Genomic DNA, 57,406 nt, shown 5'->3' with positions numbered 1-57,406 from the left:
GGACCTGCTTGTTCGGCGAGAGCGCCTGCGGGCCGGTGACCGCCGCGGTGACGCGCTCGATCTTCGCGTCGGTGATCGCCTTCGCGAGACCGGTCACCTCGGCCTGGTCGGCCGCGGACAGCTCACCGCCGCCGGACCGCTTGACCACGATGCTCGCGGTCGCGTCGTTGGTCTGGCCGAACGCGTCGGCCGCCAGCTTCTGCGCCTGGACCGACTCGTAGGAGTCGGGCAGGAAGCTGGCCTGGTCCTTGCTGGTGACGTCGGCGAGCGTCGGCGCGAAGGCGAGCACGGCGACCGCCGCGATCACCCAGGCGGCGATCACCTTCCACGGGTGGTGGACGACGAACCGTCCGAGTCGGTTGAACACGGTGAGCCCCTTCTGCCGTGCCGGTCTACCTGCCGGTCGGCAGGTAGACTACCTGCCGCACGGTAGGCTGGCAAAATGAGAAAGTGGTGACATGCAGCACGAGACGAGGGCCCGCGACACCAAGGGCGAGATCCACCGGGTGGCGCTCGAGCTGTTCAGCGGACAGGGGTACGAGAAGACCAGCCTGCGCGAGATCGCCGAGCAGGTCGGGATCACCAAGGCGTCGCTGTACTACCACTACTCGTCGAAGCAGGACCTGCTGAGGGCGATCATCGGGACGTTCTTCGACGACATCCACCAGGTCCTGCTGCGGATCGAGACCGTCGAGTGGTCGCTGGAGTCCGAGCAGGAGCTGCTCAACGCGTACCTGGACGTGGTGATCAAGCACCGGGGGACCGGGCCGACCGTACTGCGCGACGTCGCGGCGGTGCTGGCGGCGTTCGGGGACGACCTCGACGACCTGATCGGGCGCAGCCGCGCCTTCCAGCTGTGGCTGGCCGGGCCGGATCCGACGCCGAGGGACCGCGTGCTCGCGGCCGCCGCGGTCGAGGTGGTCGGCGCGGTGCTGTCGTCAGGCCTGGAGCCCGCCCAGTTGGGTGACGCCGAGCTCCGTCAGACCCTGCTGGAGGCGGCGACCGCCGTACTGTCCGGGCGTCGGAACGTTCCTGCCTGAGCTGTGAAAAGCACCGCCGAGGTGTCCTCGGCGGTGCTTCTCGGTGCTGCTTCCGGTGTTGCTGAGGTCAGTCGCGGGACTGGCCGGACTGGGTCGGGCCTTCCTTCTTCGCGTGGCGGCCGGTCTGCTCGCCGTTGGAGGAGGCGTCCGGAGCGGCCGGGGTGCCGCCGGAGTGGATCTCGGTGGCAGGGGCGGTGCCCTTCAGGACCCACGCCATCTCGTGGGTGGCGGCGGTCGTGCGGGCGCCCGCGTCCACCGACTGCTCGGGACCGCCGGGCTTCTCGAGGCTGACCTTCTGGTCGGTGCCGTACGCGTTCTGGATGAACGCGGCGAGTTCCGCGGCCTTGGCGGCGCGCTGGTTGTCCGGGGAGGTGAAGAGCTCGGCGGCCTTCTGGGCGAGCAGTACGTCGCGCTTCTGGAGCTTCTGGTCCGGGGAGGTCAGCCCGTTGTTGCGGCGGTCGGCGATCCCGGCGAAGGTTGCGCTGGCCTTGGCCGCGCCCCGGCTGATCTGCTGGTTGAACCAACGACCCGCCCGACCGGCCGCGGCCTGACCTGCGGCGACGGCCTGGCCGGCAGCGGACTGGCCGGCTGCAAGGCCCTGACGGCCTGCCGCAGCTGCGCGGCCTGCGAGGTCCTGGCCGGCGGCGACCGCCGTACGACCGGCGTCGGCGACCGCGCGGCCCGCATTGGCGGCGCCGCGGCCGGCGGCATTCAGGCCTTCGGCGGCGCGCTGGGTCAGGCCGACCGCCTGGTCGACCGTCCAGTCGCGGGCGTTGACCGCGCCGTCACGCGCACGACCGACCGCGTCGCTCGCCTGCTGGCTCAGCTCGGACGCCCGGTTGGACGTGGCCTCACGCGTGTTGGTCGCGGTCTGGCGCACGCTGCCGACCGCGGCCTGCCCCATCGACCTGGCGCTACTCGCCAACTGCACCGCGCGCTGGCTCAGGCGGGCCATCGTCTGCCGGATCACCTGGATGCCGCGGGCGACGGCGTTGATCATCGGGGCGACCGTCTTGACGGCGTTCACCACGTGGTTCATGGCCTCCTGCTGAGCAGGGGTCAGACTGCTGAGCGCCTGGAGAGAGTCCTGGGACAGGCTTTGCGGGCGTCCGGCGGTTTCCGGTCCCTCGTTCGGTGTGCTCATCGGATCTCCTAGTCGATGTAGACCGCGTAGTTGACGCCCACCGCCGGAGTCAGCGGGTCCTTGGTCGGCTTGTTGCTGAACAGGTGGAGCTGCGCGCCCGGCCGGAGCCAGACGGCCAGGTGCCGGCGGTCGGCCCCCGCGCCCGGCGCCCACTCGTCGAGGAAGTCGGGGCTGGTCTCGTCGCCGACGTAGTCCGGTTCACCCCAGTGCTTGCGGGCCAGGGCGAGGTGCGCGGGCCAGTGCTCGTCGAGCCCGGCCTCCGCGTCGGCGATGTCGTCCGGACCGATCTGGTACGCCGACCAGCCCGAGTTGCGGCAGTCGGAGAACACCAGCCCGTCGAACACGACCATCGTCGTACCGCGCCCGGTGGTGAAGCCCCAGGACGCCGACGCCTCGTCGATCGTCTCGCCCGGCTCCAGGTCCCACGGGGTCCAGCCGGTCGCCGCCATCACGCGGTTGACCAGCGCGGTCACCACGGCGGGACCGGTCGCGTCGCTGTCCGGCCCGGCCACAGCGGTCCAGTCCCGAACCTCGGCGAGGTCGGCCATCGCCAGGTCGTCCTCGTCCAGCGGCCTGTCCTGCGTCTTCATCCCGCATCCCTTTCACTCAACCCGAGCAAATTTAGGTCCGATCGAGGGTCACGGCCAGCTTGTTGTCCACAGGCTCCACCTGCAGGTTGGTGCAGTACCGGACCGGGCACTCCGGGCGACAGTTGTCCACAGCACCCAGGGCACGATTCGGGAACGGATGGGACCAGGCCGTACGCTGGTTCGGTGGAGATCAACGACCAGTACGGCTTCGAGACGCTTGCTATTCACGCCGGCAATGAGCCTGACCCGACCACCGGCTCGGTGGTGCCGCCGATCTATGCGACGAGCACCTACAAGCAGGACGGCGTCGGCGGGCTGCGCAACGGCTACGAGTACTCCCGGTCGGCGAACCCGACCCGGACCGCGCTCGAGGAGTGTCTGGCCGCGATCGAGGGCGGCAAGCGCGGGTTCGCGTTCGCCAGCGGGCTGGCCGCGGAGGACACGCTGATCCGGTCGCTGTGCGTCCCCGGTGACCACGTGGTCTTCCCCGACGACGCGTACGGCGGCACGTTCCGGCTGTTCTCCAAGGTGCTCGGCAACTGGGGCGTCGAGATGACGCCGGCCGCGGTCACCCACCCGGAGGCGATCCGCGCCGCGATCCGCCCGGGCAAGACCAAGGTCGTCTGGCTCGAGACCCCGACCAACCCGCTGTTGAACGTCGCCGACATCGCGATCGTCGCGCAGATCGCGCACGACGCCGGCGCGCTGCTGGTCGTCGACAACACCTTCGCCTCGCCGTACCTGCAGCAGCCGCTGGAGCTCGGCGCCGACGTGGTCGTGCACTCGACCACCAAGTACATGGGCGGGCACTCCGACGTGGTCGGCGGCGCGCTGATCGTCCGCGACCCGGAGCTGGCCGACAAGATCGCCTTCCACCAGAACGCGATCGGCGCCGTCGCCGGACCGTTCGACGCCTGGCTGGTCCTGCGCGGCATCAAGACGCTGGGCGTCCGGATGGACCGGCACAGCGACAACGCCGAGAAGGTCGTCGAGTTCCTGCAGCGGCACTCCGCGGTGACGTCGGTGCTGTACCCGGGTGTCGAGGGTCACCCCGGCCACGAGACGGCCGCCAAGCAGATGAAGCGGTACGGCGGGATCGTGTCGTTCCGGGTGAGCGGTGGCGAGCAGCACGCGCTCGACATCTGCAACAAGGCCGAGGTGTTCACGCTGGGCGAGTCCCTGGGTGGTGTCGAGTCGCTGATCGAGCACCCGGGGAAGATGACGCATGCGTCGGTCGCTGGTACGCCGCTGGAGGTTCCGGCGGATCTGATCCGGCTGAGCGTCGGCATCGAGACCATCGACGATCTGCTGCAGGACCTCGACCGCGCGATGGCGTGACAGACCGCCCGGCTGGGTGACTGGTTGCCTTCGGCGCTCATGTTTCGGCGTGACGTCTCGTGTGCGGTGTGATTCGTTGCTTTCGGCACCGAGTCACACCGCGCTTCGGTTCTAGTGGCGTGGGATGAGGTCGGCGGTGATGCGGCCGGTGAGGTTGTGGGGCTGAGGTTGCGGCGGCGGGAAGTGCATGGGGTGGCGCTGGGTTCTGGCCGCGCTGGAATGTGGATGGGGCGGTAGGGATGGCGTTGCTGGTGGCGGTGGACTTCGGGTCTACGTTCACGAAGGCGATTGCGGTGGACTCGGGGTCGGGGGAGCTGGTGGCTCGGGCTGAGCATCGGACGACGATCGGGACCGATGTGCTCGACGGGTGGTTTGCTTGTCGGGAGCAACTGCTTGCCGCCGACCGTGGGGTGGAGCGGGCTGAGGTTTTGGCTTGTTCCTCCGCGGGTGGGGGGCTGCGGGTCGCGGTGGTGGGGAATGAAGAGCTGGTGACTGCCGAGGCTGGGCGGCGGGTTGCGTTGTCCAGTGGTGGGCGGGTTGTGGCGGTGGTCAGTGGAGGACTGACGGCCGGTTCGGTGAAGGCGTTGCGGGCGGAGAAGCCGGACGTCGTACTGCTGCTGGGTGGGACCGACGGTGGGAACTCCGCCGTCCTGACCGGCGCGGCCGGCGTACTGGCGAAGTACAAGTGGCGGAAGCCTGTGGTTGCTGCGGGCAACATCGAGGCGCGGGACGAGGTTGCCGGGCTGCTGGCCGGTGGGGGAGTGCCGTCGGTGCTCGCGGACAACGTGGTGCCTGAGATCGGGGTGTTCGCGCCGGACTCGGCGCGCGCGGCGATCCGGGAAATGTTCCTGGCGCACGTGATCGGTGGGAAGAACTTGTCGAAGGACCCGGCGTTCGCGCGGATGGTTCGCGCGGCGACGCCGGACGTCGTACTGCGGGGTGTCGAGGTGCTCGCCGGGCTGCACGGGGACGTTGCGGTGGTGGACATCGGCGGCGCGACGACCGACGTGCACTCGGTGATCGAGCTCGACCCGGAGGACGCGAACCTGGGCCGCGAGGTCGTCGCCACGCACCCGGTGACGCGGACGGTCGAGGGGGATCTGGGGATGCGGTGGAGCGCGGTGCCGGTGGTGGCCGCGGGGGTCGAAGCCGGGTTGGTCGACGAGCGAGCGGAGCTGCGAGAAGCCGCTCGGCGGAGGCATGACGATCCTGCGTACCTGCCGGACTCACCGGCGGAGGCGGCGTACGACGAGGTGCTGGCGAGCGTGGCGGCGACAGTTGCGCTGAGGCGGCACGCGGGGCGTCAGCGGGTGGTGTTCGGGCCTGGCGGGCGGGTGATCGAGCGGTCGGGGAAGGATCTGCGCGAGGTGGATCTGCTGGTTGGGTCCGGCGGAGTGCTGCGGCACAACGGGGCTGAGGTGGCCGAGCGGATCCTTGGTGCGGTGGGTGCTGGAGCGCAGGAGGAGGGCTGGCTGGTGCCGACCTCAGCTCGGACCTGTGTCGACAAGGACTACGTACTGGCGGGAGTGGGCCTGCTGGCGGAGGTGGACCCGGTGGCGGCCGAAGGACTCGCGCGCCGCGTGGGCGCCGAGGACTAGCACGCCGTACAGGCGCCGGAGGCAGCGCGCCGTACAGGCGTGGATCTACATGGATCGGTCGGGACCGGGCACTAGGGTCAGCAACAAGCCTGGGGAGGTGCCATGAGCGATCCGGACAAGCCGGAGCAGGAGCGGTCCGACGTACCGGACGTCGGGTGGGACGAGCCGAGTCCGGTCGCCGACAACGCGGTTGCCGACGAGACCAGCGACACTGTCGTACCGGATCCAGGTGACCACTTGGTTGTCGCGTCGAGCCGCGGGCCGGTCGACCTCGGCGTCACGCCGGGCATGCAGATCGCGAGCGCCTGGGCCTGGCGGTTCCTGGTGGTCGTGGCGGCCGTGCTGGTGATCGCGTACGCGATGCGGTACCTGTCCGAGGTCGTCGTACCGGTGACCGTCGGCATCCTGCTCACCGCGCTGCTCATCCCGGTGACGAACGGGCTGCAGAAGCTGAAGCTCGCGCGCGGGCCGGCGGCCGGGATCACCGTCGTGTGCACGATCGTGCTGGTGGCCGGGCTGCTCACGCTGGTCGGGACGCAGATCGCGACCCAGTTCGAGAACCTGTCGACCCAGGTCGGCGAAGGTGTGCAGAAGCTGCGCGACCTGGCCCGGATCAACCTGAACGTCACCGACGCCGACATCACCGACGCGCTGAACCGGCTGCGCGACACCGTCATGTCCGGCGGCGCGCTCGGGCAGCGGGCGGCCGAGGTCGGGACCACCGCGACGCACGTCGTCGCGGGGCTGTTCATCGCGTTGTTCTGCCTGTTCTTCTTCCTGTACCAGGGCGAGCAGATCTGGGCCTGGCTGGTCCGGCTGTTCCCCCTGCAGGCGCGCGAAAAGGCCGACTCGTCCGGGCGCAAGGCGTGGGTCTCGCTGACCGCGTTCGTCCGGGCCACGATCATCGTCGCCGCGGTGGACGCGATCGGGATCGCGCTCGGCGCCGCGATCCTCGGGCTGCCGCTGGTCAGCGCGATCGGCATCCTGGTGTTCGTCGGCGCATTCGTGCCGGTGGTCGGCGCGCTGGTGTCCGGCTGCGTCGCCGTCCTGGTCGCACTCGTTGCCAAGGGCCCCATCGTGGCGGTGATCATGCTCGCGGTCGTGATCGGCGTACAGCAGCTGGAGGCGCACGTGCTGCAGCCGTTCCTGCTCGGGCGGGCGGTGAGCGTGCATCCGCTGGCGGTGATCCTGTCGATCGCGACGGGAGTGATCGTCGCGGGAATCGTCGGCGCACTGATCGCGGTGCCGACGGCGGCGGTGCTCAACACGATCGTCAACCACCTGGCCGGCAACGACGTCGACCCCGAGCCGCCGCGCCCGATCCCGCGCAGACCCCCACGTCGCCGCCCACCGGCAGAAGCCCGGGTCACGGACAGCTGAGAGTACGGCGGGAGGAGCTGTCGCCCCGAGCCCGTTGGGGCGACGTACCTCCGGTCGCGTCAGCGCGATACCTGCGGGTGCGTCCGCCGGGCAGGCGCCTGTGGTTGCGTCCGCGAGGTGCCTGTGGGCGCATCCGCCGGGCAGGCGCCTGTGGTTGCGTCCGCGAGGTACCTGCTTCGGGTCGCCCGCGTAGTACGGCGATGCCTGGATGATCGCCGGGACGTCGACCCCGGCCTGGGCGTCCGCCCGGTCAGACGTCCCGGCCGCCTCGCATCGCGAGCGCGTGCCTGCCGGCCAGCGCGTAGCCCTGGTCTAGCACCGCAGCCAACCCGATCCGGGCCACCTGCTCGTGGTCGGGATCCATCACTGCCACACTCCGCCGGCGCCGATCGCCGCCAGTTCCGGGAACGTCGTGTGCCACCGGCGGACGCAGTACCGGGGCAGGCGCAGCTGCGGCCAGAGCTCGATCAGCAGGTCCTTGTTCAGGAACCGGGCCAGGTCGTCGATCGTCGCTGCCTCGCTGATCACCGTTGTGTAGAGCAGGATCCGGTCGTCGGGATCGCCGAGGTCGTAGCCGGCCTTCGGGCTCCAGTCGATCGGGGCCGGCAGCTCGACCACCCCGCTGCGCGGACCGGTGAGCTGGTCGAGGGACTCCGGAACGACGTACGGAATCCGCGTCGCGTGCAGATCTCCGGGCTGGGTGCGGGGCGGCTCGTCCATCCGCCCATTGTCCCCGACGACCGGATCAGCTCGCGGGTTCTCGGCCTGCACTCGTTGCGTGGTCGAGCTGCTCGGCCCACTCGCGCGCCGACTGGCGGATGCGGGCGATCAGCTGCGGCGTCGCGCTGTATCGGAGGAAACCGGCTCGGGGAGCCGGCTTCCCGCGCGGAGTTGGCCGGCGAAGAGGCGCCGGTATGCAGGCAGCCGCCGCCGGGGGAGGCGACTCAGCGCCTGGTACGCAAACAGCCGCCCCCGGGAAACCCGGGGGCGGCTGCCGAGTGGTGCTGGGTCAGTGCATGGCGGCGGCTGCGGAGGCCTCGAGGTTCGGCTCCTCGCCGTCCTTCGGGGCGTCGTCGCGGCCGGCCAGGCGCTGCTCCGGGGTGATGATCGCGATCACCAGGGCGATCGCCAGGAACGGCAGGGAGACCAGGAACACGTCGCCCATCGCCTCGACCAGGCCTTGCAGGGCCCAGCCCTTCATCGGCTCCTTCAGCGCGTGCAGGGCCTGGACGCTGTTGGCCGCCTTGGCCAGCATGCCGACCATGTTCTGCGCGGTGTTCGGAACGATGTCGCCCAGGTGGTCGGTGAGCCGGCTGGTCAGCACCGCGCCGTACACGGCGGTGCCGATCGCGCCACCCATCGAGCGGAAGAACGTCATCGTCGAGGTCGCGGTGCCCATGTGCTGCCGGGGCACGCTGTTCTGCGCCGCGGTGACGGTGATCTGCATCGACAGGCCCAGTCCGGAGCCCATCACGAACATGTAGATCGCCAGCTGCCAGTACGGCGTGCTCATGCTCAGCGTCGACAGCAGCACCATCGCGCCGCCGACCAGGACCGCCGAGATGATCGGGTAGATCTTGTAGCGACCGGTCTTGCTCATCAGCTGACCGCTCGGGATCGAGGCGCTGAAGATGCCGACGATCATCGGCAGCAGAGCCAGCCCGGAACGGGTCGGGGACAGGTCCTTGACCGCCTGCAGGTACAGCGGCAGGAAGATCAGCGCGCCGAACATCGCGAAACCGAGCAGGAACGCGAACCCGGCGTACCCGGAGAAGATCCGGCCCTTGAACAGGTCCATCGGGATGATCGGCTCGGAGACCCGCAGCTCGACGAAGACGAAGGCGACGGCGAGGACGACGGCCGCGACCAGCAGGCCGACCGTGGTGGCCGAGCCCCAGCCGTTGTCCGGACCGCTCCAGGAGACGGCCAGCAGCAGGGTGGTGACCGCGGCGGTGACCACGGCCGCGCCGAGGTAGTCGATCTTGTGCGACCGCTTCACGTGCGGCAGCTTCAGCACGGCGGCGACGATGCCCAGGGCAACGAGCCCGATCGGCAGGTTGATCCAGAAGATCCAGCGCCAGCCGGGACCGTCGGTGAGCAGGCCGCCGAGCAGCGGGCCGGCCACCGAGGAGAGGCCGAAGACGGCGCCGAAGTACCCCATGTACTTGCCGCGCTCGCGCGGCGGGATCACGTCACCGATGGTGGCGAAGGCCAGCGACATCAGACCACCGGCGCCGAGGCCCTGGACGGCCCGGAAGCCGATCAGCATCTCGATGTTCTGCGCCAGGGCGGCCAGCACGGAGCCGGCCAGGAAGGTGACGATCGCCGCGATGAACAGCGGGCGGCGGCCGTACAGGTCGGAGATCTTGCCCCACAGCGGGGTGGAGGCGGTCGAGGTCAGCAGGTAGGCGGTGACCACCCAGGACAGCTTGTCCAGGCTGTTGAACTCGGAGACGATCTGCGGCAGCGCGGTCCCGACGATGCTCTGGTCGAGCGCGGCCAGGAACATGCCGGCCATCAGGCCGCCGAGCACGACCAGGATCTGCTTGTGGGACAGGTAGCTCGGGGTGTTCGGATCAGGCGGCGCGCCGCCGCTGACGGCGGGCTCGGTGGTGCTCATCTGGTGCTCTCCACGTTCTCTTCGGTGGTCAGTCGCGCGGCGGCGGCCCAGCCCTTGTCGGCCCAGGCCTTGTCGTCGCGTGCGTCGGTGAGGTTCGCGACGCCGTCGGCGAACCGCGTCATCAACTGCTCGAAAGTCTTGATGTCCTGCTCGGACCAGCCCTCCATGGCCTGGGTGAGCAAGGCCATCCGGCGGCGGGCGTTCTCTTCCCACTCCGCCGTGCCCTGCCCGGTCAGCTCGACCCGGAAGGCGCGGCCGTCGTCGGGGTCGACCGAGCGCTGGACGAGACCGGCCTGCTCCAGCGACCGGACGTGCCGGCTGGCGGTGGAGGCGTCGATCTCCATCTTGTTCGCCAGGTCGGACAGCCGCAGCGCGCCGTTGCACCGCAGGACGAAGAGCACCAGGTGGGCGCTCTGGTCGAGCGAGTCCCCGGGCTGCTTGGCCTTCAGCCGCCGCCCGATCCGGGTGAACGCGTGCAGAACTCCCTCGATCGGGGTCTGCGGGGCGTACCCGTCATTTACATGCATGGTGCAAGCATATACATACGTGCGTGATACATGCAAATGAGTTTCCTAGGATGTTCTGTGATTGGCCAACCATTAACGGGCCGTAGTCTGGTGGTCACACAGAGCGTCAGGAGCTGGGATGCAGAAGATCGCGGTGGTCACCGGGGGCGGGTCCGGGCTCGGGCGCGAGATGGCGCTGGCGCTCGCGGCGGCCGGGTTCCAGGTGACGGTGACCGGGCGGACCGAGGCGAAGCTGCGGGAGACCGCGGCCGCCGCCGAGGAGATCGACGCCGTCGGGGCCGCCGGCGTGGGTGAGGTCCGTACGGCGGTGCTGGACGTGACCGACGGCGCCGCGGTCCGCGACTTCTTCGCGAGCCTGTCCCGGATCGACGTGCTGGTGAACAACGCGGGCACCGGGATGCCGGCCGCGCCGATCGAGGAGGTCGGCGAGGACGACTGGCGCGCGGTCGTCGACACGAACCTGACCGGCTCGTTCCTGTGCGCCCAGGCGGCGTTCGCCCTGATGCTGCGCCAGGACCCGAAGGGCGGCCGGATCATCAACAACGGTTCGATCTCGGCCCACGTCCCGCGGCCGCACGCGATCGCCTACACGGCCTCCAAGCACGCGATCACCGGGCTGACCAAGGGCCTCGAGCTCGAAGGCCGGCGGCACCACATCACCGCCGGCCAGATCGACATCGGCAACGCCGCGACCGCGATGACCGAACGGATGGAGCAAGGCGCGCTGCAGCCCGACGGCAGTACCGCGATCGAGCCGACCTTCGACCCCAGGATCGTCGCCGACTTCGTCGCCCGGGTCGCGCTGCTGCCGACGTCGGTCGCCGTACCGACGTTGACGGTGATGGCTGCGGGCATGCCGTACGCCGGCCGCGGCTGACCGGCGTACGGCGCGACCCTCAGCTGATGCGGTTGACCTGCGAGGCCGAGGCCGGGCAGAGGATCAGCAGGCAGCTCTCGACATGCACGTCGTCGATGACCGCACCCCAGGCCTGCGCAGAGGTGCCGGCGAACTCCAGGACCGCCGAGCCGTTCAGCAGGTTGGTGAAGTAGAAGGTGCGGTACACCCAGCCCATGTTCGCGTTCGACTTCCCGGTGACGTCGAAGGTGAAGGTGTCGACCTCCTGACCGTTGACCGTCGCCCGGCCGCTCTTCACCGCCGGCGGCCCCTCGGAGTTGCCGGCCAGAGCGAACGTCACCTTGTACGTCGTCAGCAGCTGCGTCGGGAACGTCCGTGCGATCGCCCCCGGGCTCGAGCTGTTGAGGTCGAGGGACTGCCGGCCCTCGGCGTCCTGCCAGTCGGTGGTCAGGTCGACCGCGCCGGAGGTCACCGTCCAGCCGTCGAACTGCTGACCGGTGCTGTAGCTGCGGAACTCCACGGTGAGCTGCGGGTTCTCGAACCCGCTGGACAGGATCGGTGCGGCCGAAGCCGGCGAGCCGGTCAGGGCGACGAGAGCGGTGGACAGGGCAAGCAGAAGCGTCGTACGGCGGAACTTCACGGGGCCTCCCCAGGCAGAAGGACGGACGGGTCCTCTCAGTCAGCCTACGGTCACACTCCGGAGTCGGCGCGGTCTGGCGGCGTGGGGCAAATCGACAAGAACTTTGTCGGTGCGGGCGTCTAGGGTCGGGCAGGTGAGTGAGCAGCGGGAGTCACTGGTCCGGGCGCGTGGGCTGACGAAGGCGTACGGCGCGTTCGAGGCCGTGCGCGGGATCGACCTGGACGTCGTCAAGGGCGAGGCGTTCGGGTTCCTCGGGCCGAACGGCGCGGGCAAGTCCTCGACGATGCGGATGATCGGGGCGGTCTCGCCGGTCAGCGGCGGGGAGCTGCGGATCCTGGGGATGGACCCGGCGACCGACGGGCCGGCCATCCGGGCGCGGCTGGGAGTGTGTCCGCAAGACGACACGCTCGACACCGAGCTGTCAGTGCACGAGAACCTGACCGTCTACGGCCGGTACTTCGGACTGAGCAGGGCCGACTGCCGCGAGCGCGCGGACGAGCTGCTCGAGTTCGTCGCGCTGACGGACAAGGCGAAGGTGAAGGTCGACGAGCTGTCCGGTGGGATGAAGCGGCGGCTGACGATCGCCCGGTCCCTGGTCAGCAAGCCCGACCTGCTGCTGCTCGACGAGCCGACGACCGGGCTGGATCCCCAGGCCCGGCATCTGTTGTGGGACAAGCTGTTCCGCCTCAAGCAGGCTGGCGTCACGCTGATCATCACGACCCACTACATGGACGAGGCCGAGCAGCTCTGCGACCGGCTGGTGGTGATGGACGCCGGACTGATCGCGGCCGAAGGTTCGCCGTACGAGCTGATCCGGGACTACTCGACGCGCGAGGTGACCGAGCTGCGGTTCGGGCCCGAGGTGATGTCGTCCGACCACGACGCGCTGGCCGGCAAGGTCGAAGACCTGGCGCAGCGGATCGAGGTGCTGCCCGACCGGCTGCTGCTCTACACCGACGACGGTGAGCGCGCGGTCGCCGCGGTGCACGAGCGCGGCTTGCAGCCGGCCGCCGTACTGGTCCGGCGGTCGACGCTCGAGGACGTGTTCCTGCGACTGACCGGCCGGACGCTGGTGGACTGATGAGCGTCGTCCTGGAGAACGGCCGCCGCCAGTTCGACTACTGGGCGACGGTCTACAAGCGCACCTGGAAGGGCAGCCTGGTCAGCAGCTTCCTGCTGCCGCTGCTCTACCTGGCCGCGATGGGCATCGGCCTCGGCTCGTTCGTCGACGACAACGGCAGCGGCGCGCTCGGTGGGATCAGCTACCTGCAGTTCATCGCGCCCGGCCTGCTCGCCGCGACCGCGCTGCAGATCGCGGTCGGCGAGTCGACGTACCCGGTGATGGGCGGGATCAAGTGGCAGAAGTTCTACTTCTCGATGATCGCCACGCCGCTGCGGCCGGCCGACGTGATGTACGGGCAGCTCGCGTTCGTCGCGTTCCGGGTGCTGACCACGTGCACGGTGTTCCTGGTGGTGATCGCGCTGTTCGGCGGGCTGGCCACGCCGTGGGGACTGTTCGGCCTGCCGGTTGCGCTGCTGGTCGGGATGGCCGCGTCCGCGCCGGTCTGCGCGGTCGCGACCCGGCTGGAGAACGACTCGGGCTTCTCGATGATCTTCCGCTTCGGCGTAGTCCCGGCGTTCCTGTTCTCGGGCGCGTTCTTCCCGGTCTCGCAGCTGCCCGACTGGATCGAGTGGCTGGCCTACCTGAGCCCGCTGTGGCACGGCGTCGAGCTGTCCCGTGACCTGAGCCTGGGCACGGTCGACCCGCTCGCCGCCCTCGGCAACTTGGCCTACCTGGCGGCCTGGTTCGTCGTCGGGACGTGGTTCGCGGTCCGCGGCCTGACCCGGAGGTTGATCAGCTGATGGCCACTCTCACCGCGCGCGTGGTGCCGCTGCCGGTCCGCTTCGGCAACGGCCGGCACCTGGTCGAGCGCAACTTCCTGGTCTACCGGCGGTCCTGGATCGTCTTCGTGTCCGGCTTCTTCGAGCCGGTCTTCTACCTGCTGTCGATCGGCGTCGGCGTCGCCCAACTGGTCGGCGACTTCACGCTGGCCGACGGCACGAAGATCGGGTACGCCGCGTTCGTGGCGCCGGCCATGCTGGCCAGCTCGGCGATGAACGGCGCGATCTTCGACTCGACGTACAACATCTTCTTCCGGATGAAGTACGCGCGCCTGTACGACTCGATGCTGGCGACACCGCTGCGGCCGTGGGACGTCGCCACGGGCGAGGTGACGTGGGCGCTGCTCCGCGGCGCCTGCTACTCGGCGGCGTTCATCGTGGTGATGCTGGCGATGGGCCTGATCGAGTCGTGGTGGGCGCTGCTCGCGCTGCCGGCCTCGGTCCTGATCGGGTACGCGTTCGCCGGCGCTGGGATGGCGATGACGACGTTCATGCGCAGCTGGCAGGACTTCGAGTTCGTCCAGCTGGCCACGATGCCGATGTTCCTGTTCTCGGCCACCTTCTACCCGATCGAGACCTACCCCGGCGCGATCCGCTGGCTGGTCGAGATCACCCCGCTCTACCAGGGCGTCGCCCTCGAACGAGCCCTCACCACCGGCACGGTCAGCTGGAGCCTGCTGCTCAACGCGCTGTACCTGATCGCGATGGGCACCGCCGGCATGTACGTCGCCTCGCGAAGGCTGGGCAAGCTGCTGCTCGAGTAAGAGTTGTCCTCCCGGCCAAGGTTTAGTGGCCGGGAGGACGTGACGTCACCAGTCGAGGTGCTGTTCGCCCAGGCGGGTGGTGTACCAGGTGCGGATAGCTTCGACGGTTTCGGTGGGGAGGGGGTTGGCGGCTGCGGCGATGCTGGATTCGAGGTGCTCGATCGAGCGGGTGCCGGGGATGACGGTGGAGACGCCGGGGTTGGCGAGGAGGAACTGGACGGCGGCGTCGACCAGGGTCGTGCCGGAGGGGAGGAGGGCGCGGAGTTCGTCGACCAAGCCGGCGCGGAGGGCTACGTCTTCGGGGGACCAGCGGGAGCGGACGTCGGTGAAGGTGCTGGTGGCGTCGTACCGGCCGGAGAGCCAGCCGGATTCCAGGGGGACCTTGACGATGACGCCGGCGCCGTGGGCGGGAGCTTCGGAGACGCTGGGCCAGGTCTCCTGGAAGAGTGCCGACATCCGGACCTCGAGGGCTTGCGAGCTGGTGTTCGTCAGGACGGTCCGGACGTCCTGGTCCCAGTCGACCGAGGCGCCGAAGGCGCGGATCAAACCCTTGTCCCGCAGGGCTTCCAGGGCGGCGTAGTGGTCGGCGCTGTTCAGCACCTCCGGCGGCGGGCTGTGCAGGACGACGACGTCGATGTGGTCGACGCCCATCCGCCGTGCGCTGCCCTCGACCGACGTCGCGACCGCGTCGACTGACCAGTCGGCGCGACCGTCGTGGGTCGGGCCGACCTTGGTGCAGAGCACGACCTGGTCGCGGGGGACGCTCTGCAGCGCGGTGCCGACGTTCAGCTCGCTCTGCCCGTCGGCGTACGCCGGAGCGGTGTCGATGAAGTTCACCCCGGCGTCCAGGGCGGCGTGCACGATCCGCACCGCCTCCTCCGGGTCGGGACCGGTCGGCCAGCTCGACGACTTGCCGAGCTGCCACGCACCCAGCCCGATCGTGGTGACGTCGATGCCGGAAGAGCCGAGGGGACGTGTCTGCAAGGTCATGACGCTCAACCTAGTCGAGCGAGGCGCTCCGGTCCGCCAGGATTTTCCGCAGCCACCACACGCCACCGCTGAGCATCGACGCGCGGCTCGGTCCGGCGAGGTTGTCGACGAGGTGGAGATAGGTGACCGCCTGGTACAGCTCGCCGACCTGTTCGGCCAGGTCGAGCGCGCGCCGTAGGTCCGGCAGCGACGCGTAGTTCTGCCACTCGGCGAGGTAGGCGTCGATCACGCGCGGATCCCGCGACAGCGGCGACCGCCCCTCGACGAACGTGACCAGGTCGAGGAACGGATGCGCCAGCGCCGCGTCGGTCCAGTCGAACGCGAGCGCCTTCCCGTCCCGTACGGCGACGTTGCGCGGATGCAGATCCCCGTGCAGCAAGGTCTCCGGTACGCCGAACGACGCCAACTCGGTGATCGCGTCTCGCAAGGCCTTCGAGCGGTTGCCCAACCGGTCGCGTTCCTCGGCGGTGAGCTCGTCGGTCGCCTGGTTCGGGCCGAGGACATGGGGAACCTCGAGGGCGAGCCGGTCGAGACGCCGGTCGGTGCAGCTCATCGCGAGCAGGGCTTCGGGCGTCTCGGCGTAGCTGCGCTGCAACCGGGCGTGGGACGTCAGCGCCTCGGTCCAGAGCGCGACGTCGGTCTGCTCAGCCAGGGGTTCGCCGAGGTCTGGGAGCAGCATCCAGGCGCGCTCCTCGTCGACGGCGATCGGCTCGACGACCAGGCCGGGACGCTCGGCCGACAGCCGCTGGAGCAAAGCGGGCTCGTGGGCGAACAGGAGGGGGAGGGCGTCCGAAGCCGGTACGACGTTCGACGCGTGGGCGATCGCCTTGAAGTAGACGATGCCTGTCGTGGTGGGGATGCGGAAGACGTTCGACAGACCCCAGGAACGGACCTGTTCCGGCGGGCCGGTGCGCTCGACCTGCTGGTCGATCCAAGGCAGTGCGTCGGCGTACCAGCCAGGTTGGGTCCAAGCCGGAGCAAGCGCTGCTCCGGAAAGATGCTTGCGGGCGGCCTCGACCAGCGGCTCGTCGAGCGACGTCACCCAGCGCGCATCGTCGGGGACGTTGCCGATGGCCACCATCAGGTACGCCGGCCCCTCGGCGTCGAGACACTCCAGCACGTACGCCTCGATGCCGTGCTGCTCGGCGAACGCGCGCACGACCGCGCCGACGTCCGGGAACCACAGCTCACCGGCCGGCTCGATCCGCGGCAGTCCCGACGGCAGCACGAGCACCGCCTCGTCGTCAGGGCGTACCACCACGGCAGTCACGGTCACCGCCGCATCGTAGGCGCGGACCGTCGAGCGGCATACCGAGTTTCGGCGCGGCGCGTCAGGCGACGTACCAGGCCGCGGGCCGACTCGTTTCAACGAAATGGGCCCCGCGTACCGGCCGGTCGGCTTAGTGTGGGCGGGTGAGCATCACAGCGGCTGAGATTGCCCGGGCAGCGGATCTGTTGCACGACGTGGTGGCGCCGACGCCGCTGGAGTACTCGCGCTGGCTGAGCGACCTGGTCGGCGGCGACGTGTTCCTCAAGTGCGAGAACCTGCAGCGCACCGGCTCGTTCAAGCTGCGTGGCGCGTACGTGCGGATGGCGCGGCTGTCGAAGCAGGAGAAGGCCCGCGGCGTCGTTGCCGCGAGCGCCGGCAACCACGCGCAGGGCGTCGCGCTGGCGGCGCAGCTGCTCGGGATCAAGTCGACGGTGTTCATGCCGCACGGCGCGCCGTTGCCGAAGGAGCGGGCGACCCGTGCGTACGGCGCGGAGATCCGGTTCGTCGGGACGTCGATCGACGACTGCCTGCGGGCGGCGCGGGAGTTCGAGGCCGAGACCGGCGCGATCCTGATCCACCCGTTCGACCACCCCGACATCGTCGCCGGGCAGGCGACCGCGGGGCTGGAGATCGTCGAGCAGTGCCCGCAGGTGCGGACCGTCGTCGTACCGACCGGCGGTGGCGGGCTGGTCGCCGGGATCGCGTCGGCGATGCAGCGCGACGGGATGCCGATCAGCGTCGTCGGTGTCCAGGCCAAGGGCGCGGCGGCGTACCCGGCTTCGCTGGCGGCCGGTGAGCCGATCGCGCTGGACCGGATGAGCACGATGGCGGACGGGATCGCGGTCGGGTTGCCCGGGCAGGTGCCGTTCGCGGCGATCCAGGCGTACGTCGACGACGTGCTCACGGTCGGTGAGGACTCGTTGTCCAAGGCCCTCTTGCTGGTGCTCGAGCGCGCCAAGCTGGTGGTCGAACCGGCCGGCGCGGCCGCGGTCGCCGCCGTGCTGGACGACCCGAAGCGGTTCAAGCCGCCGGTCGTCGTGGTCCTGTCCGGTGGCAACATCGACCCGGTCCTGCTGATGCGCGTGCTGCGGCACGGCATGGCCGCCGCCGGCCGGTACCTGTCGCTGCGGGTGCGGATCCCGGACACCCCCGGTGGTCTGGCCACGCTGCTCGGCCGGCTCGCGGACGTCGAGGCGAACATCATCGAGGTCCTGCACGAACGCATCTCCGAGACCCTCGACCTGGACGAGGTCGAGGTCGCGCTGCAGCTGGAGACCCGGGGTGAGGAGCACCGGATGCGGGTATTGAACAGCCTGAGCGCCAACGGATACACCTACACGCTGAACTGAGGAGCCCCCAAGTGAAGGTCGTTGCCCTAGCGGCTGCAGCACTGTTGTTGGCCACCGCCTGTACGCCGGGGTCGGAGACGCCGGAGGGCGGCGCCAGTGCGCCGAGCTCGGTGAAGACCGACGCGGCGTCGTTGGGGGACGTCACCTTGACCGTGTGGGACCAGGAGGTCCGCGGCGGGCAGGCGGCGCAGATGGCCGAGCTGAACAAGCAGTTCGAGGCCAAGTACCCGAACATCAAGCTGAAGCGGGTCTCGCGGTCCTTCGACGATCTGAAGACCCAGCTGCGGCTCGCACTGTCCGGCAACGATGCCCCGGACATCGTTCAGGCCAACAACGGGCGCTCCGACATGGGGGAGTTCGTCAAGGCCGGACAGCTGGTTCCGCTGGACGAGTGGGCCAAGGCCTACGACTGGGGCAGCCGGTACCCGGCCTCGGTGATGCAGTACTCGCGGTACTCCGCCGACGGCAAGACGTTCGGCGAAGGCAACCTTTACGGCCTGCCGCAGGTCGGTGAGGTCGTGGGTCTCTACTACAACAAGGAGAAGCTGACCAAGCTCGGGATCCAGCCGCCGACGACGTGGGCGGAGTTCGAGGACGCGCTGGCCAAGGCCAAGGCCGGCGGCGAGCTGCCGATGCAGCTCGGAAACCTCGACAAGTGGCCGGCCATCCACGTCTTCGGCACCGTGCAGGGCAGGACCACCCCGGCCGACCAGATCACCACGCTCGCCTTCGGCCGGCCCGGTGCCTCCTGGAAGACGCCGGAGAACACCAAGGCCGCCGAGAACCTGGTCTCCTGGGTCGACAAGGGCTACTTCAACTCCGGCTTCAACGGCCAGGGCTACGACCCGGCCTGGCAGGACTTCGGCAAGGGCAACGGTGTGTTCCTGATCGCCGGGACCTGGCTGCAGGCCGACCTGCAGAAGGCGCTCGGCACCAAGGTCGGCTTCATGCTGCCGCCGGGCACGGACGCGAACGCCAAGCCGGTGGTCACCGGCGGGACCGGGCTGCCGTTCGCGATGACGAACAAGGCGAAGAACAAGGACGCGGCCGCGGCGTACATCAACTTCATCACCAGCCCGGACGCGATGAAGGTGCTCACCGCGACCGGCAACCTGCCGATCGCCGACACCGGTCAGCAGCAGGCTCCGGCCGGGCTGGCCAAGGACATCTTCGCCGCGTTCGGTACGGCGGTCGACCAGGAGGGCCTGGTCCCGTACCTGGACTACGCGACGCCGACCATGTACGACACGCTCGGCGCGGCGCTGCAGGACCTGATGGCGAAGAAGGCGACCCCGCAGCAGTTCGTCGACAAGCTGGAGGCCGACTACAGCAAGTTCGCCGGCAAGTGAGCTCACCGCCCGGCGAACCGCGCAAGATCGGTTACCTCTACGTCCTGCCCGCCCTCGTCGTCTACGGGCTGTTCCTGCTCTACCCGCTCGGGAGGGCTGTCCATCTCTCGTTGTTCGAGTGGGACGGGATCTCGCTCGGCAGGTTCGTCGGCCTGAGCAACTACGCCGACGTGGTCGCGGACGCGGGACTGCGGGCGGCCTTCGGGCACGCGCTGGTGCTGATGGTCTTCTACTCGGTGCTGCCGGTCGTCATCGGGCTCGCGCTCGCGTCCGTGCTGCAGCGGGCGCGGGTGCGAGGACTGGCGTTCTTCCGGACCGTGCTGTTCCTGCCGCAGGTGGTCGCGATGGTCGTCGTGGCCTTTGCCTGGCGCCACATCTACGCGCCGGACGGCCCGTTGAACGACGTACTGCGGGCCGTCGGTCTGGACGGGCTCGCGCGCGGCTGGCTCGGGGACTACGCGTTCGCGCTGCCCGCGGTCGGAGTGATCGGGACGTGGTTCGAGACGGGACTGGTGACGGTGCTGCTGCTGGCCGGGATGGCGCGGATTCCGCGCGAGCGGTACGAGGCCGCGCGGCTGGACGGGGCCGGCTCGGTGGCGGAGTTCTTCGCGGTGGTGCTGCCCGCCGTACGGGGTGAGATCGCGGTCGCGGTGACGCTGACGGTGATCGCCGCGCTGCGGACCTTCGACCTGGTCTACGTGACGACCAGCGGGGGACCGGGGACGTCGACCAGCGTGCCGTCGTACGAGGTGTACCACCGGGCGTTCGAGCTCGGGCAGGTCGGATCGGCGGCGGCGATCGGGGTCTGCCTGACCGTGCTGATCTTCGTGATCACGTTCGGCGTCAACCGGATCGCGGACCGCGGATGAGGGCCTCGGGCGCCGAGCGGTTCGGCAACTACCTGCTGCTGATCGTGTTCGGGTGCTTCGCGCTGGCGCCGATCGTGTCGATCGTGGTGGCCGCGCTCGGTCCGGACGACGGCGGCGGCGGGACGAGCGGCTTCGGGAACTTCGGCCAGGCGTGGGAGATCGGGCACTTCGGGACGTACCTGCGGATGAGCCTGCTCGTCTCGGTCACGGTGGTGATCGCCAGCGTGCTGCTGTCGATCCTGAGCGGGTACGCGTTCGGGACGATGCGGTTCCGCGGGGCGGGCGTGCTGTTCTACCTGTTCCTGCTCGGCATCATGATGCCGACCGAGGCGATCGTCGTGCCGTTGTACTTCGACCTGCGCTCACTCGGGCTGACCGACACGTACTGGGCCGTCGCGCTGCCCCAGGTCGCGCAGTCCGTTGCCTTCGGCACGTTCTGGATGCGGGCGTACTTCCGGTCGTCGAGCCGCGCGCTGGTCGAGGCGGCGCGGCTGGACGGCGCCGGGCACTGGCGCACGCTGTGGCAGGTGCTCGTCCCGCCGGCACGACCGGCGCTGGTGACGCTGATCGTGCTGGTGTTCATGTGGACGTGGAACGAGTTCCTGATCCCGCTGGTCATGGTGACCAGCGAGTCGTTGCGGACGGCACCGTTGGGGCTGGCGTTCTTCTCCGGTCAGTACACGTCCGGGTTCACGCTGCTGGCCGCGGGTGCGGTGATCGTGGGGCTGCCCGTCGTACTGGTGTACGCGTTCCTGCAGCGGCACTTCATCGCAGGGATGCTGGAAGGCGCCGTACGGGAATGAAATAGGTCGAGGCTCTCCGTCCCCGCCTACTGCGCGGCACTCGGCACGGCATCTCGCTGCACGGGAGCCAAGCTCACGATGCTTCGCATCGCAGCGCTCGTCTCCCGCACACCGAGCTACCGCACCGAGCACCTGCTCGCTACGGCAGGGACGGAGAGCCTCGACCTACTCGCAGGACTTCAGCAGCGGAGCGTGCAGCCGCTCGGCGAGGACCCGGCGCTGGGTCGGCTGCGCCTCGGTCTGGAGGAGCAGTCCTGACTCGGTGAGCTGCACGATCACGGCGCGACGGTCTTGCGTGCACATCACCCGCTCGACCAGGCCCGCGGTCTCCAGCCGTCCGATGACGCGGGACAGCGCGCTCTGGCTCAGGTGCACGGACTTCGCGATCGCGGACACCTTGGCGGACTGCTCCGGCAGCTCGGCCAGGCGCTCGAGCACCTCGTACTCGCTCATGCCCAGCGCGTGGCCCGCCTGCAGCTCACGGTCGAGCGCGCAGCTCAGGTCCGCGTGACGGGCGAGGATCTCGCGCCACTCCCGCACGTCGGCGGTGCTCTCACGATCGGTGCCGGTCTCACCAGAACCGGCGCTGACCTTCGTCTCGGTCATGGAGGCGACGTTATCATGCATGCGCATTCAATGCAAACGCATTTAATGCCTAGACATTAGATGCATGTGCATGCAAAACTCTCTGCTTGTGACACAGACAACGCACACACCTCCGGCTCGGATGACCTGGGACGCCCGCCTGTGGGGCGCGCTCCTCGTCGTCTGCGGCGTGATCTTCCTCGACGGCCTCGACGTGTCCATGGTCGGCATGTCCCTGCCCTCCATCGGCGCCGACCTGGGCGTCTCGCTCTCGTCCCTGCAATGGGTGGTCACCGGCTACGTGCTCGGGTACGGCGGACTGCTGCTGCTCGGCGGCCGCACCGCCGACCTGCTCGGCCGCCGCCGGGTCTTCCTGGTCGCGCTGGCCGTCTTCGCCGTCGTCTCGATGCTGAGCTCGCTGGCCACCAACCCCGAACTGCTCATCGCCGCGCGGTTCGTGAAGGGCGTCGCCGCCGCGTTCACCGCGCCGGCCGCGCTCTCGATCATCACCACGACCTTCCACGAGGGCCCGGACCGCAACCGCGCCCTCAGCATCTTCACCACCTGCGCCGCCAGCGGCTTCTCGATGGGCCTGATCCTCGGCGGCGCGCTGACCGAGGTCGGCTGGCGCTGGACCTTCCTGATGCCCGGCCCGGTCGCGCTGATCGTCTTCCTGTTCGCGCTCAAGCTGATCCCGAACAGCCCCCGCGACGACACCGCCGGCGGGTACGACGTACCGGGTGCGGTCACCGTCACCGGCGGCATGCTCTCGCTCGTGTACGCCGTGGTCGGCGCCGAGCACGCGGGCTGGGTCTCGGTCCAGACGATCGGCCTGTTCGTGCTGGCCGCCGTGCTGCTGACCGCCTTCGTGGTCATCGAACGGCGGACCAAGCACCCGCTGGTGCGGCTCGGCATCCTCAAGGCGCCCTCGCTGCGGCGGGCCAACCTGGCGATCCTGACCGTCTTCGGCGCGTACGTCGCGTTCCAGCTGATCGGGACGCTGTACCTGCAGAACCTGCTCGGCTGGTCGTCGTTCGAGACCGCGCTGGGCTTCCTCCCGGCCGGCCTGCTGGTCGCCACGCTGTCGCCGAACGCCGGCAAGCTGGCCGACCGGATCGGCACCGAGCGGATGATCGTCGCCGGGATGGCGCTGTTCGTGGTCGGGTACGCGCTCAGCTTGCGGATCGGGCCGGAGTCGGCGTACTTCGCGACGGTGTTCCCGACGATCATGCTGATCGGGCTCGGCTTCGCGATCGCGTTCCCGGCGCTGAACATCCAGGCGACGTCGGGGGTGCCGGACCACGAGCAGGGGCTCGCGTCGGGGCTGTTCAACACGTCGAACCAGGTCGGCGGGGCGATCGTGCTCGCGATCGTGACCGCGGTGATCAGCGGCCGGTCCGCGGGGGTGACGACGCCGGAGGGCATGTTGTCGGCGTACAAGCCCGCTCTGGGCGTGGTGACCGGGATCGCCGCGCTCGGTCTGATCATCGGGCTGACCGGTCTACGGGGGCTTCGGGCCCGTCGCGAGGCCGAGGCCGCTGAGGCGGCGCAGGTCGAGGCGGTGCAGCGTGAGCTGGCTGCCGAGGAGATGGAGCCTGCCGTCTAGAACCAGTCCTGAGGGGCTGTTGAAGGTATATGCCGCAGTGCGGGTCTCGGGCTACTCCGCCGGGACCCGCACTGCTGTGTTCGGGTCGCGCCGGAGGCTGTGTTCGGGATGGGCCGGGGTCGTGTTCGGGATGGGCTGTGGTGGGCACTTGATGGGGATCCCGACACCGCCCGATCGGAGTTCTTCGTGGTCCCCTGCCTGCTCGTCGCGTGCGTCCGCCGTACCCGGAAGGTGGCGTGACGGTGGCCGGCCCGGGCAGTCTGCTGGCGAAGCGGTACCGGCTGGTCGCCTCGCTCGGCCGCGGCGGCATGGGCATCGTCTGGCAGGCCCGCGACGAGGTGCTCGGGCGGGAGGTCGCGGTCAAGGAGGTCCTGCTGCCGCCGGAGCTCCCCGACGAGGAACGCGCCGTGATGCGAGAGCGCACGCTGCGGGAAGCCCGGTCGGCGGCCCGGCTGAGTCATCCGAACGTCGTCACCGTGTACGACGTGGTCGAGGAGGACGGCCGGCCGTGGATCGTGATGGAACTGGTCCGGTCGCGCACGCTGGCGCAGGCGATCCGGGACGACGGCCCCCGGCCCTGGCGGGAGGTCGCCGGGATCGGTGTCCAGGTCCTGGCCGCGTTGCGGGCCGCGCACGAGGCCGGCGTCCTGCACCGTGACGTCAAGCCGAGCAACGTGCTGCTGGCCGCGGACGGGCGGGTGGTCCTGACCGACTTCGGGATCGCAAGCCTGGAAGGCGAGACCACGCTGACCAGAACCGGGATGCTGGTGGGATCGCCGGCCTTCATCGCGCCCGAACGGGTACGCGCCCGTGGCGCCGGTCCCGAGTCGGATCTGTGGTCGCTGGGTGCGACGCTGTACACGGCGGTGGAAGGTCGTCCGCCGCACGACCGCGGGGCCGCGCTCCCGACGCTGACTGCCGCCGTGACCGAGGCGCCCGACCCGGCACCCTCGGCCGGCCCGCTGTGGCCGGCGATCGAGGGTCTGCTCCGCAAGGAGCCCGCGGAGAGGATCGATGCCCGCGAGACCGGTCGGCTTCTTCAGCGGGCGCTTGACTCGGGTGATCTGGGATCGGTGCCGCCGGCGGCTGCTCCGCGCGGGCAGGAGGACAGCGGCCAGCGGACGAGGGTTCTGCCGGTACCGGCGGAGGTGCACTACGGGTCTGCTGCCGAGGCTGGTACGCCGTCGGAGCCGTCTACTGGGACCGCCGCCGCGGGAGCGTCTGCCAGGGCTTCGTCGCCTGCCGCTGCCGGAGCGCCTTCGTCGCATGCCGCCGCCGTATCGCCTGCCGCTGCCGGAGCGCCTTCGTCGCATGCCGCTGCCGTATCGCCTGCCGCTGCCGGATCGCCTGCCCCCGCCAGGTCGGCTGCCGGGGCTTCTTCGTCTGCACCCGCCGGGCCGCCCGCTGCACCTTCGCCGCCTGCAACCGGGTCTTCGGGGCGGCGGGTGGTGCTGGTGCTGGTGGCGTGTCTGGTCGTTGTTGGAGCTGCGGTGGGCTGGGTGCTTTGGCCGACGGACGACGACCCAGGGAACCAGTCGCCGCAAGCAGGACAGAGCAGCGGAACGACACCACGCAGTACCGGCGCGAGCGCCACGAGCTCGCCGTCGGTGACGTCGAAACCACCGGCGGCCACGACGAGCAAGACGACTCAGTCGCCGGCGACCTCGAGCAAACCGTCGGTGACCACCAGTCGACCGCCGTCGGCCGCGCCTACCGGCGTACCGGCCGGGTTCCGGCGGCACACCGACTCGACCGGGTTCTCGCTGGCCGTGCCGGAGGGCTGGACTGTCAGCAGGGACAGCGGGCGGGTGTCGTTCCGCGAACCCGGCGGATCTCGCCTCCTGCTGATCGACCAGACCGATCAGCCGAAGGCCGACCCGGTCGCGGACTGGCGGCAGCAGGAACAGGCGCGTCGGGACGGGTACGCCGACTACCAGCGGATCCGGATCGAGGCCGTTGATTACTTCGTCAAGGCGGCTGACTGGGAGTTCACCTACGCGGCGGGGTCGGGCAGGCAGCATGTGCTGATCCGCGGGGTGGTGACGAGCGACGACCAGGCGTACGGGATCTACTGGTCGACGCCGGAGACGCAGTGGCCCGAGAGCCGCGCCATGCTCCGGACGATCACGGACTCGTTCCGCCCGGCGCCGTGACTCGCGGTGTGGGTCCTGGGCTCCTCCGCCCTGACCCGTGGTGCGGATCCTGGGCTCCTCTGCCGGGACCCGCGGTGCTGTGTTCGGGAAGGTCCGGGGTGATCCCTTATTGGTTTGGACCCGTCGGGGTGCTGGACTGGAGGACATGAGCAACCAGAGCGACTACGACCGCCGGGTCAAGGACATCCTCGACCGGGTCGCGAAAGGCCACCTGTCCAGCGACGAGGCCGCGACCTTGATCGCCGCCGTCACCCAGCCGACGGCCGCCGCGCCGGTTGCCGATGAGTCTGCGAGCGGCGCGACGACCTCGCCCGAGGCTGAGGCCGCGGCGGAGGCTGACGTGCCTTCAGCCTCGGTGTGGGCCGATGTAGTCGACTCCCCGGACGCCGCCGACACGGCGCCCGCTCCTCAGCACGCCGCACCGGATGCTCCCCTGGACTCCGCCCCGACCGATACCTCGTCGACGGCGAGCACCGTCCAGGACAGCGTGGTCGACGACGGCCCGGCCGAGCAGGCTGTGCAACCCGAGGTGGTGGAGGCGGTTGAGGCTGAGCAGGAGGAAGTAGAAGTCGAGCACAGCAACGTGCCGGTGCCGTCCGGGGTGCAGCGGGTGACGATCCGGGCCGTAGGGCGGCGGGTGCGGTTGATCGGCGAGCCGGCGATCACCGGGGTCGCGGTCGACGGGCCGCACGTGATCAAGCGGGACGGGAACACGCTGGCGATCAACAGCGAGGGCGACATGGGAGTGTCGCTCGACGGGTTCAGCATGCTGCGCAACCCGACCGACCTGAAGGCGCACGTGAACGGCTTCGCCAAGGAGCTGTCGATCCGGGTCAACCCGATGCTCGAGGTCGAGATCGAGGTGACCGGCGGAAGTGTGGTCGCCGAGCGGCTGCCCGGGCTGGCCCGCGTCCGCGTGACGGCCGGTACGGCGAAGGTGCACGACGTCGACGGCCCGATCGACATGCTCGTCCAGGCCGGTTCCGCGCATCTCGACGCCCAGGTCACCAAGGGCCGCTCGCGCGTCCGCGTCGAGTCCGGCTCCGCCACGGTCAACCTGCGCCGCGGCTCGGACGTCCGCGTCCACACCGAGTCCCAGCTCGGCCGCGTCACCTGGACCGGCGCCGTCAACGGCCAGTCCAAGGACGTCGAGATCGGCCGAGGCCGCGCCGCCCTGGACGTCGAGGTCCTGGTCGGCACGGCACAGATCACCTCCGACTGATCTGCGGTACGCCGGTACGGCGGCGCGAGCCCACGCGCCGCCGTGCTGCTTCGATTCCGCCCACTTTCCGTCTGGCTGGAGCACCAGTTCGCTGCCCGACCCGCAGTACAGCTCCCGCAGCCCGCGCACCGGCGCCGCACTCGCCGGACCGCCCACTGCCACCGCAGGCGCGCACCGCCGCCGCACTCGCCGGACCGCCCACTGCCACCGCAGCCCGCGCACCGCCGCCGCGCCGTAGCTCCCACTGCCACCGCAGCCCACGTACCCGCCGCCGCACCCGCTGTACCGCCGGCGCCCGGCGCAACACCACCGCATCAGCCTGCACTTCTTCGTACTGGTCTGCGTGAACACCTGACGGGGGGACCTCGGACAGATCGGACCTCCACCACTCACCAACCCCGCGGAGAAGCCGTGGCGCCCACGACCCTGAGCGTGGCCCCCACCCTTCGCCGCGGGTTACTGAGTGCTGCCCGTCCGCCAACCCCGACGGCCACCACTGACCAACCCCCGCCAACGCTCCCCACCGTCGCGTTTCTGAGCGTGCCGGCCCGCGCCCGCCGCTGTTTGATCAGTGGTGCACGTCGACCGACCGACGCCCACCACCCACCAACCCCCGCGAACGCCCTCCACTCCCGCCTACCTGAGCGCGCCCACCACCGCCCATCGCACCTTGATAGGTGGTGCACGTCGAAGCCCCCCGCCACATAGCCTGTCCGCACTCCCCAGCTGGTGTTCGAGGTCCCGGCTGCTGTCGGAGCGAGCCCCGCTTGGCCTCGTACCAACTGGCTCAGGTAGGGGTGACCAGGCCGGTTTCGTACGCGGCGATGACGAGTTGGGCTCGGTCTCGGGCGGCTAGCTTGGCCAGGAGGTTGCCGATGTGGGTCTTGACGGTCTTGATCGAGATGCGCAGCGCGTCCGCGATCTCGTCGTTGGAGAGGCCTCGGGCGATCAGCACGAGGACCTCGGTCTCGCGGTCGGTCAGTCGGTCGACCGAGCGTGTACGGCGGACTGCCGGTCGGTCGAGGTAGTGCTCGACGAGTCGCGTGACGATGCGGGGCGCGAACAGCGACTCCCCGCGGTGCGTTCGGCGTACGGCGTCGAGCAGTTGGTCCGGCTCGGCGTCCTTGAGCAGGAAGCCGCTGGCCCCCGCGCGCAGTGCGGCGTACACGTACTCGTCGAGCTCGAACATGCTCAGCACCAGCACCCGAGTGCCGGCCAGCGCGGGATCCTCGGTCAGGTGCTTGGTCGCCTCGATGCCGTCGCCGCCGGGCATCCGGATGTCCATCAGTACGACGTCCGGCCGCAACTCCCGGCCGAGCTGGACCGTCTCGCGCCCGGTTGACGCCTGGCCGACCACGGTCACGTCGTCGGTGGCGTCGACGAGCAGCGCGAGGCTGTGCCGCAGGAGCGGCTGGTCGTCCGCGATCAGCACGCGGACAGGCGTGGCGCTCACGCGGTCGGCCTGTGGCGGTTGGTGCACGGCCACGCGGAGCTGGAGCAGGCGGTCCTTGCGAGGACTGAGAGGCCGCCGGAGACTGGCGTGGCGTTCATGCGGTGGGTCCGTCGGGGAGGCTGGCGACGACCGTGTAGCCGGTTTCGGTCGGTGTGGCGGTCAGGGTGCCGCCCAACGCGGTGAGTCGTTCGTGGAGGCCGGTCAGGCCGTGGCCTACGCCTGGGTGGGCGGTCCAGTTGGCGACCGGGCCTTGGTCGGCGTACGACGTGAGCAGGACGCCGGCCTCTCGTCGTACGGACACGTGGGCCTGGGTGGGACCGCAGTGGCGGAGGGTGTTGTTGAGCGCCTCGCGGACGACGGCGCAGACGGTGAGCTGCGCGCCGGGCGACACGTCGGGGAGCTCGGGCAGGTCGAGCGTGACCTGAAGGCCGGCGGTGCGGGCTTCGTCGACGATCGTGGGGAGGTCCTCGAGCGTTTCCGCGGGACGGAGCGGCGCGGGCTCGCCGTCGGCTGAGCGGAGGACGTTCAGCATGCGCCGGAGTTCGGTCGTGGTTCCTCGGCTGACCTGTTCGATGTCGGTCAGCGCCGAGTCCAGCCCGGCACCGGTCGTCCGGGCAACAGCGGCGCGGACGGTGATCAGGCCCAGCCCGTGCGACACGAGGTCATGCAGGTCGCGGGCGATGCGCAGGCGTTCGGCCTGGACGGCCTGCTCGCCGGCCCACGCGGTCAGACGCTCCTCGTACCCGCGGCGCTGCCGGCGGCTGCGGACCACCGCGCCCACCGACACCGCGATCGCGATTCCGGTGATGACGACCGGCGCGATCAGGGTGGCCGGGTCCGGAGCGCCGGCGACGAACAGCAGGGAGACGAGCAGCACCGCGACGGTTCCGGCCGCGAGGCCGATGCCTGAGCTTCGGGTCGGACGGCCAGCCTCCACACGGCGAGTCTAGGTTCCGCAGAGCCGACCGGCATCGGACCCAGGTCTGACAGTCCTGGGGCCGAGCCGCGCGACGAAGTCCGGTCCTGGGACCGATCCCGACCGGCGTCGCGGGCGCTGGGATGGAGCGCATGCTGACCATCGACCAACTCGTGAAACGCCGCGGTTCCCGCCTGGTGCTGTCCGCGGTGAGTTTCCGCGCCGCCCCCGGCCGGATCACCGGCTTCCTCGGCCCGAACGGCGCGGGCAAGTCCTCGACGCTGCGGATCCTGCTCGGCCTCGATCGAGCCACCTCCGGTACGGCGCTCGTCGGGGGACAGCCGTACGGCGTACTGCGTGATCCGCTGCGTACGGTCGGCTCCTTGCTGGACGGGTCGGGTGCGCACCGGTCGCGTCGGGCCGGCGAGCACCTGGCGTGGGTTGCCCGCAGCAACGGAATCCCGCAGCGGCGGGTCGGCGAGGTGCTGGACCAGGTCGGGCTCGCGGACAGCCGACGGACGAGGGCCGGCAAGTTGTCACTCGGGATGGGTCGCCGGCTCGGTCTGGCGGCCGCGCTGCTGGGCGAGCCGGAGGCGCTGGTGCTCGACGAACCGTCGAACGGCCTGGACCCGGACGGCATCCGGTGGTTGCGTGGCCTGCTGAGGGACCACGCGGCGGCGGGCGGGACGGTTCTGCTGTCCAGCCACCAGATCAGCGAGGTCGCCCAGCTCGCCGACGATCTCGTGGTGCTCGCCGAAGGGCGGGTCGTCGCCTCCGGGCCGTGCGCCGAGATCGGCGCCGGGCACGAGTCCTTGGAGGACGCCTTCTTCGCCCTGACCAGTCCGGGCCCGCCGGGGAACGAGGGGCAACCGGACCGCGGTCTGAGTCGGACCGAGGAGGACCGACGAGCAGGTCGCAGCCCGGGCCGGACGGGGGAGCAGCGGTGATGAACCTCGTCGTCGCCGAACTGCGCAAGACCGCGACCCTGCCCGCGACCGCGGTCGCCCTGACCATCGCCACCCTCGGTCCGATCGCGCTCGCCGTACTCAACGCCTTCAACGTCCGGGACGCACTCATGTCAGGCCAGACCGATCGCGTCGGCTTCACCAGTGCAGCCGAGGCCGCGCTCAGCGCCGTACCGCTTGGCACCGCCGGTGCGATGGTTCTCGGCATCGTGGCGATCAGCAGCGAGTACACGGCGAACAGCACCGACGCGGGCGGTGGCCGGCAGATCAGTACGACGCTGCTCGCGGCGCCCCGGCGGTGGACACTCCTCGCGGCCAAGGCCACGGTCGTCGTGGCGCTCGTCGTCCTGGCGGCCGTGGTCAGCCTGTCGATCTCGCTCGTCGCGGCCACCACCATCATCGGCGATGCCGCACCGTCGACCGGCGATGCGCCGATCGGAAGACTTGTCGGCGCCGGACTCTACTGGGCCTTGGCCGCCCTGATGGCGCTGGCGATCACCGTCTTGGCCCGGAGCGGGATCGTGCCGCTGATCGTCCTGATCACCAACGGGACAGTCGTTTCGGTCTCCTTCCTGCTGTGGAAGATCACGCCGCTGGCCCGGTTCCTGCCCGACCTCGCGGGCACCCGGTTGTTCGCCGCGGAGACCTTCACGGCCGTCGACGACGCGCTGCCGCCCGTCACCGGCGGCCTGGTGATGACCGCGTGGGCGGTCGCGCTCCTGCTGCTGGCGGGCTTCGTACTGCACCGTCGTGACGCATGATCGGGCAGGCGGTCGCGGCCGAGCTCATCAAGTTGCGAACGTTGCCTGCAGCAAGGAGCACGAGCTTGGTGACAGTGCTTGTGGCCGTCCTCGTGACGGCAGCGTCGGCCGGCAGTACCTCGGATGCGGTGACGCTCGCGCTCGGCAGCGTGGCCTTTCTCCAGGTGGGCACCATCGTGCTGGGCGTAGTGGCGGCGGCCGCGGAGTACGGCGGCCATGAGCTCAGGACGACTCTGACAGCAGTGCCGAACCGGTCGGTCTCCTTGGCAGCCAAGGCCGTTGCGCTACTGGCTGCCATGACGGTGACCAGCGTTGTCGCGCTGCTGGCGGCCGTGTTGACTGCCTGCGCGCGGGAGCCGATCCAGGCCTCGCTCTGGTGGGTCGCCGGAGCAGCGGCGTACCTCGTACTCGTCGGACTGCTGGCCGCGGCGGTCACCGTGGTGCTCAGGTCGCTCGTCCCGGCGCTGGCCGTCCTGCTCGTCGGAGTCGTCATCGCTTCGCCGCTGCTCAGTAGCGTCACCGACCAGGCACGCTGGCTGCCCGACCAGGCCGGCCGGGCGCTCTACTCGGCCGAGCCAGTGCACTTCGGCCCAGCGGCCGGTACGGCGGTCCTGCTGGCCTGGCTGCTCTGCACCGGTACGGCGGCGTGCCTGGCCTACTGCAAGAGGGACGCCTAAGCGGCCGGCTGGTGCTCGGCGACCGTTCGCAGGGTCCGGAACGGCGAGAAGATCAGCCAGTTGGTGCCCAGCAACGTGGCGGCGCCGGCGATCCAAAGAGTCGGGCGGAGGCCGAAGGCGGTGCCCAGCGTGCCGCCGAGCAGGCTGCCGATCGGCAGGGCGCCCCAGCTGACGAAGGACATGGTCGCGCTGACCCGACCTTGCAGCTCGGGCGGGCAGACGCGTTGGCGGGTGCTGACCTGCAGGATGTAGCCGACGATGATGCAGATCGCCGCGAGCAGCGTCGAACCGACGTACCAGCTGAGGGCCCAGCCGGGATTGGTCAGCGGCTGCAGGAGGAACGCGACGCCCAGGCCGATCGCGGCGTACAGCTGGGCGCGGGCGTCGCCGATCCAGCGGCTCAGGCGCTCGGTGAACGCGGACGCTGCGATCGCGCCGAGCAGGCCGATCATGCTGAGCAGCCCGATGGTGGCGGGGGAGAGGTGGATCTCGCGGACCAGGAAGACGATGATCACGGCCGAGTTCGCGGCCTGGAAGAGCATGGTGGTCGCTGTGTTGAGGACCAGCGGCCGCAGCAGCGGATGGCGGAAGACGTAGCGCAGGCCCTCGGCGATCTCGCGGCGCAGGTTGCGGTGCTCGGGCGCGGGCGGCTTCTGTTCCGGCGTACGGATGGAGCGCAGCCACAGGGCCGACCAGAGGAAGCCGAGGGCGTTCAGGCCGATCGTCGTCGCGGCTGACAGCCACTGCACCAGTACGCCGCCCGCACCCGCGCCCACGACGGCGGCGACGGAGTGGTTGGCCGCGAGTCGTGCGTTGCCTGGCAGGAGCTGGTCGGGTGTGAGCAGCCGGGGCGGGTAGGAGCTGTGCGCGACGTCGAACAGCACGGTCAGGAGCCCGGACAGTGCCAGTACGACGTACAGCTGCGGCAGGCCCAGTACGCCGAAGGCTGCCGCGACCGGAATCGACCCGAACAGGACGGCCCGTCCCAGGTCGGCCGCCACCAGGACCGGCAGGCAGCGGATCCGGTCGACCCAGGCCCCGGCGAACAGGCCGAGCACCAGCCAGGCGGCGGTCTCGCAGGTCCGCAGCAGCGAGACCTGGAACGTCGTCGCGTCGAGCGTGATGACGGCCAGCAGCGGGATCGCCATCAGGCCGAGCCGGGCGCCGAGCTGGCTGAGCAGGTCGGCGATCCACAGGCGGCGGAAATCGGGGTGACTCAGGATGCCCATGCCGGGACGGTAAGCCCAGGACTTGAGCCTTGTCGACTCAATGGCAACAAAGTTGAGCCGAGGCGACTCAAGTTGGAGTCTGCAACTATATAGTGGCGTGGCCTTATATAACTGCTAGCGTATTTAGCGGTGGAGAAAAGGCTCGAAATCTGTCGGAGGTCTCGGCCAGGATGATCTGCATCACACTCAGGAGGGGCGGCTCGGATGGCGGCAATTGAGGCACACGGCCTCGTGAAGACGTTCAGATCCCGGAAGAACGAGGTCAAGGCGCTCGACGGGATCGACCTGGAAGTGCCCGAAGGGAGCGTGGTCGGCCTGCTCGGGCCGAACGGCGCGGGCAAGACCACGACGGTCCGGGTGCTGACCACGCTGATGGCGCCCGACGCCGGCAGCGCGCGCGTGCTCGGGCACGACGTGGTCAAGGAGGCCGACACCGTCCGGCGGCTGGTCGGGCTCTCGGGGCAGTACGCCGCGGTCGACGAGCTGCTGACCGGCCGGGAGAACCTGTGGATGTTCGGCCGGCTCTACCGGTTGAGCAGTCAGCAGGCCAAGCAGCGGGCCGACGAGCTGCTGGAGATCTTCGACCTGACCGAGGCCGCGGACCGCATCCTCAAGACGTACTCCGGCGGCATGCGGCGGCGGCTCGACCTGGCCGGGTCGCTGATCGCGCACCCGAAGGTGCTGTTCCTGGACGAGCCGACCACCGGGCTGGACCCGCGCAGCCGGCTCGACCTGTGGAAGATCATCCGCGACCGGGTCAACGAAGGCGTCACCATCCTGCTGACCACGCAGTACCTGGAAGAGGCCGACGAGCTGGCCGACAGCATCGCGGTGGTCGACCACGGATCGGTGATCGCGCGCGGGACCGCCGACGAGCTGAAGGCCAAGGTCGGCGGTGAGCGGATCGAGGTCGTCGTGCACGAGCCGGGTGACACCGCCCGCGCGCTCGAGCTGCTGACCACGGCGCTGGAGGTGACCGATCCCGAGGCGACCTCGCTCGACGAGCACAGCAAGCGGGTGACGCTGCCGGCGCCGGGCGGTTCGGCGGCGCTGGTCGAGGTGATCCGGACGCTGGACGCGCACGGGATCCGGATCGCCGACATCGGGCTGCGGCGGCCGACGCTGGACGACGTGTTCCTGACGCTGACCGGTCACGCGACCGACAACCCCGACACCGGGGCGGACGAATCGACGAAGAAGGGCCGGGCATGAGTACGCCGTACGCCGGACCGGCCGGGAGTGGACCGGCCAGGAGCGGATTGGCCATGAGTGGACTGGCCGTCAGTGGACTGGCCGTGACTGGGAAGGGGAGCCGGGCATGAGCGCGGAAGTGACGCGGAGCGAGCCGCTCGACGGGCGGGAGCAGAGCGGGCTGGGGCGGGCGGTCTCCGACGCCGGGATCCTGGCCTGGCGGACGCTGAAGCGGATCCCGCGGACGCCGGACATGCTGATCTACGCGACGATCCAGCCGATCATGTTCGTGCTGCTGTTCGCGTACGTGTTCGGCAACGCGATCCCGATCCCGGGCTTCCCGGGCGCCCGGGCGTACCGGGAGTTCCTGATGTCCGGGATCTTCGCCCAGACGATGGCGTTCGCGGTCGCCTCGGCCAGCGTCGGGCTGGCCGACGACATGTCGAAGGGCCTGATCGACCGGTTCCGGTCGCTGCCGATGGCGCGGTCCGGGGTGATCGCCGGGCGGGTGATCGGGGACGTGGTGTTCAACGCGTTCGTGATGCTGGTGATGGTGATCTGCGGGTTCATCGTCGGCTGGCGCTGGCACAACGGCTTCGGTCAGGCGCTGGGCGCGTTCGCGATCCTGCTGCTCTTCGCGTTCGCGATGCTCTGGGTCGGCGCGCTGATCGGGCTGTCGGTCGGCAGCCCCGAAGTCGCCGCGTCGGCGGGCCTGATCTGGCTGTTCCCGCTGACGTTCCTGTCCAACGCGTTCGTCCCCACGCCGAACCTGCCGAGCGCGCTGCAACCGGTCGCGGAGTGGAACCCGATCTCCTCGATCGTCGCCGCCTGCCGGCACCTGTTCGGCAACCCGTCCCCGTTCGCGAGCCCGGACGGTTTCCCGGCGCAGCACCCGGTCTGGCTCAGCCTGATCTGGTGCGCCGTGATCATCGGCGTCTTCGCACCGCTGGCAGTCCGGAAGTACCGCCGTACGACGGGTCACTGACCGTCCCCGGTTGCCAGAAGCCCGGTCGCCGGTCGCCCGGCCTGTCGCCGGCCGCCCGGGCGGACTCGTAGCGTCCGAAGAACCGTCATGCGTCCGAAGAACCGTGCGCTATAGCCTCGGGTTCTTCGGACGCATCGGGGTTCTTCGGATGTAGCGGGGCCAAGGGGTGCGGGCAGGGTGGCGGCCGAGGAGCGGACCCCGGCGTACCGCGCAAGCAGTCGCCCCGCGAACACGCCGGCGTACCGCGCAAGCAGTCGCCCGGCGTACCCGACGAACCCGCCCGGCGTACCCCGCGAACAACAGCGCCCCGGTGGTTTCCCACCGGGGCGCTCTTGTGCGTTTGGGGTGGTCAGCCGGTGAAAGGCTCCGCGGCGACGATTTCCACCGTGACGGGCTTGCCGTTCGGCGCCTCGTAGGTGGCCTTCTGGCCCTTCTTCTTGCCCAGGATGGCCGATCCGAGCGGGGACTGCGGCGAGTACACGTCGATGTCGACCGACGCGTCCAGCGCGAGCAGTTCGCGGGAGCCGAGCAGGAAGGTCTCCACCTCGTCGTCACCGGCGAACTTGATCGACACCTTCATCCCCGGCTCGACCTTGCCGCCCGGCTTCGGGGTCTCCCCGACCTGAGCGCGGCGCAGCATGTCCTCCAACTGGCGGATCCGGGCCTCGATCTTGCCCTGCTCGTCCTTGGCCGCGTGGTAGCCGCCGTTCTCCTTCAGGTCGCCCTCGTCGCGGGCGTCGCTGATCCGCTGGGTGATCTCGGCGCGGGCCGGACCCTTCAGGTGCTCGAGCTCCGACTTCAGCTGGTCGTAGCCATCCTGTGTCAGCCAGACAACGCTGTCCTCGATGTTCTGCGTCACGGGCTGCTCCTTTGTTGATGGGATGGGTCGGAAATACTCAAGGCCGCCGTCGTCGACGGCGACCAATCCTCCGAGCGTAGCAAGAACGGGCCCGGAACCCCACTGGTCTTTGCCGGCTCAAACACCGGGTGAGCGTTTGCACGAGCGCGGCGGCAATCGTTTGCCAGCGCTCACGATGGGATACCGGTCCGTACTACGGACAACAGGTACCCCGTACGCCGGGCACTACGCAGCCGCGGCGGGACCTGCGGCTGGCGCGACCGTCTCGCGGCTAGTGCGGCCGGGCCGTGTCGGCCGTCGTACAGCCGATCAGCACCACCGAGGTCGCCGCGCGCTGCGTGGTCAGCGTGGCCGGCAACGTCTGCTGCCGCGGGGAGTCGGCCGGGACCGTGAGCGTCAGTTCGCCGACGATCGAGAAGTCGGCGGCCTTGGCCTGCAGGCGGCACGACGCCTCGACGTCCTTGCGCTTCTCGACCTGGATCGTCGCCGTCGCCGAGGTGTCCGACGGAATCGCGAACGCCAGCAGGCGCGACGACACCGGCGGCGTGGACTGGACGAACGCGACCCGGACCAGCCACACCAGCGCGGCAACGGCAATCACGCCGATCACGGCGATCAGGAGCACGGGTCGACGGCCGCGCGGCGTACGGCCGTAGCGGGCGTCCAGGTCGGTCGCGGCTGGGTCGGTCAACGGTTCTCCTCGGGCTTGGAGGACCATTGTGTCTTGTGACCGAAGATCTTCGCCTGCTGCATGTCCATGCCCACCCCGACGACGAGTCCAGCAAAGGCGCTGCCTCGACCGCGAAGTACGTGGCCGAAGGCGTCGACGTGATGGTGGCCACCTGCACCGGGGGTGAACGCGGCTCGATCCTCAACCCGAAGATGGACCGCCCCGACGTCCTCGCGAACATCACCGAGATCCGCCGCAAGGAGATGGACGCGGCCCGGGAGATCCTGGGCATCCGCCAGGAGTGGCTCGGCTGGGTCGACTCGGGCTACCCCGAGGGCGACCCGCTGCCGCCGCTGCCCGAGGGCTGCTTCGGACTGATGAAGGTCGAGGACGCCGCCGCGCCGCTGGTCAAGCTGATCCGGGAGTTCCGTCCGCAGGTCGTCACCACGTACGACGAGAACGGCGGCTACCCGCACCCCGACCACGTGATGTGCCACCAGATCAGCGTTGCCGCGTTCGAGGCGGCCGGCGACCCGGACGCCTACCCGGAGCTGGGCGAACCGTGGCAGCCGCTGAAGCTGTACTACCACCACACGTTCCACTTCGAGCGGATGAAGGCGCTGCACGACGCGATGATCGCGCGCGGCCTGGAGTCGCCGTACGCCGAACGCCTCAAGGAGTGGAAGCCGGACCCGGAGAACGAGCGCCGGATCACCACCCGGGTCGAGTGCGCCGAGTACTTCGGGGTCCGCGACCGGGCGCTGCTGGCGCACGCCACGCAGATCGATCCGGACGGTTCCTGGTTCAGCGTCCCGCTGGCGGTTCACCAGGCGGCCTGGCCCACCGAGGACTACGAACTGGCCCGCAGCCTGGTCGAGTCCGAGCTCCCCGAGGACGACCTGTTCGCGGGGCTGCGCTGACGGCGGGTGGGGACGGTGAGACACTGGCCTGGTGACCGCGACGACCCTTCTTCTGACGACCGCACCCCCGGCGGGCGAGATCGACCCGAACACGGTGCGCCCCGGCTGGGTCGCCCTGCTGATCATCCTGGCGCTCGGTGCCGCGGTGGCGTTGCTGATGAAGAACATGAGCAAGCAGCTGAAGCGAATCGACATCGATCCCACCGACGGCCCGGACACGCCCCCGGCCGGCGCTGCGGACGCCCCAGCACCGTCCGACGCCCGGCCGACGGAGCCCAGCTCACCGGCCCCGGCTGGCGCTGCCGCTCCGACGACGCCTGACGCCGAGCCGACGGGCGACGACACCAAGCACTGAACGCCGCCCGGGCGGCTCGGCGGCGGGATCGGTGGGCCACCCCTCGGTGCGGTTTGCCGTGGCGGATCGGTGGGCCACGCCGCTCGGTGCGGTTCGCCGTGGCGGGATCGATGGGCCGCGCCGCTCGGCGCGGTTCGCCGTGGCAGGCTCGGCGCCGGTGCGCGACAGCAACTAACCGCCCGCGGATCGTGGTCCCTTTGACAGGACCTGATGCCGAGGGCAACGGCCCGGAGTTGCGGAAAGTCACGCCTAGGCAACCGTTTGCACCCTACGGGTCACGAGATGGTGTCGCTGGCGGCCGTGGTGAGGTAGCTCACCCTATAGTGAGCGCGTGTTCAACTGCGCCCTCGGCGGGACCGGTCGGTGACCGCGACCCGCGCCGCCCGGCACCGGATGCCCGGACGTCTGGTCGCGGGTGGTCTGGCTGCCCTGGTCGTTGCCGCGATTGCCTTGGTGGTGGGGGTTTTCGCCGCCGGTAGCGAGCCGACCGAGAACGTTCTCGGCATCGGTCCGGGCGAGGTGGTCGACTGGTCGCTTTCGCTCTTCCGGCTGATCTCGACCCTGGCGACCGTCGGTTGCGCCGGCGCGCTGCTGGCCGCGGTCGTGCTGCTGCGCACGGACGGCGGTCCGCTCGGTACGCAAGGACGGCGCGCGGTCCGCGATGCCAGCAACGCCGCGATCATCTGGGCGGCCGCTTCCTTCGCGGGCGCCGTGGTCACGTCGGCGATCATCCTGAACACGCCGGTCAGCCTGCTCCGCTACCGGTTCGACGACGCGCTCGGTGTTCCTGAGGTCAAGGCGCTGCTGATCACGGGCATCCTGGTGGTTGCCCTTGCCGTCGGCATCCGCCGCGTCCAGACGTCGTCGGCCGCCGGGCTCGGAGTCCTCGTCGCCGTCGCCGCGCTGATCCCGCCGGCGCTGACTGCTTATCCGCGCAACGAAGCGTACGTCGTACTGGCTGGTGCAGCCCTTGTCCTGCACGTGGTTGCCGCCACCAGTTGGGTCGGCGGCCTCGCCGGCCTGGTCCGCTACGGCCGAGCCAGTCGTGACGGTCTTCCCTTCGTGCTGGAACGCTTCAGCCAGGTGGCGCTGATCTCGTCGATCGTCGTCCTCCTCAGCGGCCTGCTGAGCGGTGCAGGCCGCCTGGCCGCCCAGGCAGGCGGCTTCGACCAGGTGCTCGACGCCGCCACCACAGCGCCGTACGGCGGTCTCCTGATCGCGAAGACCGCCGTCTTCCTGTTGCTGATCGTCGGCGGCTGGATCCACCGCCGCCAGGTCGTCACCAACCTGATCGAACCAGGACCCGCGTTCTGGCGACTGGTAGCGGTGGAGCTCCTGGTGATGTCGATCGCCCTGGGGCTGTCAGTCGCGTTGTCGCAAACAGGCTGAGCCTTGCGGGGGAAGGTGGATGGGGGAGAGGGCAGCACCGCCCCGGGGCCTTCGCTTCGCTCGGCAGACGCTTGCATCCCAGGCCGATCGGCGGGCATCCGCCTGGCGGCAGTTGCTTGCCGGGTCCCAAACCGGCTGAGCCTTGCGGGGGAAGGTGCATGGGAGAGAGGGCAGCGCCGCCCGGGGCCTTCGCTTCGCTCGGCAGACGCTCGCATCCCAGGCCGATCGGCGGGCATCCGCCTGGCGGCAGTTGCTGATGTTCGCGTTCCGGGGCGGCCGGCGGATATCCGCCTGGAGACGGTTGCTTGCTGATGTTCCTGTTTCGGCGCCGGTTGTGGGCGTCTGCCTTGTGGCGGTTGCGTGCTGATGCTCGCGTTTCGGCGCCGGTTGTGGGGTCCGCCTGGCGGCAGTTGCTTGCTGACGTTCGCGGTCCGGCACCGGTTGCGGGCGTCCGGCGGCAGTTGCTTGCAATCGCGTGCGTTCCGGCGCCGGTCGTCGGGCACTCGTCCGGCGAAAGCGTTCGGCGTCCGCTCCCGGCGCTGGCTGACGGGCGTGCTGGTCTGCGCCGGCTAGTTGCCGACGCCGAGGGCCGGCATGTGGGCTGTCGGGTAGCGGTCGCCGCGGACTGCGTTCGGGGGAACGGCTTGGGCGATGGCGGCGAGGTCGTCCGGGGTGAGGTGGACGTCGATCGCGGGAAGGGCCTCCGTCAGGCGTTCGCGGGTTCGGGCGCCTACCAGGGGGACGATTTCGGGGCCTTGGGCTGCGACCCAGGCGATGGCCAGCTGGGCGACCGTGCAGCCTTTGGTGGCGGCGACCTGGCGGAGGGCTTCGACGAGGGTGAGGTTGTGCTCGACGTTCTCCTGGGCGAAGCGGGGGCTGCGGCCGCGGTGGTCGCCTGGGGTGTTGGAGCGGGCGGCGGTCCAGTGGCCGGAGATCAGGCCGCGGCCCAGTACGCCGTACGCCGTGAGGCCGATGCCCAGTTCTCGCAGGGTCGGGAGGACGTCCGCCTCGACGGCGCGGGAGATCAGCGAGTACTCGATCTGCAGATCCGAGATCGGGTGGACGGCGTGGGCGCGGCGGATGGTGTCCGCGTTGACCTCGGACAGGCCGATGTGCCGGACGTACCCGGCCTCGACCAGCTCCTTGATCGCGCCGACGGTCTCCTCGATCGGGACGTTCGGGTCGAGCCGGGCCGGGCGGTAGATGTCGACGTGGTCGGTGCCCAAGCGGGTCAGCGAGTGCGCGAGGAAGGTCTTCACCAGCGCCGGGCGGCCTTCGATCCCGCCGATACCACCGCCCGGCTGGCCGAGCATGCCGAACTTCACGCTCAGCTGGTAACTGTCGCGATCCCTTCCCCGCAAGGCCTCCGCGAGCAGCAGCTCGTTGTGACCCATCGCGTAGAAGTCGGCGGTGTCGACCAGCGTCATCCCGGCGTCCAGCGCGGCGTGCACGGTCGCGATGCTCTCCGATCGATCCGCCTCGCCGTACGCGCCTGACATGCCCATCGCGCCCAGTCCCAGCGCGCCGACGGTCGGTCCGTGCTTGCCCAGTTCTCGTGTCTGCACAGCTTCGCTCCCTTGTCGTTGCTCTCGGCATCAGCCTGCCTCGATGGGGCAGCGTGCGGCAGAGAGAGTTCATCGTGGGAGCGGCGCTCCCTGGATAGGCGCTCGCCCGCGAGGGAGGATGAGGACATGCAACGCGACGAGCTCGCCGACTTCCTGCGCCGTCGCCGGGAGGCGATCAGCCCGGCGGAGGTCGGGATCGCGCCGGGTCCACGCCGCCGTACGGCGGGACTGCGGCGCGAGGAGGTCGCCATGCTCGCGGGGGTCTCGGTCGACTACGTCGTACGGCTGGAGCAGGGGCGGAGCAGTCAGCCGTCGACGCAGCTGCTCGGTGCGCTGGCCCGGACCTTGCGGCTGTCCGACGACGAGCGGGATCACCTGTTCCACCTGGCCGGTCACCGGCCTCCGCCGGCCGACGGCGTGGCTCGGCTGGCGAGGGCCGGCCTGATCCGCATGCTCGACCTGCTGGGCGACACCCCGGCGATGGTGATGTCCGACCTCGGCGAGATCCTCGCCCAGACACGGATGTCGGTGCTGCTCGGTGGTGATCACACGGGCTTCACCGGCGACCGCCGCTACCACGTGTACCGCTGGTTCACCGAGCCCGAGGCCTGGGCGATGCACCCGCCCGAGCAGCGCGAGCACCACGCCCGCACCCTCGTCGCCGATCTCCGCGCGACCGCGGGCCGCCGCTCCGGCGATCCTGTCGTGCAGGGCCTGATCAGCCGTCTGCAGGCCGCGAGCCCGGACTTCGCCCGCCGGTGGTCCCAGCACGAGGTCGAGGTCCGCCGCGCCGACCGCAAGACCTTCGTCCATCCCCGCGTCGGCAGTCTCCTGATGGACTGCGAAACGCTGGTCACTCCCGACCTCGGCCAGATGCTGCTGGTGCTCACCCCGGCCGACACGGAGTCCCGAGAACGCCTGGATCTCTTGCGCGTCGTAGGCACGGAGAGCTTCACGAACACAGAGCCGGGCCGCTGATGCCCAGCGACACCGACGCCCACCACTGATCAACGGCTCGCGGACGGACCGTGTGCTGGGGTTCTGAGCGTGATCGCGGGTGGTGGCGGTTGTTTGATCAGTGGTGGGCGTGGGGCGGCCGGTTCAGCAACCGGCCGCCCGACGGGGATCACCGCAGCCCGAAGGCCCGGGTGACGGTTTGCGTGATGCTGCCGCCGTTGCGCTGCTTGGCCGTGGCCCGGATGGACACGAACTCAGCGCGCCCAGGCGCGTGCAGCGTGGTCTGCCAGATTCCCTTCTCCTGCTTGAGGTTCTGGCGCTGCCAGGTCGTGCCGTTGTCGTAGGAGACCTCCAAAGCGACGGAGGTGACCGCATCTTCGGGGCCGCCCGCGCCCAGCACGGCCGGCTTCACAGCGAAGGCCGAGGTGCGCTTCGCCCGCCCAGCAGCATCCACGTCCAGCGTGTAGTCGAGCTGCGCCAACGGCAGCGCCTTGTTCTCGGCCTCACCGGAGGTGAAGGCCCACTCGGTGTGCGTCGCGGTCGAGTACGGCGTGAGACCGGCGTTGCCCACCGTGTCGACCACCAGCCGGTACGGCAACTTCTCCGGCGCGAGTTCGCCCACGCCGAAGTCCGGCCGCGGCCCGTTCTGCATCAGCAACCGGTCGCCCTGGTAGAGCGCGAAGCTGCGCGACATCATCGAATCCCCGCTGTGCGCGGACCCGCCGTCGCCGAAGCCCGCGATCATTCCGCCCATCGCGTTGCCGACGCGGTGCGGGACCTCGAACTCGAGCATGCGCGGGCGGACCAGCGGACCGAACCATCGCTCGTTCTGCACGCTGCGAGGCTGGTAGCCGACGACGTCCGTGAAGGTCGACCAGCCGTCGATGGACGCGTACTGCTGCCACTTCACGCCCGCCGAGACCCAGTCGGTCCGATGCCCGACGGCGGCCTTGCGCGGGAAGCGCGGGACGCGCGTCATGCCGAAACCGGCGTACGGGTAGGCGGCCGGCCAGTGCTCGTACGACGGGCTGTCCTCACGGCTTTCCATGACCGGCTGGCCGAGCGACGGCGCGAAGTCGTTCTCGATCCGCGCGAGGCTGCCGGGACCGGTGGCCGCGGACGGGTCGTCCGGCACCTTGCCCTGGTGGTAGTCGGCCAGGTCGTACAGGTACTTCGGCACCGGGTGGGCCTCGACGCCCAGCTCGGTCCGGCTGGTCTTGATCCGGGCGATCAGGGCCTCCCCGTCGTCCAGCGTGAGCGAAGCGGTCGGCACGGGGCCGGCGCTCCGACCGTCCGGGTCGCCGTACCAGTCGCTCTTGCGGCCGTTGAGGTCGTTGACCACCAGCAGCATCGCCGCGCCGGCGGCGTGCGCCGCCGCGGCCTGGTCGACGGTCGCAACGTCAGCACTGCTCCGTACGACGACGGCCTTGCCGCGAGCGGACAGACCGGCGTACTCGGCCGGCGTACCAGTCCCCGCGAAGACCGCGGTGACGCGCGACTTGCCGTCGCGGAAGGCAGCAGAGCCCGGCTGCACGAGCAACGCGTCGTCGAGCGTGCGGCCGCCGTACGTGATCTTCAGCGGCGTCTGCTCGGCCCGGATCCGCGTGGTGAAGACGAAGCTGCCCTGCTTGACGGCGGTCTTGGTCGGCAGTGCCCACAGGCTGTCGTACGCCGGCGGCGGCATCAGGATCTCGTGCAGCGCCTGCGCGTCGTTCGGGTCGGGCGCCGAAGTGAACGACCGGAAGAGGTCGATCCGGCTGGTGCTGACCGCCGTCGGCAGCGGCGTCGCGACCTTGACCTCGCGGATCCGCGAAGCGTCCAGTACGACGTCGCGGTCGCCGTTGAGGTTCACCTCGGGAGCCGTCAGGACCGCGAGACCGAGCGAACGGGGTCCGTGGCGTCCTTGCACGTCGAGCGTGGAGACGAGCGTGTAGATCCCAGGCGCCCAGCGGGTGGTGAGTTTGCCGTCCGGCACCCAGAACACGGTCGACCTGCCGTCCGCCCCGGTGATCTCGACCTCGCCGCTGATCGGCTTCCCGGCCTGGTCCTTCAGGTGGACGGTGAGATCGTGCTTGTTCGGCTCGACCGACAGCCCAACGGCCGTGTGCACGGTCCCGAACGACGAACGTGCGATCACCTGAGCGGCGTACTGGCCGGGCTGCAGACCCCTAGGATCAGCCGTCACGCCGACGGTCGACGTCCCGCGCGCGGGCACTGTGACCTGACGCGCGGCCAAGGTGAACGCCCCAGTGGTCGAGACCTGCAGCGTGATGGCACGGTCGGTGGTGTTGCGGTAGGTGATCTGCCGGTTGATCGGCTTCGGGGTCGACCCCGACCGAACCAGGCCGGCGTTCACCGAACCGGTGGCGACGATCTGGCCGCGCAGCGAGGCCGCGGCCACATCCAGCCGACCGCTGCCTGCCTCGTACGGCGTGTAGGCGGGCGTGAGCGCCGTCGTACTCATCAGCGCGTCCTTGAGCTGCGCGCCGGTCCAGTCCGGGTGCTGCCCGGCCAGCAGGACGGCCGCACCGGCGACGTGCGGCGCCGCCATCGACGTGCCGCTGTCGGATCGGTAGAAGCCTTCGCTCCCGTCGTTCATCTGCTGGGACCGCGCGGCCAGTACGTCGACGCCGGGCGCGGTCAGGTCGGGCTTGAGCCCGTCGTCGAGCATCCGCGGGCCGACGCTGGAGAACCCGGCGAGCTGGTCGGACGTGTCCACCGCGCCGACGGTCAGCGCGGCGTCGGCGGTACCGGGCGCGCTCACGGCGTACGGCGTGTTGCCCGAGTTGCCCGCGGCGATCACGAACAGCGCGCCCGTCTCGGCGCTCAGCTGGTTGACCGCCTGGCTCAGCGGGTCGTCCTGGGTGTGCCAGGCCGCCGTGCCGAGGCTCATGTTGATCACCTTGGCGTGCTCGGTCCGGGCCGCCCACTCCATCCCGGCGATGATGCCGGAGATCGGGCCGGACCCGCTGTCGCCGAGGACCTTACCGATCACCAGGTCGGCGCCGGGCGCGACGCCGCGCTCCTTGCCGTCCGAGGCGGCGCCGGTGCCGGCGACCGTGGACGCGGTGTGCGTTCCGTGGCCGTTCCGGTCGACGACGTCCTCACCGGTCACGAAGCTCCGGGTCGCGACGATGCGCGGCGCCAGGTCGGGGTGGGTGGTGTCGACGCCGGAGTCCAGTACGGCGACGCGAACGCCGGTGCCGACGGCCCCGGTCTCCCACACGGCGGGAGCGCCGATCTGCGCGGTGGTGTCGGCAAGGAGCGCCTTCGCCTGGCCGTCGAGCCAGATCTTCTCGATCCCGGCGGCGAACGCCGGCGCGGCCGGCTCCACGCGACGAGCGTTCGGCGACGCGGCGGTGACGGCCGACCAGAACGCGTCCGACCGCTGGGCGCGTACGGCCGCACCGCCGACCGACGGGAGATCCTTGGCCACGCTCAAGCCCGGCAGCGCGGCGCGGGCCTTGGCAGCGGCCGTAGCCGAGCCGGTGACGATCAGCGGCAGCTCCTTGGTCCGCGCGTCGTCGTAGCCCTGGGCGACCAGTTCGCTGATGTTGAACAGCTGCTTGTCGAGCCGCCCGGTGGCGACGTATTGCATGGCCTCGTCGGGAAGGACGTAGGTGTCACCCGCCTCGACGGTCACCCGGACTGAGCCGGTCGCCCGCGGTGCGCGCGCGACGGACTCGACCGACACCGCCCTGCCGGGCCCTCGGACGACGCTCACCTTGTCGCCGGTGATCAAGGTGAGCTCGACGGGTGCGGCGGCAGCAGGGGTGCCGGCGGTGGGTGGCGGGGGCTCGGCGCCGGCTTGCGCAGGAACCGCGACGCCGGCGATCAGGAGTAGTGCTGCGAGCGGCACGAGGTGCCGACGAGCAGAAGAACGACGCACGTTTTCCTCCGGAACTCTGGGGTGACCGCATCCGATCAGCCCGGTGGGGAGGTGTAAACGGAATGCCCATTTCGGCCAGGAACGGAGGCCGTTTTGGCCAGACTGGTCACGGGGTCCTGGAACGGACCACCTACCGTGGGGACCATGACCTCCAACGAGCTCGGTTCCTCGACCTCGCCCTACCTGCGGCAGCACGCGGACAACCCGGTGGCCTGGAAGCAGTGGGGGGAGGCGGCCTTCGCGCAGGCGCGGGAGCGGGACGTGCCGGTGTTCTTGTCGGTGGGCTACTCGGCTTGTCACTGGTGCCACGTGATGGCGCACGAGTCGTTCGAGGACGAGGCGACGGCGGCGTACCTGAACGAGCACTTCGTGAACATCAAGGTGGACCGCGAGGAGCGGCCGGACGTCGACGCCATCTACATGGAGGCGACCGTCGCGATGACCGGGCACGGCGGCTGGCCGATGTCGGTGTTCCTGACGCCGGCGGGGGAGCCGTTCTTCTGTGGGACGTACTTCCCGGCCGACGCCCGGCACGGGATGGCGAGCTTCCGGCAGGTGCTCGAGTCGCTGACCGACGCGTGGCGGACCAAGCGGGAGCAGATCGCGGGGATCGGGCAGTCCGTCGTCGAGCAGCTGGGGGCGCGGCAGCAGGTCGCCGGGGGAGCGATCGACGCGGCCGTGCTGGAGCGGGCGGCCGCCGTACTGAAGGTGGACTTCGACCCGGTGGACGCCGGGTTCGGGCAGGCGCCGAAGTTCCCGCCGTCGATGGTGCTCGACTTCCTGCTGCGGCACCACCGGCGGACCGGGTCCGCGGACGCGCTGGCGATGGTCGAGGCGACCTGCGAGCGGATGGCGCGGGGCGGGATGTACGACCAGCTGGCCGGCGGGTTCGCGCGGTACAGCGTCGACCAGCAGTGGATCGTGCCGCACTTCGAGAAGATGCTGTACGACAACGCGCTGCTGCTCGACGTCTACACGCACTGGTGGGCCGTCACCGGGTCGCCGCTGGCGCGGCGCGTCGCGACCGAGACGGCCGACTTCCTGCTCGCCGAGCTGCGGACGCCCGAGGGCGGGTTCGCGTCGGCGCTCGACGCGGACACCGAGGGAGAGGAAGGCAAGTACTACGTCTGGTCGCCCGACGAGCTGCACGCGGTGCTCGGGGACGACGACGCCGCGTGGGTGATCGAGCTGTGCGACGTCAGTGGAACGTTCGAACACGGTACGTCGGTGCTGCAGCTGCGGCGCGACCCGGACGACGCGGCGCGGTGGGACCGGGTCAAGCGACTGTTGCTCGAGGCCCGTGGGCGGCGCACGTACCCGGGCCGTGACGACAAGGTCGTTGCCGCGTGGAACGGGTTGGCGATCACGGCGCTGACCCGGGCCGGGATCGTGCTGGACAGGCCCCAGTACGTCGACGCCGCGGTGCAGGCGGCGTCGTTGATCCGCGACGTGCACGTGGACCCGTCGGGGCGGTTGCACCGGACCTCGCGGGACGGCGTGGTGGGGTCGGCGCACGGAGTGCTGGAGGACTACGCGGCGTACGCGCAGGCCTGTCTTTCATTGCTGGCGGCAACCAATAATCCCGACTGGCTACAGCTGGCGAAGGCCTTGCTGGACAGGGTTCTGGAACAGTTTGTTGCTGACGGCTCCTTCTTCGACACGGCGGCCGACGCCGAGCAGCTGGCCTGGCGGCCGCAGGACGCGACCGACAACGCGAGCCCGTCCGGGGTGTCGCTGGCGGCGGAGGCGTTCACCACGTTGGCCTCGGTGACGGGCGAGGCCCGGTACGACGAAGCGGCCGAGCTGGCGCTGTCCGCTTCAGCGGCTCTCGCGGGCCGCGCGCCGCGGTTCGCCGGCCGGGCGCTCGCGGTCGCTGAAGCGCATCAGGCCGGACCGCTCGAGATCGCGATCGTCGGGCCGGAGTCGGGTGCGGCCGACGAGCTCGTCCGCGTCGCCGTCGCCGACGCTCCGTGGGGGACGGCCGTCGTCCGGGGTGAGCCGGGATCGGACGTACCACTGCTGGCCGGCCGGGGCCTGGTCGACGGGCGCGCCGCGGCGTACGTGTGTCAGAAGTTCACCTGCAAGCTGCCGGTCGTGTTGCCGGAAGACCTTCGCGCGGAGTTGACCGGCGCCCGCTGACAACGCGGGCCAACGCGGGTTTTCCCTGTCGTTTCGCGAGATTCCCTTGACTCCTGCCCCCGCCGGGGGGAGAGTCCTCCCTCAGTCGGATGTAACAGGATGCGCATGTCCTGACACATAGTGTCACAACTGAGGCAGTGGCACTTCTGGGTCAGCTACGTCCGGCGTCCCCAATTGAATTGGTCGCTGCGCCCAAACAGCGACCACACCGTGAGGAGATGTTGTCTTGAAACGACTGACATCAGCAGGGGCGGTGGCCATCGTCGCAGCTGCGGGTCTGGCTGCGACCATCACCGGCACGCCCGCCGGAGCCGCCAACCGTACGGCCCCGCTCCCGGCATCCGGCTTCAACGAGCCGGCCGCCATCAAGGCCGAGAACGCGCTGACCGCGCAGACGGCCGCCGCCCTCGGACTCGGCGGAGGCGAGCAGCTCGTCGCCCGCGGCGTCGCGGCGGACCCGGACGGCACCGAGTTCGTGCACTACGACCGCACCTACAACGGCCTGAAGGTCGTCGGCGGTGACCTGATCGTCAAGCGCAAGGGCGAGGCGATCGGCGCGGTGACCTACAACCGCGGCGCCCGCAGCGTCGCCGTCAGCTCGACCAAGCCGGCCGTGTCCCAGGCCGCGGCGCTCGGCAAGGCGGCCAAGTCGGCCGAGTTCAAGGCCACCAGCAACAAGGGTTCGCTGATCGTCTTCGTTGCCACCGGCAAGCCGGTGCTGGCCTACGAGGTCGTCACCACCGGGACCAAGGCCGACCAGACCCCGTCGGTCCTGCACAGCTACATCGACGCCAAGTCCGGCGCCGTCCTCGCCCAGGACGACGAGATCAAGACCGGTACCGGCAACTCGATGTACTCCGGCACGGTGAGCATCGGTACGTCGGGCAGCTTCTCGATGACCGACCCGAGCCGCGGTGGCAACTACACCACCGACCTGAACGGCGCGACGTCCGGCAGCGGCACCACCTTCACGGACCCCGACGACACGTGGGGCAGCGGCACCACCGCGAACCGGCAGACCGCCGGCGTGGACGCGCACTACGGCGCCCAGCTGACCTGGGACTACTACAAGAACGTCCACGGCCGCAACGGCATCTTCAACAACGGCCAGGGTGCGCGGTCCCGCGTGCACTACGGCAACGCGTACGTGAACGCGTTCTGGGACGGCACCCAGATGACGTACGGCGACGGCTCGGGCAACTCCCGGCCGCTGACCGCCATCGACGTGGCCGGCCACGAGATGAGCCACGGTGTCACCGAGGCGACCGCCAACCTGAACTACTCCGGCGACGCGGGCGGCCTGAACGAGGCCACCTCGGACATCTTCGGCACCGCGGTCGAGTTCTCGGCCAACAACTCCTCCGACCCGGGTGACTACCTGATCGGCGAGAAGATCAACATCAACGGCAACGGCACGCCGCTGCGCTACATGGACAAGCCGTCGAAGGACGGGGCCAGCAAGGACTGCTGGACCACCAGCACCGGCGGGCTCGACCCGCACTACTCCTCCGGCCCGCTGAACCACTGGTTCTACCTGGCCTCCGAGGGCACCGGCAGCAAGGTCATCGGTGGGGTCACCCACTCGAGCACCGCCTGCAACGGCGCGACCATCACCCCGGTCGGCCGCGACGTCGCCGCCAAGGTCTGGTACCGCACGCTGAGCACCAAGCTCACGTCGGGCAGCACCTACAAGGACGCCCGCGAAGGCGCGATCAACTCGGCCAAGGAGCTGTACGGCGCGGACTCCGCGCAGTGCAAGGGCATCGAGGCCGCGTTCACCGGCATCTCCGTCCCGGCCGGCAGCGCCGCCTGTGGCGGTGGCACCGACCCGGAGCCGCCGACCGGTGACAACCTGATCAAGAACCCGGGCTTCGAGTCCGGCGCCACCAACTGGGGCGGCACCACCGGAGTGATCACCAACTCCAGCTCCAAGCCGGCCCACGGTGGCTCCTACAAGGCGTGGCTGCAGGGCAACGGTCGCACGACGACCGAGAACATCACCCAGTCCGTCGCCATCCCGTCGGCGGCCACCGCGGCCAGCCTGTCGTTCTGGATCCGGATCGACACCGCGGAGACCACCGGCTCGACGGTCTACGACACGGTGAAGGTTCAGGTCGTCGACGGCGGCACCACCACCACGCTCGGCACGCTGTCGAACCTGAACAAGTCGACGTCGTACGTGCAGAAGACCTTCAACGTGACGCAGTACAAGGGCAAGACCGTCACGGTGAAGTTCCTCGGCCAGGAGGACTCGTCGCTGCAGACGAGCTTCGTGATCGACGACGTGTCGCTGGTCGCCGGCTGACCTGCAGAGCCGTCCCGCTGTGATCCCGTCCGGGGCGCACACCTCCCGCCCGAGGCTGTGCGCCCCGGATTCTTTTGTGAGGCAAGGGAGTTCCCCATGTCCAAGCCCATCCTGTACGGCGTGCTCGGCGCCGCGCTCGTCGCCACCGCCCTGGCGCCGAGCGGGCCGGCCGTCGCGACCGGCGCCCCGGTCGTTGCCGAGTCACCCGACATCTCCGTCACCAACGTCAAGGCCCATCTCGACCAGCTCCAGTCGATCGCCACCAGCAACGGCGGCAACCGGTACACCGGCCGGCCCGGCTACCGCGCCTCGGCCGACTGGGTGAAGTCCAAGCTCGACGCGGCCGGCTACACCACCACGCTGCAGTCCTTCTCGACGTCGGCCGGTACGTCGTACAACGTGATCGCGGAGTGGCCGCACGGCGACGCGAACCACGTCGTGATGGCCGGCTCGCACCTGGACAGCGTCAGCTCCGGCCCGGGCATCAACGACAACGGCACCGGTAGCTCCGGTGTCCTGGAGACCGCGCTGGCCTACGCCGCCAGTGGCCAGACCCCGCGCAACCGTTTGCGGTTCGGCTTCTGGGGAGCCGAGGAGCTCGGCCTGCTCGGCTCGAAGTACTACGTCAACAACCTGCCGGCGGCTGAGCGGGACAAGATCGAGCTGTACCTGAACTTCGACATGACCGGCTCACCGAACCCGGGCTACTTCGTCTACAACGACAACCCGGCCGGCAACGGCGCCCGGGACGACCTGACGGCGTACTTCACCGGCAAGTCGATCCAGACCGAGTACATCGACGTGCAGGGCCGGTCCGACCACGCGGCGTTCCGATCGCTCGGAATCCCTACCGCTGGGACGTTTTCCGGTGCCGAGGGCATCAAGACCTCGGCGCAGGCGACCAAGTGGGGAGGGACGGCCGGGCAGGCGTACGACCCCTGCTACCACCGGTCCTGCGACACGATCAGCAACCTGAACCTGGCCTCGCTGGACCGGCAGAGCGACGCGATCGGCCACATGATCTGGACCTACGCGCAGAAGGACTACGGCACCACGAACCCGCCGACCGGCGGCAACCTGCTGCTCAACCCCGGCTTCGAGTCCGGTGCGACCAACTGGACCGGGACCACCGGCGTGATCACCAACTCCAGCTCGAAGCCGGCGCACGGCGGCAGCTACAAGGCCTGGCTGCAGGGCAACGGACGGTCGAGCACCGAGAACGTCGGCCAGTCGGTCGCGATCCCGGCCGCGGCGACCGCGGCGAGCCTGTCGTTCTGGATCCGGATCGACACCGCGGAGACCACGGGGTCCACGGTGTACGACACGGTGAAGGTCCAGGTCGTCGACGGTGCGACGACGTCGACGCTGGCGACCTTGTCGAACCTGAACAAGGCGACGTCGTACGTGCAGAAGACGTACGACGTCACGGCGTACAAGGGCAAGACGGTGACGGTGAAGTTCCTCGGTCAGGAGGACTCGTCGCTGCAGACCTCGTTCGTGATCGACGACGTAGTGCTCGGCACGAGCTAGACCGGCTTGCAGAGTTTGCCCGGCGCGGCGGCTTCGGTGAGCAGTTGGGTCACCGGAGTCGCCAGCGGCTTCAGGCGCGGATCCTCCATCCGGGCCATGCCGCCGCCGGCCGAGATGGCGATGATCATGTCGTCGGGGTGCCTGATCGACGGCTTGGTCGAACCGATGGCGGCCCAGTCGACCTCGCTCACCGCGGTCTGGAGCGAGGTGAGGAAGGCCGCGTCGAGCTTGCACTTGTGCGTCTGCTTGCCGCGCTGGCTGACGGTCGTGACGCCGTCCGTGCCGATCACGACCCGGTCGTCGAAGCCCGCGAAGCCGCCGGTCCGGGTGACCGTGATCGGCAACGCCGTGGGCGTGCTCGGCGTCGGTGTGGTGGTCGCGGGGGTGGTGGTTGCGGGTGTGCTCGGGCTGGGACTGCTTCCGGCGCCCGAGTCGTCTCCGCAGCCGGCCAACAGCAGGCCGGCGGCGGCAGTGGCAGTTGCGGCGGCAAGACGAAGATTCCTCACACCCTCATGCATACCCGGTTCCACCCAAGCGGCAGACTTCGTGCATGGGCTGGTACACGAATGTCATCCGGCTGTTAGGGCACCGGCCCTGGTTCGCCACTGTCGGTCGCACTCTCATGCCCCTTGATCGCTGGCTGCAACGACGCACCGGCGGGCGGGTCAACATCCTCGGCAAGAGCGCGCTGCCGACGCTGCTGCTGACCACCACCGGCCGCAGGTCCGGGCAGCCGCGGACCGTGCCGTTGATCTACGCGCACGACGGCGACTCGTTCGTGGTCACCGCGTCCAACTGGGGTCAGCAGCACCATCCCGCCTGGTCCGCCAACCTGATCGCCTCCGGGGACGCGGTGGTGTCGCTGCCGGGCGGCCGCGACGTACCGGTGCGGGCCGCGCTCGCCGAAGGGGCCGAGCGCGACCGCGTCTGGCCGCTGGTGACGAAGGTGTGGCCGGCGTACGACACGTACGTCGTACGGAGTGGCCGCGACATCCGGGTCTTCGTGCTGTCGCCTAGTTGAGCTGCCGGGTCAGGTCGATCAGCGCCCGGGTGAGCAGCACCCGGTCCTCGAACAGCAGCACGTTGGACTGGGTCGCGGGTGCGCCGAGGTTCTCCAGCGGGAGCGCGGTGAACGTCGCCCGGGCCAGCAGCGACCCCAGGTACCCGTACCGGACCTGCTCCCGCGGCACCTGCATTCCCTCGGCGGCCAATCCCTCCGTGAACGCCTCGAAGATCACCTTGTGCACGGCAGGCAGGGCGGCGGGCGACAGCTCACCGGCGTGAGCGAGCCCGATCAGGAGCTGGCCCAGATCGAAGCCGACCGCCTGGGGGCCGTCGAACCCCCAGTCGATCACCACGAACTCGTCCGGACTGCCCATCGGGACCAGCAGGTTCTGCGGGCTGGCGTCCCCGTGCTGGTAGCACTGCGGCAAGGCGTCCAGTGCGTCCAGTACGCCGGGCAACTGCTCGGCCAGTTCGAGCAGGTCGTCGCGCAGGCCGTGGTCGCCGGTGTTGCAGACCGCCGCGGCGAGCAGCGGGTGGCGCCAGGTCTCCCGGTCGGCCAGCGTGGGAAGTGCGGTCGTCATCACCCGGCCCTCGGTGTAGTACCGCAGGCCGATGCCCGCCTTCTCGATGTCCGGTCGCTGGAGGAACGGCTTCACCAGGTGTGGCTGCCGGCGCGCGGACAGCCGACCGAGCAGGAAGGCGGCCCGGCCGAACCGCTCCAGGCCCCAGATGCCCGGCTCCTGGAAGACGTGCTCCATCCACAGCGTGGCCCGGTCGTCGTCGTACTCGTCGATCCGGTACGTCGTCGGCAGCCGCAGGCCGTCGGGCAGCACGGTCGCGATGTCGCTGTGGTGCACGGCGACCTCGAGCTGCCAGGGCATCTTCTGGATGAAATCCTCGCGGAACGACTCCGGGATCAGGTGGATCAGGTTCCAGTGCCGGGGTGACTGGAGCTGCTTGACGAAGCTGCACCACTCGGTGGTCGAGCCGTCGGCCAGGCGGGCGGTGCCGAGGACGCGGGTCAGGGCGGCCGTGCTCGGCGTACCGATCTGGTACAGGAACGGCTCGGCGCGGGTGCTGAGCGGTGTGGCCGCCGGGTCGCCGGTGACGGCTCGGACGAGCTCGGTGAGCTGGGCGTCGTCGAGCGCGTCGCGGCCGAGCGGCTCGAGTGCGGTGATGGTCATCGGATTCCCCCCGGCGAAAGCAAAGCAGCTTTACCATTCGGATAGTAAAGTGGCTTTATGACCTCCGTCAACGGCCTTTCGGGTCTGAACCGTCCTCCTCACGTTGCCAACCTGCTCGGTGCGGTGATGGCGCGGATGCGTGAGGAGATCCTGGAGGGCCCGGGCCAGCCGTTCCCGGGGCTGCGGGTGTCGCACTACCGGCTGCTCGACCTGATCCCGCCGGACGGCGCGAGGATTACCGACCTGGCCGCGCACGCCGGGATGAGCAAGCAGGGGCTCGGGCAGCACGTCGACTACCTGCAGGCCCACGGCTACGCCGAGTCCGTCCGGCTGGAGACCGACCGGCGGGTGCGGCTGGTCCGGCGTACGCGCAAGGGCGACGAGGCGACGGCGTTCGCCCGGCGCGCGATCGACCGGGTGGAGCAGATCTGGGCCGAGCGGCTGGGTGACGACCGGTACGCCGACTTCCGGGCGGCGCTGATCGAGATCGGCGGCGTCCGGGTCGAGGCGTGAGTGGGTCAGCCGGCCCGGTAGGTGGCGATGCTGACGGCGATGTAGTGGCAGATGAAGGCGGCCACCGTGCAGGCGTGGAAGATCTCGTGGAAGCCGAACCACAGCGGTGACGGGTTCGGCCGCTTGGTGCCGTAGATGACCGCGCCGATCGAGTAGAGCCCGCCGCCGATCGCCAGCAGCGTCACCACGGCCGCGCCGCCGAGGTGGTAGAAGTCGCCCATCCAGAAGATCGCGACCCAGCCCAGGGCCAGGTAGATCGGGGTGTAGAGCCAGCGCGGGGCGCCGACCCAGAAGATCCGGAACAGGATGCCGATCAACGCGCCGCCCCAGGCCAGGCTGAGCAGCAGGATCCGGTCGTTGCCGCGCAGCAGCACCACACCCAGCGGGGTGTAGGTGCCGGCGATCAGCAGGAAGATGTTGCTGTGGTCGAGCCGGCGCAGGACGGCCTCGCCGGTCGGGCCCCAGTAGAACCGGTGGTACAGCGCCGAGATGCCGAACAGCAGCATCGAGCCCAGCGTGTAGACGGCCGCGGCCCAGCGGGCGCTCGTGGTCGGGGCGAGGCAGATCAGCACGATGCCCGCGGCGGTCGCGAGCGGGAAGGTCCCGGCGTGCAGCCAACCGCGCAGCTTGGGTTTCAGCGCCTGGCTCAGGCGGTGCCCGTGCTCCTGGTCGGCCGGTGGTTCGGTGGGGGTGGTGTCGCCGGTCGCGGTCTTGGCCGTCATGCGCCATCCTCCTCGGAACGCCGTCGGAAAGTTTACCTACGCAACCGTAACCTACGGTGGCGTAGGTTCGGTCGTCCTCAAGGATGAAATGTAGGCCACCTCACGGCGTCCGGAAGACCCGGCCGGAGTGTTCCACGACACTCACTGAAGTGTCTGATGCGATCGAGAGTCGATAAGTTCGATGTTCGTCAAGGCCTCTGCGGCCCCGCCGATCTGGGCTAGCCTCGTTGGGGCACGCCTGCACCACCTTCGATCCCGCAGACGGCCCGGTCGAGGACTCGAGGAGAACACCTGCCCATGCGGACACCCGGCAAGCAGCGCCTGCGCAACGCCGTGTACGGACTGTACGAGCGCCGGCTGGCGCGCTCCCTGTCCCCGGACCGGATGCCGCGCCACATCGGCGTGATCATCGACGGCAACCGGCGCTGGGCCCGGGCCTCGGGCGATCCGGTGTCGCGCGGGCACGAGGCGGGCGCGAGCAAGATCTCGGAGTTCCTGGACTGGTGCGACGAGGTCGGGGTCAAGGTGGTCACGGTCTGGATGCTGTCCACCGACAACCTGACCCGTCCGGCCGACGAGCTGGAGCCGCTGCTGCGGATCATCGAGCAGACCGTCGAGGAGCTGGCCGCGGTCGGGGGCCGGCGGATCCACCCGGTCGGCGCGCTGGACCTGCTGCCGTCGGCGACCGCCGAGGTGCTGAAGAGCGCGGAGACCGCGACCCAGCACGTCGACGGCCTGCTGGTGAACGTCGCCGTCGGGTACGGCGGCCGCCGCGAGCTGGCCGACGCGGTCCGCTCGCTGCTGCTGGAGGAGGCCGCCAAGGGCATCTCGATCGAGGAGCTGGCCGAGCGCGTCGACGTCGAGCACATCGCCGAGCACCTGTACACCAAGGGCCAGCCCGACCCGGACCTCGTCATCCGCACCTCCGGCGAGCAGCGGCTCGGCGGCTTCCTGCTGTGGCAGAGCGCGCTGTCGGAGTTCTACTTCTGCGAGGCCCTGTGGCCGGACTTCCGGCACGTCGACTTCCTGCGCGCGATCCGCTCGTACGCCCAGCGCGAGCGCCGCTTCGGCGTCTGAACGTCAACTGATCGTTTCCAGAACGGGTTCGGCTGGTTCTCCGCGGCCGCAGCGGGTGCAGGTGCTTCGACGCCGCAGGTAGTACGCGTACGCCGCGACGCCGAGCGCCGTGCCCCAGCCGACCCACAGCACCCCCGGCATCACCAGTCCCCAGGCCGATCCCGGGTTGTCGTCGATCAGCCGCAGGTTCATCAGCCCGGCCGGGATCAGCACCACCGCCACGATCGCGGCCGGGACGATCGCCCGCGACGGCGGCACCCGGCGCCCGGCCCGCCACCAGATCCAGCGCGGGTACACCTCGCCCCACCGCCGTACCAGCCCGTGCGTCAGCACGCTCCCGCCGATCCCGAGCACGGCCATCGCGAGCCCCATCTCCAGCATGCCCGGGGTGTCGGCCATCATCCGGCGGAACTCGTCGGAGATCCCCAGCGGCCACCCGAAGTACCAGGCGACGCGGGTGAACTCGTACGGCACGTTCGACAGCACCGCGACCCAGACCGCCCGGCGCCCCCACCGCAGCGCCGATTCCGGTGTCGTCCAGGCCGTTGGGGGCCCGTGCCGGCGTCCGCAGGACACGCAGGCTTCCCGGGCCCGTCGGTGGTACGCGATCGCCGTGGCGGCCCACAGGAGGCCGCCGAGGAAGAGCAGCAGCACGTTCACCCGGTGCCAGTACAGGACGTCTTCGAGCCCACCCTGCTGACCCGGGATCCCGGTGAACGCGAACACCAGCAACGCGGGGGACAGGGCAAGGATCGCCAACGGCGTGTAGTCGGGGATCGCCAACGCCAGCCCGACCGCGAGCACGGCCCCGAATGCCTGCGGCAACCACCCGCGCGGCCGTCGTACCGTCATCAGCACGGCGACCACCGCGCCGGTGAACCCGAGCACGGCCATCGCCGGCGCCACCACGCCCACCGGAGCCCCCTCCAGCAGGGACGCCGTGGACCGGTCGTCCTCGACCGTCGCGAACGGATATCCGGCCCCGCCTGCCGCCCAGAAAACCCCCAGTACGCCGTACGCGAAGGACCACAGCGCTGTCGCGCACCCCGTCCAGATCGGCCAGTTCTTCCGCATGCGTCAAGCCTGGCTCGTACGCTGCGTGAGCGGATCCCTCCCGCGGGTGATCGACCTCCCCCGCACGGGTGAACGGGCGGACGGCAACGTGTAACAAGCCGTTAACCCCATGGGAGGGCGTGTCGGGCTGCGGGGTTTCACCGACCGTCCTACTCTCGACAATGACGGTCGGAGGGGAAGCCGGCTGTCCTGGGAGGCCCGATCAGATGAGAATCGTTCGCCAGCCGGTTGCCCCATGAGGGGCAGAACGGAGTGCCCGAGACCTACGGTCTCGATCTTGCTGATCCCCGGCCACGTCACGGCGTGCCGGAGGGGGTCTGCACCAGACCTCCGGGCCCGATCCCGGTCCAACACCTAACCACTGGTGGGCCGGGCGTGGTGCACGCTGCGGCCCGAGAGGACGTGCGACATGGCTGCCACCCACGCCAAGGCGTCAAGCACCTCATCCGTACCGGACCAGCGCACCTACGTGCTGGACACC

52 protein-coding genes (2 of these 52 cut by a window edge) are annotated in these 57,406 nt (G+C 70.1%); 31 read left to right on the top strand and 21 right to left on the bottom strand.

Going from position 1 to position 57,406, the window contains the following annotated elements; translation table 11 throughout:
- Window positions 1-367, bottom strand: partial view of an MMPL family transporter gene (locus ABD235_RS30375; protein ID WP_344180381.1) — the 5' end (the start) only. It extends 1,793 nt beyond the left edge of the window; 367 of the gene's 2,160 nt are visible here — the first part of the coding sequence; its start codon is at window positions 365-367; the stop codon falls past the left edge of the window.
- Between the two features lie 91 nt (window positions 368-458).
- Here ABD235_RS30375 and ABD235_RS30370 point away from each other — a divergent pair, with 91 nt between their 5' ends.
- Complete coding sequence (locus ABD235_RS30370) at window positions 459-1,040, top strand: TetR/AcrR family transcriptional regulator (protein ID WP_344180379.1); 582 nt, start codon at window positions 459-461, stop codon at window positions 1,038-1,040.
- 67 nt (window positions 1,041-1,107) lie between these two features.
- Here ABD235_RS30370 and ABD235_RS30365 read toward each other — a convergent pair whose 3' ends face one another.
- Window positions 1,108-2,184, bottom strand: coding sequence for a hypothetical protein (locus ABD235_RS30365; RefSeq protein ID WP_344180377.1), 1,077 nt, complete (start codon window positions 2,182-2,184; stop codon window positions 1,108-1,110).
- An 8-nt stretch (window positions 2,185-2,192) separates the two neighbouring features.
- Entirely contained in the window at window positions 2,193-2,774 is a 582-nt protein-coding gene (locus ABD235_RS30360; protein ID WP_344180375.1) for a hypothetical protein, read from the bottom strand.
- A 183-nt stretch (window positions 2,775-2,957) separates the two neighbouring features.
- On the opposite strand from ABD235_RS30360, the gene ABD235_RS30355 reads away from it, so the two are divergent.
- The 3 genes from ABD235_RS30355 (at window position 2,958) to ABD235_RS30345 (ending at window position 7,090) form a co-directional block, all read left to right on the top strand.
- Entirely contained in the window at window positions 2,958-4,112 is a 1,155-nt protein-coding gene (locus tag ABD235_RS30355) for a cystathionine gamma-synthase (RefSeq protein WP_344180373.1), read from the top strand.
- A gap of 239 nt (window positions 4,113-4,351) precedes the next feature.
- Window positions 4,352-5,710: a glutamate mutase L gene (locus ABD235_RS30350; protein ID WP_344180371.1), complete on the top strand. Its 1,359-nt coding sequence runs from the start codon at window positions 4,352-4,354 to the stop codon at window positions 5,708-5,710.
- Window positions 5,711-5,812: 102 nt separating this feature from the next.
- Window positions 5,813-7,090, top strand: coding sequence for an AI-2E family transporter (locus ABD235_RS30345; protein ID WP_344180369.1), 1,278 nt, complete (start codon window positions 5,813-5,815; stop codon window positions 7,088-7,090).
- 363 nt (window positions 7,091-7,453) lie between these two features.
- Here ABD235_RS30345 and ABD235_RS30340 read toward each other — a convergent pair whose 3' ends face one another.
- The 3 genes from ABD235_RS30340 to ABD235_RS30330 all read right to left on the bottom strand — a co-directional run bounded on the left by ABD235_RS30340 (window position 7,454) and on the right by ABD235_RS30330 (window position 10,237).
- Window positions 7,454-7,810, bottom strand: a complete 357-nt coding sequence (locus tag ABD235_RS30340; RefSeq protein WP_344180367.1) for a hypothetical protein — start codon at window positions 7,808-7,810, stop codon at window positions 7,454-7,456.
- Between the two features lie 289 nt (window positions 7,811-8,099).
- Window positions 8,100-9,710 carry an MDR family MFS transporter gene (locus ABD235_RS30335; RefSeq protein WP_344180365.1) on the bottom strand — a complete coding sequence of 537 codons (1,611 nt, stop codon included), beginning with the start codon at window positions 9,708-9,710 and terminating at the stop codon, window positions 8,100-8,102.
- A complete protein-coding gene (locus ABD235_RS30330) occupies window positions 9,707-10,237 on the bottom strand; it encodes a MarR family winged helix-turn-helix transcriptional regulator (protein ID WP_344180363.1) in 531 nt (176 codons plus the stop codon). The genes ABD235_RS30335 and ABD235_RS30330 overlap by 4 nt, the downstream gene beginning before the upstream one ends.
- Window positions 10,238-10,355: 118 nt before the next feature.
- Between ABD235_RS30330 and ABD235_RS30325 the strand changes: the two genes are divergently transcribed.
- A complete protein-coding gene (locus tag ABD235_RS30325) occupies window positions 10,356-11,114 on the top strand; it encodes an SDR family oxidoreductase (RefSeq protein ID WP_344180361.1) in 759 nt (252 codons plus the stop codon).
- 19 nt (window positions 11,115-11,133) lie between these two features.
- On the opposite strand, the gene ABD235_RS30320 is transcribed toward ABD235_RS30325, so the two are convergent.
- Window positions 11,134-11,733 carry a choice-of-anchor C family protein gene (locus tag ABD235_RS30320; RefSeq protein ID WP_344180359.1) on the bottom strand — a complete coding sequence of 200 codons (600 nt, stop codon included), beginning with the start codon at window positions 11,731-11,733 and terminating at the stop codon, window positions 11,134-11,136.
- A 133-nt stretch (window positions 11,734-11,866) separates the two neighbouring features.
- On the opposite strand from ABD235_RS30320, the gene ABD235_RS30315 reads away from it, so the two are divergent.
- Genes ABD235_RS30315 through ABD235_RS30305 form a run of 3 tightly spaced genes read left to right on the top strand, consistent with a single transcriptional unit; the run spans window position 11,867 to window position 14,399 of the window.
- Window positions 11,867-12,814, top strand: a complete 948-nt coding sequence (locus ABD235_RS30315) for an ABC transporter ATP-binding protein (RefSeq protein ID WP_344180357.1) — start codon at window positions 11,867-11,869, stop codon at window positions 12,812-12,814.
- Window positions 12,814-13,596, top strand: a complete 783-nt coding sequence (locus ABD235_RS30310; RefSeq protein ID WP_344180355.1) for an ABC transporter permease — start codon at window positions 12,814-12,816, stop codon at window positions 13,594-13,596. Before ABD235_RS30315 ends, ABD235_RS30310 begins: the two co-directional genes overlap by 1 nt.
- On the top strand, window positions 13,596-14,399 hold the full coding sequence (locus ABD235_RS30305; RefSeq protein ID WP_344180353.1) for an ABC transporter permease: 804 nt from the start codon (window positions 13,596-13,598) through the stop codon (window positions 14,397-14,399). Before ABD235_RS30310 ends, ABD235_RS30305 begins: the two co-directional genes overlap by 1 nt.
- Before the next feature lie 45 nt (window positions 14,400-14,444).
- Here ABD235_RS30305 and ABD235_RS30300 read toward each other — a convergent pair whose 3' ends face one another.
- Window positions 14,445-15,389, bottom strand: a complete 945-nt coding sequence (locus tag ABD235_RS30300; protein ID WP_344180352.1) for an aldo/keto reductase — start codon at window positions 15,387-15,389, stop codon at window positions 14,445-14,447.
- 10 nt (window positions 15,390-15,399) lie between these two features.
- Window positions 15,400-16,665 carry an aminoglycoside phosphotransferase family protein gene (locus ABD235_RS30295; RefSeq protein WP_344180350.1) on the bottom strand — a complete coding sequence of 422 codons (1,266 nt, stop codon included), beginning with the start codon at window positions 16,663-16,665 and terminating at the stop codon, window positions 15,400-15,402.
- Between the two features lie 137 nt (window positions 16,666-16,802).
- Here ABD235_RS30295 and ilvA point away from each other — a divergent pair, with 137 nt between their 5' ends.
- From ilvA to ABD235_RS30275, 4 genes are read left to right on the top strand one after another with little or no spacing between them, the layout of a single operon-like run.
- Window positions 16,803-18,008 carry a threonine ammonia-lyase gene (gene ilvA, locus ABD235_RS30290; protein WP_344180348.1) on the top strand — a complete coding sequence of 402 codons (1,206 nt, stop codon included), beginning with the start codon at window positions 16,803-16,805 and terminating at the stop codon, window positions 18,006-18,008.
- Between the two features lie 11 nt (window positions 18,009-18,019).
- Window positions 18,020-19,357, top strand: coding sequence for an extracellular solute-binding protein (locus tag ABD235_RS30285; protein WP_344180346.1), 1,338 nt, complete (start codon window positions 18,020-18,022; stop codon window positions 19,355-19,357).
- On the top strand, window positions 19,354-20,226 hold the full coding sequence (locus ABD235_RS30280; protein ID WP_344180344.1) for a carbohydrate ABC transporter permease: 873 nt from the start codon (window positions 19,354-19,356) through the stop codon (window positions 20,224-20,226). Before ABD235_RS30285 ends, ABD235_RS30280 begins: the two co-directional genes overlap by 4 nt.
- Entirely contained in the window at window positions 20,223-21,029 is an 807-nt protein-coding gene (locus ABD235_RS30275) for a carbohydrate ABC transporter permease (RefSeq protein WP_344180342.1), read from the top strand. Before ABD235_RS30280 ends, ABD235_RS30275 begins: the two co-directional genes overlap by 4 nt.
- Window positions 21,030-21,194: 165 nt before the next feature.
- On the opposite strand, the gene ABD235_RS30270 is transcribed toward ABD235_RS30275, so the two are convergent.
- On the bottom strand, window positions 21,195-21,635 hold the full coding sequence (locus ABD235_RS30270; protein ID WP_344180340.1) for a MarR family winged helix-turn-helix transcriptional regulator: 441 nt from the start codon (window positions 21,633-21,635) through the stop codon (window positions 21,195-21,197).
- Between the two features lie 88 nt (window positions 21,636-21,723).
- Between ABD235_RS30270 and ABD235_RS30265 the strand changes: the two genes are divergently transcribed.
- The 3 genes from ABD235_RS30265 (at window position 21,724) to ABD235_RS30255 (ending at window position 26,595) form a co-directional block, all read left to right on the top strand.
- Complete coding sequence (locus ABD235_RS30265; RefSeq protein WP_344180338.1) at window positions 21,724-23,220, top strand: MFS transporter; 1,497 nt, start codon at window positions 21,724-21,726, stop codon at window positions 23,218-23,220.
- 236 nt (window positions 23,221-23,456) lie between these two features.
- Window positions 23,457-25,373, top strand: coding sequence for a serine/threonine-protein kinase (locus ABD235_RS30260; RefSeq protein ID WP_344180336.1), 1,917 nt, complete (start codon window positions 23,457-23,459; stop codon window positions 25,371-25,373).
- Between the two features lie 145 nt (window positions 25,374-25,518).
- Window positions 25,519-26,595, top strand: coding sequence for a hypothetical protein (locus ABD235_RS30255; RefSeq protein ID WP_344180334.1), 1,077 nt, complete (start codon window positions 25,519-25,521; stop codon window positions 26,593-26,595).
- Between the two features lie 787 nt (window positions 26,596-27,382).
- Here the strand turns inward: ABD235_RS30255 and ABD235_RS30250 are convergent.
- Both ABD235_RS30250 and ABD235_RS30245 read right to left on the bottom strand, forming a co-directional pair.
- Window positions 27,383-28,048 carry a response regulator gene (locus ABD235_RS30250; protein WP_344180332.1) on the bottom strand — a complete coding sequence of 222 codons (666 nt, stop codon included), beginning with the start codon at window positions 28,046-28,048 and terminating at the stop codon, window positions 27,383-27,385.
- 94 nt (window positions 28,049-28,142) lie between these two features.
- A complete protein-coding gene (locus ABD235_RS30245) occupies window positions 28,143-28,985 on the bottom strand; it encodes a sensor histidine kinase (RefSeq protein WP_344180331.1) in 843 nt (280 codons plus the stop codon).
- 131 nt (window positions 28,986-29,116) lie between these two features.
- On the opposite strand from ABD235_RS30245, the gene ABD235_RS30240 reads away from it, so the two are divergent.
- The 3 genes from ABD235_RS30240 (at window position 29,117) to ABD235_RS30230 (ending at window position 31,367) form a co-directional block, all read left to right on the top strand.
- Entirely contained in the window at window positions 29,117-29,911 is a 795-nt protein-coding gene (locus ABD235_RS30240) for an ABC transporter ATP-binding protein (protein WP_344180329.1), read from the top strand.
- On the top strand, window positions 29,911-30,690 hold the full coding sequence (locus tag ABD235_RS30235; protein WP_344180327.1) for a hypothetical protein: 780 nt from the start codon (window positions 29,911-29,913) through the stop codon (window positions 30,688-30,690). Before ABD235_RS30240 ends, ABD235_RS30235 begins: the two co-directional genes overlap by 1 nt.
- A gap of 68 nt (window positions 30,691-30,758) precedes the next feature.
- Window positions 30,759-31,367 (top strand): hypothetical protein, encoded by a 609-nt coding sequence (locus tag ABD235_RS30230; protein WP_344180325.1) that lies wholly within the window; start codon window positions 30,759-30,761, stop codon window positions 31,365-31,367.
- Here the strand turns inward: ABD235_RS30230 and ABD235_RS30225 are convergent.
- A complete protein-coding gene (locus ABD235_RS30225) occupies window positions 31,364-32,596 on the bottom strand; it encodes an MFS transporter (protein ID WP_344180323.1) in 1,233 nt (410 codons plus the stop codon). The two genes, ABD235_RS30230 and ABD235_RS30225, sit on opposite strands and share 4 nt — an antisense overlap.
- 231 nt (window positions 32,597-32,827) lie before the next feature.
- Between ABD235_RS30225 and ABD235_RS30220 the strand changes: the two genes are divergently transcribed.
- Together ABD235_RS30220 and ABD235_RS30215 are read left to right on the top strand one after the other, a co-directional pair.
- The gene (locus tag ABD235_RS30220) at window positions 32,828-33,808 is read left to right on the top strand and encodes an ATP-binding cassette domain-containing protein (protein ID WP_344180321.1); all 981 of its coding nucleotides are present in this window, start codon (window positions 32,828-32,830) and stop codon (window positions 33,806-33,808) included.
- Between the two features lie 106 nt (window positions 33,809-33,914).
- Window positions 33,915-34,772, top strand: coding sequence for an ABC transporter permease (locus ABD235_RS30215; protein WP_344180319.1), 858 nt, complete (start codon window positions 33,915-33,917; stop codon window positions 34,770-34,772).
- Between the two features lie 349 nt (window positions 34,773-35,121).
- On the opposite strand, the gene greA is transcribed toward ABD235_RS30215, so the two are convergent.
- Window positions 35,122-35,631, bottom strand: coding sequence for a transcription elongation factor GreA (gene greA / locus ABD235_RS30210; RefSeq protein WP_344180317.1), 510 nt, complete (start codon window positions 35,629-35,631; stop codon window positions 35,122-35,124).
- 271 nt (window positions 35,632-35,902) lie between these two features.
- A complete protein-coding gene (locus tag ABD235_RS30205; RefSeq protein WP_344180315.1) occupies window positions 35,903-36,322 on the bottom strand; it encodes a DUF4307 domain-containing protein in 420 nt (139 codons plus the stop codon).
- Window positions 36,323-36,357: 35 nt separating this feature from the next.
- Between ABD235_RS30205 and mca the strand changes: the two genes are divergently transcribed.
- The 3 genes from mca to ABD235_RS30190 all read left to right on the top strand — a co-directional run bounded on the left by mca (window position 36,358) and on the right by ABD235_RS30190 (window position 38,965).
- A complete protein-coding gene (mca, locus tag ABD235_RS30200; protein WP_344180313.1) occupies window positions 36,358-37,221 on the top strand; it encodes a mycothiol conjugate amidase Mca in 864 nt (287 codons plus the stop codon).
- Window positions 37,222-37,252: 31 nt separating this feature from the next.
- On the top strand, window positions 37,253-37,576 hold the full coding sequence (locus ABD235_RS30195) for a hypothetical protein (protein WP_344180311.1): 324 nt from the start codon (window positions 37,253-37,255) through the stop codon (window positions 37,574-37,576).
- Window positions 37,577-37,939: 363 nt separating this feature from the next.
- Window positions 37,940-38,965: a copper resistance D family protein gene (locus ABD235_RS30190; protein ID WP_344180309.1), complete on the top strand. Its 1,026-nt coding sequence runs from the start codon at window positions 37,940-37,942 to the stop codon at window positions 38,963-38,965.
- Window positions 38,966-39,534: 569 nt separating this feature from the next.
- Here ABD235_RS30190 and ABD235_RS30185 read toward each other — a convergent pair.
- Complete coding sequence (locus tag ABD235_RS30185) at window positions 39,535-40,530, bottom strand: aldo/keto reductase (protein ID WP_344180307.1); 996 nt, start codon at window positions 40,528-40,530, stop codon at window positions 39,535-39,537.
- Window positions 40,531-40,656: 126 nt separating this feature from the next.
- Between ABD235_RS30185 and ABD235_RS30180 the strand changes: the two genes are divergently transcribed.
- The gene (locus ABD235_RS30180) at window positions 40,657-41,508 is read left to right on the top strand and encodes a helix-turn-helix transcriptional regulator (protein WP_344180305.1); all 852 of its coding nucleotides are present in this window, start codon (window positions 40,657-40,659) and stop codon (window positions 41,506-41,508) included.
- 148 nt (window positions 41,509-41,656) lie between these two features.
- On the opposite strand, the gene ABD235_RS30175 is transcribed toward ABD235_RS30180, so the two are convergent.
- Window positions 41,657-45,376, bottom strand: a complete 3,720-nt coding sequence (locus tag ABD235_RS30175; RefSeq protein ID WP_344180303.1) for a S8 family serine peptidase — start codon at window positions 45,374-45,376, stop codon at window positions 41,657-41,659.
- A 144-nt stretch (window positions 45,377-45,520) separates the two neighbouring features.
- Here ABD235_RS30175 and ABD235_RS30170 point away from each other — a divergent pair, with 144 nt between their 5' ends.
- From ABD235_RS30170 to ABD235_RS30160, 3 genes are all read left to right on the top strand, one after another.
- Window positions 45,521-47,515, top strand: coding sequence for a thioredoxin domain-containing protein (locus tag ABD235_RS30170; RefSeq protein WP_344180301.1), 1,995 nt, complete (start codon window positions 45,521-45,523; stop codon window positions 47,513-47,515).
- 253 nt (window positions 47,516-47,768) lie between these two features.
- Entirely contained in the window at window positions 47,769-49,820 is a 2,052-nt protein-coding gene (locus ABD235_RS30165; protein ID WP_344180299.1) for a M4 family metallopeptidase, read from the top strand.
- A 96-nt stretch (window positions 49,821-49,916) separates the two neighbouring features.
- Window positions 49,917-51,350, top strand: coding sequence for a M28 family metallopeptidase (locus tag ABD235_RS30160; protein WP_344180298.1), 1,434 nt, complete (start codon window positions 49,917-49,919; stop codon window positions 51,348-51,350).
- Here the strand turns inward: ABD235_RS30160 and ABD235_RS30155 are convergent.
- Window positions 51,347-51,856, bottom strand: coding sequence for a hypothetical protein (locus ABD235_RS30155; RefSeq protein ID WP_344180296.1), 510 nt, complete (start codon window positions 51,854-51,856; stop codon window positions 51,347-51,349). The two genes, ABD235_RS30160 and ABD235_RS30155, sit on opposite strands and share 4 nt — an antisense overlap.
- A 116-nt stretch (window positions 51,857-51,972) precedes the next feature.
- On the opposite strand from ABD235_RS30155, the gene ABD235_RS30150 reads away from it, so the two are divergent.
- A complete protein-coding gene (locus tag ABD235_RS30150) occupies window positions 51,973-52,371 on the top strand; it encodes a nitroreductase/quinone reductase family protein (protein ID WP_344180294.1) in 399 nt (132 codons plus the stop codon).
- On the opposite strand, the gene ABD235_RS30145 is transcribed toward ABD235_RS30150, so the two are convergent.
- Window positions 52,364-53,539: a phosphotransferase gene (locus ABD235_RS30145; RefSeq protein ID WP_344180292.1), complete on the bottom strand. Its 1,176-nt coding sequence runs from the start codon at window positions 53,537-53,539 to the stop codon at window positions 52,364-52,366. The genes ABD235_RS30150 and ABD235_RS30145 overlap by 8 nt on opposite strands.
- 57 nt (window positions 53,540-53,596) lie before the next feature.
- Here ABD235_RS30145 and ABD235_RS30140 point away from each other — a divergent pair, with 57 nt between their 5' ends.
- On the top strand, window positions 53,597-54,052 hold the full coding sequence (locus ABD235_RS30140; RefSeq protein WP_344180290.1) for a MarR family transcriptional regulator: 456 nt from the start codon (window positions 53,597-53,599) through the stop codon (window positions 54,050-54,052).
- A 5-nt stretch (window positions 54,053-54,057) separates the two neighbouring features.
- Here the strand turns inward: ABD235_RS30140 and trhA are convergent, their stop codons facing one another.
- A complete protein-coding gene (trhA, locus tag ABD235_RS30135; protein WP_344180289.1) occupies window positions 54,058-54,774 on the bottom strand; it encodes a PAQR family membrane homeostasis protein TrhA in 717 nt (238 codons plus the stop codon).
- A gap of 297 nt (window positions 54,775-55,071) precedes the next feature.
- On the opposite strand from trhA, the gene ABD235_RS30130 reads away from it, so the two are divergent.
- Window positions 55,072-55,851 carry an isoprenyl transferase gene (locus ABD235_RS30130; protein ID WP_344180287.1) on the top strand — a complete coding sequence of 260 codons (780 nt, stop codon included), beginning with the start codon at window positions 55,072-55,074 and terminating at the stop codon, window positions 55,849-55,851.
- A 3-nt stretch (window positions 55,852-55,854) separates the two neighbouring features.
- Here ABD235_RS30130 and ABD235_RS30125 read toward each other — a convergent pair whose 3' ends face one another.
- A complete protein-coding gene (locus ABD235_RS30125; RefSeq protein WP_344180285.1) occupies window positions 55,855-56,925 on the bottom strand; it encodes an NYN domain-containing protein in 1,071 nt (356 codons plus the stop codon).
- 409 nt (window positions 56,926-57,334) lie between these two features.
- On the opposite strand from ABD235_RS30125, the gene phoH2 reads away from it, so the two are divergent.
- Window positions 57,335-57,406: the beginning of an RNA 5'-3' helicase PhoH2 gene (phoH2, locus tag ABD235_RS30120; protein ID WP_344180283.1), read on the top strand. Its footprint extends 1,263 nt past the window's final position; the window shows 72 of its 1,335 coding nt (coding positions 1-72); the start codon lies at window positions 57,335-57,337; its stop codon lies beyond the right edge, outside the window.

Origin of the sequence: Kribbella lupini, assembly GCF_039529595.1 — a bacterium.
In the GTDB taxonomy this organism is placed as follows: Bacteria; Actinomycetota; Actinomycetes; order Propionibacteriales; family Kribbellaceae; genus Kribbella; species Kribbella lupini.
This window is presented reverse-complemented; position numbering and strand designations above follow the sequence as displayed.

Coding starts and splice junctions, on each gene's coding strand:
- ABD235_RS30340 (WP_344180367.1), bottom strand. CDS start 7,810: ATGGACGAGCCGCCCCGCACCCAGCCCGGAGATCTGCACGCGACGCGG.
- ABD235_RS30150 (WP_344180294.1), top strand. CDS start 51,973: ATGCCCCTTGATCGCTGGCTGCAACGACGCACCGGCGGGCGGGTCAAC.
- ABD235_RS30225 (WP_344180323.1), bottom strand. CDS start 32,596: ATGGGCATCCTGAGTCACCCCGATTTCCGCCGCCTGTGGATCGCCGAC.
- ABD235_RS30275 (WP_344180342.1), top strand. CDS start 20,223: ATGAGGGCCTCGGGCGCCGAGCGGTTCGGCAACTACCTGCTGCTGATC.
- ABD235_RS30140 (WP_344180290.1), top strand. CDS start 53,597: ATGACCTCCGTCAACGGCCTTTCGGGTCTGAACCGTCCTCCTCACGTT.
- ABD235_RS30240 (WP_344180329.1), top strand. CDS start 29,117: ATGCTGACCATCGACCAACTCGTGAAACGCCGCGGTTCCCGCCTGGTG.
- ABD235_RS30170 (WP_344180301.1), top strand. CDS start 45,521: ATGACCTCCAACGAGCTCGGTTCCTCGACCTCGCCCTACCTGCGGCAG.
- ABD235_RS30215 (WP_344180319.1), top strand. CDS start 33,915: ATGAGCGCGGAAGTGACGCGGAGCGAGCCGCTCGACGGGCGGGAGCAG.
- ABD235_RS30335 (WP_344180365.1), bottom strand. CDS start 9,710: ATGAGCACCACCGAGCCCGCCGTCAGCGGCGGCGCGCCGCCTGATCCG.
- ABD235_RS30130 (WP_344180287.1), top strand. CDS start 55,072: ATGCGGACACCCGGCAAGCAGCGCCTGCGCAACGCCGTGTACGGACTG.
- ABD235_RS30370 (WP_344180379.1), top strand. CDS start 459: ATGCAGCACGAGACGAGGGCCCGCGACACCAAGGGCGAGATCCACCGG.
- ABD235_RS30330 (WP_344180363.1), bottom strand. CDS start 10,237: ATGCATGTAAATGACGGGTACGCCCCGCAGACCCCGATCGAGGGAGTT.
- ABD235_RS30365 (WP_344180377.1), bottom strand. CDS start 2,184: ATGAGCACACCGAACGAGGGACCGGAAACCGCCGGACGCCCGCAAAGC.
- ABD235_RS30180 (WP_344180305.1), top strand. CDS start 40,657: ATGCAACGCGACGAGCTCGCCGACTTCCTGCGCCGTCGCCGGGAGGCG.
- ABD235_RS30360 (WP_344180375.1), bottom strand. CDS start 2,774: ATGAAGACGCAGGACAGGCCGCTGGACGAGGACGACCTGGCGATGGCC.
- ABD235_RS30345 (WP_344180369.1), top strand. CDS start 5,813: ATGAGCGATCCGGACAAGCCGGAGCAGGAGCGGTCCGACGTACCGGAC.
- ABD235_RS30125 (WP_344180285.1), bottom strand. CDS start 56,925: ATGCGGAAGAACTGGCCGATCTGGACGGGGTGCGCGACAGCGCTGTGG.
- ABD235_RS30145 (WP_344180292.1), bottom strand. CDS start 53,539: ATGACCATCACCGCACTCGAGCCGCTCGGCCGCGACGCGCTCGACGAC.
- ABD235_RS30310 (WP_344180355.1), top strand. CDS start 12,814: ATGAGCGTCGTCCTGGAGAACGGCCGCCGCCAGTTCGACTACTGGGCG.
- ABD235_RS30325 (WP_344180361.1), top strand. CDS start 10,356: ATGCAGAAGATCGCGGTGGTCACCGGGGGCGGGTCCGGGCTCGGGCGC.
- ABD235_RS30235 (WP_344180327.1), top strand. CDS start 29,911: ATGAACCTCGTCGTCGCCGAACTGCGCAAGACCGCGACCCTGCCCGCG.
- ABD235_RS30305 (WP_344180353.1), top strand. CDS start 13,596: ATGGCCACTCTCACCGCGCGCGTGGTGCCGCTGCCGGTCCGCTTCGGC.
- ABD235_RS30350 (WP_344180371.1), top strand. CDS start 4,352: ATGGCGTTGCTGGTGGCGGTGGACTTCGGGTCTACGTTCACGAAGGCG.
- ABD235_RS30160 (WP_344180298.1), top strand. CDS start 49,917: ATGTCCAAGCCCATCCTGTACGGCGTGCTCGGCGCCGCGCTCGTCGCC.
- ABD235_RS30270 (WP_344180340.1), bottom strand. CDS start 21,635: ATGACCGAGACGAAGGTCAGCGCCGGTTCTGGTGAGACCGGCACCGAT.
- ABD235_RS30300 (WP_344180352.1), bottom strand. CDS start 15,389: ATGACCTTGCAGACACGTCCCCTCGGCTCTTCCGGCATCGACGTCACC.
- trhA (WP_344180289.1), bottom strand. CDS start 54,774: ATGACGGCCAAGACCGCGACCGGCGACACCACCCCCACCGAACCACCG.
- ABD235_RS30255 (WP_344180334.1), top strand. CDS start 25,519: ATGAGCAACCAGAGCGACTACGACCGCCGGGTCAAGGACATCCTCGAC.